The organism is Streptococcus sp. 27098_8_99, assembly GCF_041431935.1.
Classification (GTDB): Bacteria; Bacillota; Bacilli; order Lactobacillales; family Streptococcaceae; genus Streptococcus; species Streptococcus parasanguinis_D.
The window spans coordinates 230686-283600 of the sequence record NZ_JAPVYQ010000001.1; the positions used below are offsets into that span (position 1 = coordinate 230686).

Annotated in this window: 58 protein-coding genes, 3 pseudogenes and 1 riboswitch (1 of these 62 cut by a window edge); of the genes and pseudogenes, 10 read left to right on the plus strand and 51 right to left on the minus strand. The window is 40.5% G+C overall.

Features of this window, described 5'->3' with window-relative positions; genetic code table 11:
- The 3 genes from O3605_RS01075 to O3605_RS01085 all read left to right on the plus strand — a co-directional run.
- Positions 1-623 carry the 3' portion of a DHH family phosphoesterase gene (locus tag O3605_RS01075; RefSeq protein ID WP_049485846.1) on the plus strand. The gene continues 322 nt to the left of window position 1, outside the view, so the window shows 623 of its 945 coding nt (coding positions 323-945); the start codon falls outside the window, past its left edge; its stop codon occupies positions 621-623.
- A gap of 96 nt (positions 624-719) precedes the next feature.
- Complete coding sequence (locus O3605_RS01080) at positions 720-1292, plus strand: lantibiotic ABC transporter permease (RefSeq protein WP_350007565.1); 573 nt, start codon at positions 720-722, stop codon at positions 1290-1292.
- 161 nt (positions 1293-1453) lie between these two features.
- Positions 1454-1696, plus strand: a complete 243-nt coding sequence (locus tag O3605_RS01085; protein ID WP_003016441.1) for a type B 50S ribosomal protein L31 — start codon at positions 1454-1456, stop codon at positions 1694-1696.
- Positions 1697-1810: 114 nt separating this feature from the next.
- On the opposite strand, the gene O3605_RS01090 is transcribed toward O3605_RS01085, so the two are convergent.
- The 16 genes from O3605_RS01090 to O3605_RS01165 all read right to left on the minus strand — a co-directional run bounded on the left by O3605_RS01090 (position 1811) and on the right by O3605_RS01165 (position 15836).
- Complete coding sequence (locus tag O3605_RS01090) at positions 1811-2575, minus strand: (S)-acetoin forming diacetyl reductase (protein WP_070594517.1); 765 nt, start codon at positions 2573-2575, stop codon at positions 1811-1813.
- 326 nt (positions 2576-2901) lie between these two features.
- A complete protein-coding gene (glpK, locus tag O3605_RS01095; RefSeq protein WP_371585080.1) occupies positions 2902-4410 on the minus strand; it encodes a glycerol kinase GlpK in 1509 nt (502 codons plus the stop codon).
- Positions 4411-4597: 187 nt separating this feature from the next.
- Entirely contained in the window at positions 4598-5269 is a 672-nt protein-coding gene (locus O3605_RS01100) for an ankyrin repeat domain-containing protein (protein WP_371585081.1), read from the minus strand.
- 158 nt (positions 5270-5427) lie between these two features.
- Positions 5428-6183 carry a CPBP family intramembrane glutamic endopeptidase gene (locus tag O3605_RS01105; protein ID WP_371585082.1) on the minus strand — a complete coding sequence of 252 codons (756 nt, stop codon included), beginning with the start codon at positions 6181-6183 and terminating at the stop codon, positions 5428-5430.
- Positions 6180-6935, minus strand: coding sequence for a CPBP family intramembrane glutamic endopeptidase (locus O3605_RS01110; RefSeq protein WP_371585083.1), 756 nt, complete (start codon positions 6933-6935; stop codon positions 6180-6182). The genes O3605_RS01105 and O3605_RS01110 overlap by 4 nt, the downstream gene beginning before the upstream one ends.
- A gap of 22 nt (positions 6936-6957) precedes the next feature.
- Positions 6958-7374 carry a hypothetical protein gene (locus O3605_RS01115; protein ID WP_371585084.1) on the minus strand — a complete coding sequence of 139 codons (417 nt, stop codon included), beginning with the start codon at positions 7372-7374 and terminating at the stop codon, positions 6958-6960.
- 3 nt (positions 7375-7377) lie between these two features.
- Positions 7378-8265, minus strand: a complete 888-nt coding sequence (locus O3605_RS01120; RefSeq protein WP_003003357.1) for a DUF4300 family protein — start codon at positions 8263-8265, stop codon at positions 7378-7380.
- Between the two features lie 201 nt (positions 8266-8466).
- Positions 8467-9054: an Ltp family lipoprotein gene (locus O3605_RS01125; protein ID WP_118094927.1), complete on the minus strand. Its 588-nt coding sequence runs from the start codon at positions 9052-9054 to the stop codon at positions 8467-8469.
- A gap of 194 nt (positions 9055-9248) precedes the next feature.
- The gene (locus O3605_RS01130; protein ID WP_371585085.1) at positions 9249-9560 is read right to left on the minus strand and encodes a hypothetical protein; all 312 of its coding nucleotides are present in this window, start codon (positions 9558-9560) and stop codon (positions 9249-9251) included.
- A gap of 150 nt (positions 9561-9710) precedes the next feature.
- A complete protein-coding gene (locus tag O3605_RS01135) occupies positions 9711-10571 on the minus strand; it encodes a MerR family transcriptional regulator (RefSeq protein WP_371585086.1) in 861 nt (286 codons plus the stop codon).
- A 220-nt stretch (positions 10572-10791) separates the two neighbouring features.
- Positions 10792-11235, minus strand: coding sequence for an 8-oxo-dGTP diphosphatase (locus O3605_RS01140; protein ID WP_371585087.1), 444 nt, complete (start codon positions 11233-11235; stop codon positions 10792-10794).
- A 48-nt stretch (positions 11236-11283) separates the two neighbouring features.
- A complete protein-coding gene (locus O3605_RS01145; RefSeq protein WP_371585088.1) occupies positions 11284-11823 on the minus strand; it encodes an RDD family protein in 540 nt (179 codons plus the stop codon).
- A gap of 84 nt (positions 11824-11907) precedes the next feature.
- Positions 11908-13656, minus strand: a complete 1749-nt coding sequence (locus tag O3605_RS01150; RefSeq protein ID WP_371585089.1) for a glycoside hydrolase family 13 protein — start codon at positions 13654-13656, stop codon at positions 11908-11910.
- 253 nt (positions 13657-13909) lie between these two features.
- Positions 13910-14521 (minus strand): Fic/DOC family protein, encoded by a 612-nt coding sequence (locus O3605_RS01155; RefSeq protein ID WP_023023568.1) that lies wholly within the window; start codon positions 14519-14521, stop codon positions 13910-13912.
- On the minus strand, positions 14521-14697 hold the full coding sequence (locus O3605_RS01160; RefSeq protein ID WP_003017298.1) for a hypothetical protein: 177 nt from the start codon (positions 14695-14697) through the stop codon (positions 14521-14523). The genes O3605_RS01155 and O3605_RS01160 overlap by 1 nt, the downstream gene beginning before the upstream one ends.
- 119 nt (positions 14698-14816) lie before the next feature.
- On the minus strand, positions 14817-15836 hold the full coding sequence (locus O3605_RS01165; protein WP_155125324.1) for a DNA/RNA non-specific endonuclease: 1020 nt from the start codon (positions 15834-15836) through the stop codon (positions 14817-14819).
- A 129-nt stretch (positions 15837-15965) separates the two neighbouring features.
- Here O3605_RS01165 and O3605_RS01170 point away from each other — a divergent pair, with 129 nt between their 5' ends.
- From O3605_RS01170 to O3605_RS01180, 5 genes and pseudogenes are all read left to right on the plus strand, one after another.
- On the plus strand, positions 15966-16769 hold the full coding sequence (locus O3605_RS01170) for a MerR family transcriptional regulator (protein ID WP_155125325.1): 804 nt from the start codon (positions 15966-15968) through the stop codon (positions 16767-16769).
- Entirely contained in the window at positions 16766-17107 is a 342-nt protein-coding gene (locus O3605_RS09965; protein WP_524539364.1) for an ATP-binding cassette domain-containing protein, read from the plus strand. Before O3605_RS01170 ends, O3605_RS09965 begins: the two co-directional genes overlap by 4 nt.
- A 3-nt stretch (positions 17108-17110) precedes the next feature.
- Positions 17111-17245, plus strand: a pseudogene (locus O3605_RS09970) (ATP-binding cassette domain-containing protein); the annotation flags it as partial.
- 48 nt (positions 17246-17293) lie between these two features.
- Entirely contained in the window at positions 17294-17581 is a 288-nt protein-coding gene (locus O3605_RS09975) for a hypothetical protein (RefSeq protein WP_524539365.1), read from the plus strand.
- Positions 17578-18294, plus strand: a complete 717-nt coding sequence (locus O3605_RS01180) for an ABC transporter permease (protein WP_371468041.1) — start codon at positions 17578-17580, stop codon at positions 18292-18294. Before O3605_RS09975 ends, O3605_RS01180 begins: the two co-directional genes overlap by 4 nt.
- A 103-nt stretch (positions 18295-18397) precedes the next feature.
- Here the strand turns inward: O3605_RS01180 and O3605_RS01185 are convergent, their stop codons facing one another.
- From O3605_RS01185 to O3605_RS01325, 29 genes and pseudogenes are all read right to left on the minus strand, one after another.
- Positions 18398-19252, minus strand: coding sequence for an ADP-ribosylglycohydrolase family protein (locus O3605_RS01185; protein ID WP_371585090.1), 855 nt, complete (start codon positions 19250-19252; stop codon positions 18398-18400).
- A gap of 21 nt (positions 19253-19273) precedes the next feature.
- Positions 19274-20059, minus strand: a complete 786-nt coding sequence (locus O3605_RS01190; RefSeq protein WP_371585091.1) for an alpha/beta fold hydrolase — start codon at positions 20057-20059, stop codon at positions 19274-19276.
- A 131-nt stretch (positions 20060-20190) separates the two neighbouring features.
- A complete protein-coding gene (locus tag O3605_RS01195) occupies positions 20191-21069 on the minus strand; it encodes an aminoglycoside phosphotransferase family protein (RefSeq protein ID WP_371585092.1) in 879 nt (292 codons plus the stop codon).
- A 120-nt stretch (positions 21070-21189) separates the two neighbouring features.
- The gene (aac(6'), locus tag O3605_RS01200; protein WP_002912789.1) at positions 21190-21618 is read right to left on the minus strand and encodes an aminoglycoside 6'-N-acetyltransferase; all 429 of its coding nucleotides are present in this window, start codon (positions 21616-21618) and stop codon (positions 21190-21192) included.
- A 444-nt stretch (positions 21619-22062) separates the two neighbouring features.
- Complete coding sequence (locus tag O3605_RS01205; RefSeq protein ID WP_371585093.1) at positions 22063-22905, minus strand: AraC family transcriptional regulator; 843 nt, start codon at positions 22903-22905, stop codon at positions 22063-22065.
- Positions 22906-23047: 142 nt separating this feature from the next.
- Positions 23048-23362 (minus strand): TfoX/Sxy family protein, encoded by a 315-nt coding sequence (locus O3605_RS01210; RefSeq protein ID WP_371585094.1) that lies wholly within the window; start codon positions 23360-23362, stop codon positions 23048-23050.
- A gap of 64 nt (positions 23363-23426) precedes the next feature.
- Positions 23427-23855 carry a VOC family protein gene (locus O3605_RS01215; RefSeq protein ID WP_371585095.1) on the minus strand — a complete coding sequence of 143 codons (429 nt, stop codon included), beginning with the start codon at positions 23853-23855 and terminating at the stop codon, positions 23427-23429.
- Positions 23856-23881: 26 nt separating this feature from the next.
- On the minus strand, positions 23882-24499 hold the full coding sequence (locus O3605_RS01220; RefSeq protein ID WP_371585096.1) for a DNA alkylation repair protein: 618 nt from the start codon (positions 24497-24499) through the stop codon (positions 23882-23884).
- Between the two features lie 323 nt (positions 24500-24822).
- The gene (locus tag O3605_RS01225) at positions 24823-25044 is read right to left on the minus strand and encodes a hypothetical protein (protein WP_347101895.1); all 222 of its coding nucleotides are present in this window, start codon (positions 25042-25044) and stop codon (positions 24823-24825) included.
- A 591-nt stretch (positions 25045-25635) separates the two neighbouring features.
- Complete coding sequence (locus O3605_RS01230; protein ID WP_371585097.1) at positions 25636-26106, minus strand: hypothetical protein; 471 nt, start codon at positions 26104-26106, stop codon at positions 25636-25638.
- Positions 26107-26181: 75 nt separating this feature from the next.
- Positions 26182-26526, minus strand: a complete 345-nt coding sequence (locus tag O3605_RS01235) for a hypothetical protein (protein WP_371585098.1) — start codon at positions 26524-26526, stop codon at positions 26182-26184.
- Between the two features lie 327 nt (positions 26527-26853).
- Positions 26854-27099, minus strand: a complete 246-nt coding sequence (locus O3605_RS01240; protein ID WP_347089334.1) for a hypothetical protein — start codon at positions 27097-27099, stop codon at positions 26854-26856.
- 30 nt (positions 27100-27129) lie between these two features.
- Entirely contained in the window at positions 27130-27390 is a 261-nt protein-coding gene (locus O3605_RS01245; protein WP_347089370.1) for a hypothetical protein, read from the minus strand.
- A 30-nt stretch (positions 27391-27420) separates the two neighbouring features.
- Positions 27421-27885 (minus strand): annotated as a pseudogene (locus tag O3605_RS01250) (hypothetical protein); the annotation flags it as partial.
- A complete protein-coding gene (locus O3605_RS01255) occupies positions 27875-28873 on the minus strand; it encodes a hypothetical protein (protein WP_371585099.1) in 999 nt (332 codons plus the stop codon). The pseudogene O3605_RS01250 and the gene O3605_RS01255, both read right to left, overlap by 11 nt.
- A gap of 117 nt (positions 28874-28990) precedes the next feature.
- Positions 28991-29621, minus strand: a pseudogene (locus O3605_RS01260) (CHAP domain-containing protein); the annotation flags it as partial.
- A 156-nt stretch (positions 29622-29777) separates the two neighbouring features.
- Entirely contained in the window at positions 29778-29939 is a 162-nt protein-coding gene (locus O3605_RS01265; RefSeq protein ID WP_371585100.1) for a hypothetical protein, read from the minus strand.
- Between the two features lie 556 nt (positions 29940-30495).
- Entirely contained in the window at positions 30496-31854 is a 1359-nt protein-coding gene (gene rlmD / locus O3605_RS01270) for a 23S rRNA (uracil(1939)-C(5))-methyltransferase RlmD (protein ID WP_371585101.1), read from the minus strand.
- A gap of 64 nt (positions 31855-31918) precedes the next feature.
- Positions 31919-33232, minus strand: a complete 1314-nt coding sequence (locus tag O3605_RS01275) for an LCP family protein (protein ID WP_371585102.1) — start codon at positions 33230-33232, stop codon at positions 31919-31921.
- Positions 33229-34083, minus strand: coding sequence for a prephenate dehydratase (gene pheA, locus O3605_RS01280; RefSeq protein WP_371585103.1), 855 nt, complete (start codon positions 34081-34083; stop codon positions 33229-33231). Before pheA ends, O3605_RS01275 begins: the two co-directional genes overlap by 4 nt.
- Positions 34074-34559 (minus strand): shikimate kinase, encoded by a 486-nt coding sequence (locus O3605_RS01285; RefSeq protein ID WP_013903419.1) that lies wholly within the window; start codon positions 34557-34559, stop codon positions 34074-34076. Before O3605_RS01285 ends, pheA begins: the two co-directional genes overlap by 10 nt.
- A complete protein-coding gene (gene aroA, locus O3605_RS01290) occupies positions 34552-35835 on the minus strand; it encodes a 3-phosphoshikimate 1-carboxyvinyltransferase (protein WP_049498927.1) in 1284 nt (427 codons plus the stop codon). The genes O3605_RS01285 and aroA overlap by 8 nt, the downstream gene beginning before the upstream one ends.
- Positions 35836-36007: 172 nt before the next feature.
- Positions 36008-36346 (minus strand): YlbF/YmcA family competence regulator, encoded by a 339-nt coding sequence (locus O3605_RS01295; protein WP_371585104.1) that lies wholly within the window; start codon positions 36344-36346, stop codon positions 36008-36010.
- A 100-nt stretch (positions 36347-36446) separates the two neighbouring features.
- The gene (locus tag O3605_RS01300) at positions 36447-37553 is read right to left on the minus strand and encodes a prephenate dehydrogenase (protein WP_371585105.1); all 1107 of its coding nucleotides are present in this window, start codon (positions 37551-37553) and stop codon (positions 36447-36449) included.
- A 16-nt stretch (positions 37554-37569) separates the two neighbouring features.
- A complete protein-coding gene (aroC, locus tag O3605_RS01305) occupies positions 37570-38736 on the minus strand; it encodes a chorismate synthase (RefSeq protein WP_347101885.1) in 1167 nt (388 codons plus the stop codon).
- 6 nt (positions 38737-38742) lie between these two features.
- Positions 38743-39816, minus strand: coding sequence for a 3-dehydroquinate synthase (gene aroB / locus O3605_RS01310; protein ID WP_227197526.1), 1074 nt, complete (start codon positions 39814-39816; stop codon positions 38743-38745).
- A 162-nt stretch (positions 39817-39978) separates the two neighbouring features.
- Positions 39979-40851, minus strand: a complete 873-nt coding sequence (aroE, locus tag O3605_RS01315; RefSeq protein ID WP_371585106.1) for a shikimate dehydrogenase — start codon at positions 40849-40851, stop codon at positions 39979-39981.
- Positions 40841-41518, minus strand: coding sequence for a type I 3-dehydroquinate dehydratase (gene aroD / locus O3605_RS01320; protein WP_347101883.1), 678 nt, complete (start codon positions 41516-41518; stop codon positions 40841-40843). Before aroD ends, aroE begins: the two co-directional genes overlap by 11 nt.
- Positions 41515-42678: a class I SAM-dependent rRNA methyltransferase gene (locus O3605_RS01325; protein ID WP_371585107.1), complete on the minus strand. Its 1164-nt coding sequence runs from the start codon at positions 42676-42678 to the stop codon at positions 41515-41517. Before O3605_RS01325 ends, aroD begins: the two co-directional genes overlap by 4 nt.
- A gap of 230 nt (positions 42679-42908) precedes the next feature.
- Between O3605_RS01325 and O3605_RS01330 the strand changes: the two genes are divergently transcribed.
- Positions 42909-45068 carry an LTA synthase family protein gene (locus O3605_RS01330; RefSeq protein ID WP_371585108.1) on the plus strand — a complete coding sequence of 720 codons (2160 nt, stop codon included), beginning with the start codon at positions 42909-42911 and terminating at the stop codon, positions 45066-45068.
- Positions 45069-45120: 52 nt separating this feature from the next.
- Here the strand turns inward: O3605_RS01330 and pulA are convergent, their stop codons facing one another.
- The 4 genes from pulA to O3605_RS01350 form a co-directional block, all read right to left on the minus strand.
- The gene (gene pulA, locus O3605_RS01335) at positions 45121-47430 is read right to left on the minus strand and encodes a type I pullulanase (RefSeq protein WP_049497313.1); all 2310 of its coding nucleotides are present in this window, start codon (positions 47428-47430) and stop codon (positions 45121-45123) included.
- A gap of 78 nt (positions 47431-47508) precedes the next feature.
- The gene (locus tag O3605_RS01340; protein WP_003006748.1) at positions 47509-48471 is read right to left on the minus strand and encodes a diacylglycerol kinase family lipid kinase; all 963 of its coding nucleotides are present in this window, start codon (positions 48469-48471) and stop codon (positions 47509-47511) included.
- 9 nt (positions 48472-48480) lie between these two features.
- Positions 48481-50439, minus strand: coding sequence for an NAD-dependent DNA ligase LigA (gene ligA / locus O3605_RS01345; protein WP_371585109.1), 1959 nt, complete (start codon positions 50437-50439; stop codon positions 48481-48483).
- 85 nt (positions 50440-50524) lie between these two features.
- A complete protein-coding gene (locus O3605_RS01350; protein WP_023917840.1) occupies positions 50525-51034 on the minus strand; it encodes a QueT transporter family protein in 510 nt (169 codons plus the stop codon).
- Positions 51032-51138: riboswitch (PreQ1 riboswitch) on the minus strand. Its footprint overlaps the gene before it by 3 nt.
- A gap of 28 nt (positions 51139-51166) precedes the next feature.
- Between O3605_RS01350 and O3605_RS01355 the strand changes: the two genes are divergently transcribed.
- Positions 51167-51610, plus strand: a complete 444-nt coding sequence (locus tag O3605_RS01355) for a GtrA family protein (RefSeq protein ID WP_021153029.1) — start codon at positions 51167-51169, stop codon at positions 51608-51610.
- Positions 51611-51635: 25 nt separating this feature from the next.
- On the opposite strand, the gene O3605_RS01360 is transcribed toward O3605_RS01355, so the two are convergent.
- Both O3605_RS01360 and O3605_RS01365 read right to left on the minus strand, forming a co-directional pair.
- On the minus strand, positions 51636-52343 hold the full coding sequence (locus O3605_RS01360; RefSeq protein ID WP_371585110.1) for a B3/B4 domain-containing protein: 708 nt from the start codon (positions 52341-52343) through the stop codon (positions 51636-51638).
- The gene (locus O3605_RS01365; protein ID WP_350007542.1) at positions 52340-52804 is read right to left on the minus strand and encodes a MarR family winged helix-turn-helix transcriptional regulator; all 465 of its coding nucleotides are present in this window, start codon (positions 52802-52804) and stop codon (positions 52340-52342) included. The genes O3605_RS01360 and O3605_RS01365 overlap by 4 nt, the downstream gene beginning before the upstream one ends.
- Between the last annotated feature and the right edge of the window lie 111 nt (positions 52805-52915).

Genomic DNA, 52915 nt, shown 5'->3' on the forward strand with positions numbered 1-52915 from the left:
ATGACGATGCTTATGGAGATCTGCTCTGGGTCGATACTGAGTCTAGCTCTACCAGTGAGTTGATTGCACTTTTTGCTAAGGAATTGGATCTTGAACTTCCTGTAAGTTCTGCGCGTCTTCTCTATGCTGGGATTGTCGGCGATACAGGTCGCTTCCTTTATCCTGCTACTTCGACTCGAACTTTCGAGCTGGCTGCCTATCTTCGTAGCATTCCTTTTGATTTTACAGCCCTTGCTCGTCAGATGGATACGATCAATCTCAAAACAGCTAAGCTTCAAGGCTATGTCTATGACCATCTTGAGATCGATGAACATGGTGCTGCGCGTGTGACCTTGACACAAGAGCTCTTAAAGAAATTCGATCTACGTGATTCCGAGACTGCTGCGATTGTTGGGGCTCCTGGACGCATCGATACCGTGTCTGTTTGGGCTATCTTTGTCGAGCAGGCCGACGGTCACTTCCGTGTCCGGATGCGTAGCAAACGAAAGGTGATCAACGAAATTGCCAAACGTCATAATGGTGGTGGCCATCCACTAGCTAGCGGAGCTAACTCCTACTCTCTCGAAGAAAACGACCAAATCTACAAAGAGCTACAAGAAGTGGCTCGCACGAACGAAGGCTGAGAACGGTTTCTCAGCCTTTTTATCTTAGTCACGGGGTTTTCATTTGATCTTTCTTATGGTAAAATAAAGCTAATACAATTTTTAAGGAGACCTATTATGGAAAAAAATAGATTGTTTATCATTATCTCTGCTGCGGTAGCAATTCTTGGTACTTTCTTGCCATGGTATACCACTGTCTTTGGAGTTATTAGCATTTCTGGAATCCAAAATAGCGGATGGATTGTAATCGTCCTTTCTATTGCCTCTATCGTTCTTGCCTGCTTGAATAACATCAATACCCCTTTAAATAAAACTTTTTCAACTATCATCATTGTTGCAGGTTTTATTTCTACAATGGTTTCATTGCTTGCAACCTTCAATGGAAGTGAGTTTACCTCTGAGTTAGGTGGATTGGTTTCAATCGGCTTTGGGTTAATCCTTACTTTGATTGCAAGCATCGCTATTGTTGTGACTGGTCTCTTGGCGATGTCAGGTGGTAAAATCACTAAAGGAACCTTCGAAGAACTTGCTGAATCTGGTAAAGGATTTGCCCAATCAGTTGGACGCGTGACAACTTCTACAGTTAAAACTGCTGTAGATGAAATCAAAAAAGAATCACACGAACACACTGAGGGACAAGCTGATCAACCAGTTGAAGCACCAAAAGATCCAAATCAATCTGAACAATAATAAGATCATCATCGCCTTGGCTTAGCCAGGGTGATTTTTTTGATCATTAATTTAAATAAAATTAGTGAAAATACTTGTCAAGATCCTAGAAATTTGGTAAACTAGCTTAGTAACAATCTATGGCTCGGAAAGAGACCATGGCAGAAAGGAAATATTGCAAAATGAAAAAAGATATCCATCCAGAATATCGCCCTGTTGTCTTCATGGACACTACTACTGGTTACAAGTTCCTCAGCGGTTCAACTAAGTACTCTAGCGAAACAGTTGAATTCGAAGGTGAAACTTACCCATTGATCCGTGTTGAAATTTCATCAGACTCACACCCATTCTACACTGGACGTCAAAAGTTCACTCAAGCAGATGGACGTGTGGATCGTTTCAACAAAAAATACGGTCTCAAATAAGAACCAACACAAAACCACTTCCCTTTCGGGAGTGGTTTTTTTGATCTCTATTTCCTTTATTGTGAACGCACAAAATTAGAGGTTAGGATATTGATCCCAACCTCTGTTTTTATCTTAATGGAACTGCATTCCACCATCCACGATAATGGTTTGTCCTGTGATGTAGTTTGAATCAGGTCCAGCAAGGAAGCTAACCGCTGCTGCTACATCTTCTGGTTCTGAAAGACGCTTCAAAGTGATATCTTTAGCGAATGTTTGCATACCCCATTCGTCGTCTTTACCTGCATTCTTCCCAACTTCATGAGCAATGTCAAACATCATTGGAGTCTTCACGATACCTGGTGCATAAGCATTGACAGTGATTCCTGAATCTGCCAAGTCACGCGCCAAGGTTTGCGTAATCCCACGAACAGCAAACTTGGTCCCACCATAAATGGTCAAGTTTGGATTTCCGACAACCCCTGCTTGTGAAGTCGCATTGATGATCTTCCCACCATGACCTAGTGCTTTGAACTGTGCTTGAGCTGCTTGTGCACCCCAAATCACACCACCAACGTTAATAGCAAATGTACGTGTGAATTGTTCTTCTGTAATCGTATCAAGTGGTGTAGTTGGTGCAACACCTGCATTGTTCACGACAACATTCAAATCTCCAAAATGGTCAACAACCTTTTGGAAAGCTGCAGCCACTTCTTCTTTTTTAGACACATCAGCTACGACTGCAAAAGCATTATCTGCGGACAACTCAGCAACTGCTTTTTCAGCTGTTTCAGCGTTGTAGTCCAATACTCCAACCTTAAAGCCATCTTGCACCAAACGTTTTGCGATTGCAAAACCGATTCCTTGACCAGCACCTGTGACAATAGCTACTTTAGACATATGATTCCTCCTTGGTATCAACGATACCAGCAAACGTTCCTATCAGAACAGCAAGGGTTGACAACTAGTTTTGATGGGGTCTATTATAAATTTCCGACAAAACTATGCTAATAGTATACTCTTTTGTGAAAAACATTTCAATCTCTAGCCTATTTTTTCAAAAAAATAGTTTATTTATATGATATTTTTATTTAGTGATAAATGAACGAAAGCGTGAAATAGAGTATGTCTTTTACTCACAATGGATCACTATTCTATTCTGTAACCCCTACATAAAAAGCCTTCTTTCGAAGGCTTCTCTTAAACTATTCGTTTGATGGGTCCCTTTAGTCATCAGACTCTGCAAATACTTGAGTGGCTTTGACTGCTTTCTTCCACCCCTTGTATAGCTCTTCCTTTCGGGATTCATTCATCTTGGGTTCAAAGATTTGGGCTGCTCCATGAAGAGATTTTAATTCTTCCAAATCCTTCCAATAGCCTACGGTCAGACCTGCTAGGAAGGCCGCTCCTAAAGCCGTTGTTTCCAAGTTTTTCGCGCGGGCAATCGCAATTCCAAGAATATCTGCCTGAAACTGCATTAAATAATCATTTTTCGCTGCTCCTCCATCTACTTTTAGGACAGGGATAGGAGTTTTAGCGTCTACCTGCATGGTGTCGATGATATCGCGTACTTGATAGGCAATCGATTGAAGGGTTGCTTTGATAAAGTCCTCCTTGGTCGTTCCTCTGGTAAGCCCAAAGACAGAACCACGCGCCTCTTGATTCCAGTATGGTGCTCCAAGACCAGTAAAAGCAGGGACCACATAGATTTCATCCTGGTTCTGGGACTTCAAAGCATAGACCTCAGATTCAGGTGAATTATCGATCATACGCAGGCCATCACGGAGCCACTGAATGGCACTTCCAGCGATAAAGATAGATCCTTCTAATGCATAGTAGACCTTGCCATTGATTCCATAACCAATCGTCGTCAGCAGGTTATTCTCTGATAACTGCATCTCCTCACCCGTATTCATGATGATGAAAGATCCAGTTCCATAAGTGTTTTTGACCATACCAGGTTCAAAGGCCAATTGGCCAAAGAGAGCAGCCTGCTGGTCTCCTGCCATCCCTGCAATCGGCACTTGTCCACCGTAGAAATGGAAAGGCGCTGTCTTGCCATAGATTTCAGAGTTTGAACGGACTTCAGGAAGCATGGCTTTAGGAATGTTGAGAATGTCTAAGATTTCATCGTCCCATTTCAGTTCCTTGATATTGTAAAGCATGGTACGGGCTGCATTGGAATAGTCTGTCACGTGGGCAGCTCCATCCGTCAGCTTCCAGACCAACCAAGTATCAATGGTTCCAAAAAGTAATTCGCCCTTCTCCGCACGCTCTTGCGCCCCTTCAACATGGTCCAAGATCCAACGGACTTTAGTCGCTGAGAAGTAGGCATCAATGACTAGACCTGTCTTTTGGTGGAAGGTTTCTACATAGCCTTGGTTTTTAAGTTCTTCAGCCAGTGGAGCAGTTTGCCGTGATTGCCAGACAATGGCATTGTAAATAGGAAGCCCCGTGTTCTTATCCCAAACAACTGTCGTTTCTCGCTGATTGGTAATGCCGATTGCCTCTATTTGATTGGGCTTGATGCCACTTTCGATAAAGACCTCAGCAATCACCGACTGCACCGAATTCCAAATTTCATTAGCATTGTGCTCCACCCAACCAGCCTGCGGAAAAATCTGAGTGAATTCCTTTTGACTAGAGCTGACTTGCTCGCCTTTTTTGTTAAAAATGATAGCCCGCGAACTAGTAGTTCCCTGATCAATCGCCATGATGTAAGTTTCTTGAGACATAAACTGCCCTCCTGAATTAGGTACTTAAAAATCTTGTTCTTTCATAAACTAGTATACTCTATTTCATCTAGGATTTGTATCCATTTTTTTAAGAAAATCCGGTCTAACATTTTCCTACTACTTCTAACTCTATCAGAACAAATTAAAAGAGCCCTGAGGCTCTTTTAACTAGTAGTTCAAATGCTTATCAAGCTCTGCTCTGATCTAACCGATTTAAGAACTCCATGGTCGGACTGTCTTGGTAAAGTTCTTTGAGAGGAATCTTCTGATAGACCGCTATTTCATCCGCAGTCACACCATAACGAATCAGGAGATCATAAATACGATTTAAATCATGCCGTAATTCATCCGTTATGAGGACATTATCGCTTGTTTCTTTTGTTTTCCAATAATAAGATGGCAACACTTCCTTGGTTTCAATTAAAATAGTTTGCAACAAAGTCCCACCATGACTGTCTTTCTGAGAAATATCGGCCCCAAGTTCCAACATTTTCTCAAAAACTTTGAAAGACCGGTCAGCCTTTTCCTTAGACGAATACATCTCATATTGGCCATTCCAACGTTTGATCATGCGCCTGCAGTCAAATACAGCTCTACCACCCGCTGTTTGGAGGACTGGTTGACAAAACGGATTCAGCTCTGTCGGCTCTTCGATAAAGTTAAGATCTGCCCCTCTATCAATGAGTAAGTCTGCAATATCTAAATGTCCCGATTTGATAGCGACTTGAAGGAGCGACTGTCCCTGATCTCTTTTAGGTTTGTCACCCGAAACAGCATTGACTTCTTCAGGCTTTTTATCCAATATCTGACGAACTCCCTCTAGATCTCCTCTTCGCAACAACTGAAAGGTTTTTTGCATGGTTTTCCCCCCCTCTCATTATAGATAAGAATAACACTGTGTTGATACTTTGATCCTATCGCTAGGTTCTTCGTTAAACTGATTATAGCATTTTATGGACTCTACATTGAAGTCCTAAAGGGTAAAGATGACAGACTCCCACCGAAAGAGGTACAATTCTATTTCTCTGATTTTCGTATAGCCACTAGCCAAGAGGCTACTAGGATTTCGAAACTAACCAGAAGGATAATCTGAGGAAGAGAACTCTGAACCAACATAAGGACAGCCAGACTATCGATCAGCATATGAGCGAGGATACAAGGGACAGCTCCTTTCGAGTACTCCTTGAGCGCTCCAAAAAGGAAGGTATTCCCTAAAATCATCAGGTAAAAGATGAGATAGTTGGATGAACCTGCGGTAATCCAAGGGAGTTGATAGATAGGAATATGCCAGAGGAACCAGACAATGGAAAGAACCATCATTTTAGGTATAAAGTGCTTACTAAAGGAAAGATGATCTTGTAAAAACCAACGCCAGCCTACTTCTTCCAAACCTCCATATAATAAGGTCCAGGGGAAATAAATGAAGAAGGCCAAGAGGGAGTTCCCAGTAAAGCGAACGTTCATAAGCAGGATGGAAATCCCATAATAGATGACGGGGATGAAGAAAGCTAGGATCCAAGATAGGGAACTTTCTTTTTGAAGAAAGACCTTTTTGAAAAATTCACCCAAGGAGTTGACTTCACTCAACACCAGAGAAAAGACAGCCGCCACAATCAGGGGAATCAAGTTCATTAGGATAAACAGTAGTGAGGTCCCCATACTACTTCCATCTGGGAAAAACCAAAGGATCACTTGCCCTACTAGAAAGGTAGCTAAGAGGGCAGTCATTGCATACCAACTAGCGACTGATTGTTTTGAAATAAATTTGCTCATTTTTCTTCCTTTACAGTTACATACTTCTTTCTTGCAATCATGATTGCTAAACTAATAATAAGAAATTTACTAACTATAGATAGCCATACATCTTCATTCACTATCATCTGAGACAAGGAATTGATACAGGCATGAGTCATGACACAGAGCCATAAATTTTGCGTTTTATGATACAAGGCCGATAAGATAAAGCAGTTAGTTAGCAGACCTACTAGAAACGGAAACAATTGAATGACAGCTAAAGAACCGTCGATATAAAAATATAGTAGATGCCAACTAGACCAAGCTAAAAAGGTGATCAAAGTAGCTGAAAAATAAGGTATTTTTTCCTGCAAAGTTGGTTGAAAGAAATAACGCCAGCCAATTTCTTCAACTCCACCAAAAAGAAGAGCCTTGAAAAAGAGCACTACTGGCAAGACCAACGATTGAGTGGTGATCTTACCACCTAAGATAAATGGGAAAAAGTCAAGCAACAAGAAAACGAGCACCAAGCAATAATTTGCCAAACTGTCTTTGACTTGAAAAAAATCTTTTAAAACTTGTTTGAAACTAGATTGATAGTAACTAATGCTTGCAAGACTCCCCCAAAAAGCAGATGATAAGCCACCTAAAACAACAGCAATCATCCCCATTGGTGATGTAAAATCAACCTTCACTCCTCCTACTCTTAAAAACCACACCAGAAGGCTAACTCCTAATACTTGACCAAAGGTCCCTAACAAATACATAGATAGGGCTTGCTTTCTACTCATTCGCGATTCCTTTTTCTTTCAATTAATTTCCAGTGCTATCTACCTTAAACCCATACCTGCCAGCATTTCGTTTTAGCTTCTCCACTAGCTCTTCATTCCGCTTACTTTTTCCAAAAAAGAAGGGAACGGTCTTTCCATTTCTGAGTTCAATATAGAAAGCATAGCGAGCCCCGCCACCAGATCGTCCACGAAAAATTACATACGTGATTTGCTTGATCTCTTTCAGTGGGATCATTCGCCGACTGAAACATAGTGCGGCATGGATATAGAAGATTCCATAGCTAATATGGAAAGGGGCAAAGAAGGGACCTCCACTACGTTTCACGATTGCCCTTCTTCTCAGGAAAAGGAGAAGACTGAAAAAGAACAAGAAAATGAGCACATATAGAATCGGAGCATACTCCATTATCTTTCTAAATTCTAACACGCTGTCTTTCATCCTCTACTTCATCTCAACCCATTTTTCATTATCCATGATAAAGGGCTTAGCCAGACCTTCGCCTGTGTAGTCTTGGTATTTGGTCTCCAAGTATTTGTAGACATCTTCCTTAGTCGCAAACTTAATGGCTTGATAGGGCTCTTCAAAGGTCAGCTTTTCGACAAAGAGATAGCCGTCCTTAGCAGGAACCAAGACACCGACGTGACCGACAAAAAGGGTATTGCCATCTAGGTTATCATGAACAATAACAGAAAGCATGCGCGCATTTTCATTGAACTTGAAGTGAGAAAAATACTCTTCCATCTTCTTAGCATGGACCTTGACATCCGTTGTAGCTTCTGTCGGAACCCGTGAATACAGAATGTTAAAGGCTTCCTTGTCTGCCTCATCGAAGACCTTGCCTTTGTCAATGGCATCATTGTCCACGAACAAGAGTTCACTATCCGCTTTCATCTTAGGGATCTCGATGCGGTTCTTCAGAAGAGTATAGCTATTGATCCGGCAGTTGGTCCCGACGAAATCGCCCTTTTTCTTGGTCCACAAGTCACTGATCTTCTCAACATTGTAGTCTGTTTTCTTGAAGGTGCTGAAGTCACCCGTTAAGCCGACCGAGCCGACAATGCTATCGTAATCTGTTACCAGACCCAAAAATTTATCTACACTGTCCTGATCCAAATAAGCAGACAAGAGAGTCCGCACTTCTTCGACACTCGCCTTGCTGTTGAGGTTGCTGTAGCTTCCCTTGTAGCGCTCCTTATCTGAACTAGATTTCTGTACAGTGGAACTTGCCTGCTTTTCCTTGTATTGCTTTTGGTTGCTACTACAAGCCACTAAAGCAAAGATCGCCAAGGCACAGCTAGTAAGGAGCATGAATTTTTTAGATGGTTTCATAAACTGGTTCCTTCTCTATTGATTAAAATGTTTGTTCTATAAATTTTTCATATCGATAATCCTTTTCCTCTATTATAGTTTAAAACTAGCTTTGCTCCAACTATTTTTTACGAAATAAGAAAAGTTTATAAGTAACAAAAAAGAGCTGGCAGACTGTCCAGCTCTTTAATATGTTACAAAAATCAAAATTAAAATTATCGTTTAATCAGACCAATCTATTTTGGCATGTTCTATTGCGTACTCCGCTTCCTCTTGAGTAAATTTTCTATTTTCAACAAGTATTTCTAATAACCGTTCTTTCGAAATCTTGCCACCGTTTGCAGAAGATTCCGCTTCTTTCACAGCTTCCTCTTTCCAATCGAAATGAACTTTTTCTATAGCATAATCAGCCTCTTCTGGAGTAAATAGATCAACATTTACAAGTTGCCCAACTAACTTTTCTTTTGAATAATGAAACTTTTGATATGATTTTGCTCTTAAAACAGCCTGCTCTTTCCAGTCTATATTAAGCTTATTGACAGCGGACTGGGAAATATACTCTGAATACATGCCATACTTAGTAAGATAAATTTTAATTTGTTGCTTCGATAAAGGAGATTTCTCTGACCAAGATTTAGCTTTTGCATATGCCCTTGTACTTACTGGTACTAGTAAATTTTCTTTCGGTTCTGGAAAGCTTGATCTATGATGAGCCGCTTCATAAGCTCGAATATATTCATTATACATCATAGCTAACATTCCTAACATCAATCCAAACATTGTAAAAATAAATATCAAAAATTTTTTCATAATGAATACCTTTACTTATTTTTCTCCAAAGGAATCCTTCATTCCTCTTGAACTACATTCATTAGTATTATACCATGAAATATTGTTCATTTTTATTTACTAGTGTAAAAGTCTTCATACTAGTAAACAAAAAAGCGACCGCAATATTTCAACTGCAATCACTCGTTCAATGTGAGATAAAAAATAATAAAGGATTATTTAATCTTGTGTTTGTTCATCTTTTCTTTAAAGATGACTGTCATAATCCTGCGGAGCTCCTCTCCTTCTTTTTCAGGAAGTTCTCCTTGACGTTTTGCCACGGCATAGAGTTCAGGGTATTGCTTGGCTACACGCTCAACCGTCTTGGTCGTCGCATGCCCTCTGACAAAGAAAGGAATTCGTTTGATCCATTCCTGCGGGACAAGAGCGAGCAACTTCTTCGCTGCTTCTTTATCAGAAAGCTCAGCCGTGCTCAATCCTTGCTTGATTTGTTCTTGTTCTTTTTCTGTAAAATCTTTTAATTCCATAGTAAACTCCTCATTTGTTTATCTAAGGACACATTATACACCTATGGAGGGGAATGTACAACTAAAGAAACTAAAAAACAGAGCAAGGGCATGTCTTCCCTCACTCTATCTCTTAATCGTTAAATCTTATGAAGTATATTGATTTCCGATTTACTGTGGAGCATCTCCCTTTTGCTTTAAATAATAGTCACTTGCCTCAGTTAGTTTTCTATAATAATGATCGTAACTCTTACTAAATTGTCTAATCAGAGGAATAGCTACTTCATAGTAGTGATGGTCAATCAAAAATGTTTTCAGTTGATCTTGAATAATTTTCATTGGACTTGTTTTGTAATCATCACTGTTCAAATAGCGATCATAAATAGAAATTGTGTCCTTATTTTCATTATGCCACTTTTCATAACTTTCTACCGCAGCTATCTTAGCTTCATTAACCTCTTTTAAGGTCTTCATATTAAAACTAGAACTCAGTTCATCAACATAATCCTGTTCTTCTTTGCTTAACTCAAAGGTTGGAAGGCTATCTAAATATTGAATATATTTCTTAAATGCCTCTTCTCCATCTTTTGACAAGGGCTCTTGTAAAAAAGGTTGATAGGCAGCAAATAAGCATTGACCTAAGTATCCTGGAAATGCTCTTTCTAGTCTCTTATAAATGGAGTCCTCAGCTTCTATGACCGCAAGTTTTTCATTGATTAGATCCGTGTCTGCACCTTTGATATAGAGATCGAACACTACTTTCCGTTTCTCATCACTTTCTAGTTCTTGCTCTTTTCTTCTGAGAATACTAGATGCAGTAGCCCCATCTGTCTTCAGACAGTCCTTTATTTCTGTTATGGTTAGCCCTAATTTTTTAAACAAGGCAATCTTATTCAGAGTCTCTACATCCTTTTCTGAATATTCCCTATACCCATTTTCTAGTCTCCGAGGATGAATAAAACCTTTTTCTTCATAGTATTCTAGTGCTTTTCGAGTTAAACCTGTTATTCTTTGAATATCATCTCTTAACATGATCTTGCACCCCCTTTACTATATGATACTCCTGTCCCCAAGGGGCATGTCAACCTTTACCTTATAAACAGAAGACGATCATTATTCAAATCACTTTCATCTCCTATTATAACAAGGTTCCACGAATAAATCAGTCATTAAAAAAGAAAAACAGCCAACCAATGGGTTAGCTGCTTAAAAAAGTTATCAAGTTAATTATTAGAAGAATCAATATTCGAATTTACTTTAAATCGTATTTCCAGCCTTCTCCATCTTGGTAGTAGAAAAATTCAGACAGGCCTTCTTCAAGAAAGATACGAAGCATATCCTCCATATCTAAGGAGAGGTCTAGATTTGGCAATTCTTTCAGGTCCTCCCACCAGACTTCCCCCTCTTCAGAGGATATTAAGTCTCCTTCAAACTTTTCTGTCTTATAAAAGAGAACTACATAACGAATCCCTTCTTCCACCCAATCTTTCATTCCACAAATCTGAGGAGAAGCGATCCTTAAGCCAGTTTCTTCCTTCACTTCACGGATTACTGCTTCCGTAAATGATTCTCCCACTTCGACATGACCACCAGGAAAGGTAATGCCTGGCCAGTCCTCTTTTTTACGATCAATAACAAGTACTCTATCGCCATCCCTTACCATACAAAGATTTGTAAACTCAACGGTCTCATTCATACAGATACTTCCTAACTATGTTTGTCTTTTTCTTTAAGGATAGGATCCCTATTCTTCTTTTAGTTGAACTTGTGTATAGGCTAGCAAGTCTCCTAGATGCCTCTTATCTTTCCTAAATATCGTCATTGCTAGTAGCAAAACTGCGAGTAAAGTCGCTGAAATAGAAAGGATAATGGATAACACATCAAAATCACTATAAAAGCCATGAATCGTGCCCATATGACCGAGTTGCCAAGGTAAAAATTTGATGACATTTCTAATCAAGCTAGCCTGCACTGTTTTTTTCTGGTAGACAAGTTCAAGTCCCGCTTTTACCTTCCCAAAACTGCCATCATTTTTATAATCCAAGAATGTGAAAAGAAGCGTGATTGGCAAAACAGAGGTGAAGAATACAAGCCACTGCGACTGAATTTCTGTAAACTCTGGGACGCCATTAAAAAAGATGATGTAAATAAGCATCGAACCTAAAAACAGAAGAACTAGGTAAGCTAAAATGAAAAGATAATCAAACAGAAATTCTGTCATTCTTTTTTTTAACGAAATAGGATTGATTGCTAACATCTTCATCACCGTCTCCCCCCTTCTCATCTCCTATTATAATATAAGGGTGCGAATAAAGATACTATTTATAAAAAGAAGCCCGCAATCTCTCGATTCCAGGCTTCTTTCTTACTAATCTTCCCTATAAATAACAAATCCATTTGGTTGGATGATCAATCGATCATCGGAAATGGTCCCATGGCTGATCAGATCTGCTTGTCTTCTTTCTAATACAAATTCTTTCTTAGAGTGGTTAAAGTAGGCTTTGAGAATGTGACCTTCATGCTGCCATTCTACTGCCACTACATCTGGCTCTACTTCTTTCAGACTCACTTTACCATGCTGGATAACGCCCGCTACTTCTTTTCTGAGCTGGATCAAGTCCTTCATAAAGGTCAGCATGTCATTGTCCGCTGACACGCGCTCCCAAGGCATGACACGGCGGCAATCTGGGTCCGGGCCACCGATGAGAGCTAGCTCCGTTCCATAATAAATACATGGCGTTCCCCGTTGCAGATAGAGGAAGGCGAGGGCAGACTTGACAGACTGAAGATCGCCTTTAGCCGTCGTCAAGATACGCTCTGTATCATGGGAGTCTAAGAGGTTGAACATCACCTCAGAGATCTGCTGCCTGTAGTACATAGACTGGCTATTGATCTCCCAAATAAAGCGTTGCGTCTCCTTATGTCCCCGCAGGAAATAATCCTTGATACTCTCAGAGAGAGGATAGTTCATCACCGCATGGAACTCATCGCCATTGAGCCAGGGTTGGGACGAATGCCAGATTTCCCCGAGGATATAGAGGTCTGGCTTCTTGGCCAAGACCGCCTTGCGGAAATCGCGCCAGAATTGATGGTCGATTTCATTAGCCACATCCAGTCGCCAAGCATCAATATCAAACTCTTCAATCCAGTATGTCGCAACCTTCAAAAGATAGGCCTTCACCTCTGGATTAGCCGTATTGAGCTTGGGCATATAGCCTGCAAAGGCAAAAGCATGGTAAGACAAGTCGCGACTATTCCACAGATTTTCTGAGGAGACAGGGAACTCTTTGATATGGAACCAGTCCTTGTAAATCGAATCCTCCCCGTGTTTGACCACATCCTGCCATTGGGGTGAATCATAGCCAATATGGTTGAAGACGGCATCCAGCATGATCTTCATCCCACGCGCGTGAGCCTCTTTCACCAACTGGCGGAAGGTTTCCTTATCACCAAAATGTTGATCGATTTTAAAGTAATCTATGGTGTCGTATTTGTGGTTGCTCTGTGATTCAAAAATCGGGCAAAGGTAGAGACCTGTAATTCCTAACTCCTGCAAGTAGTCCAAGTGATCAATGATCCCCTGCAAATCTCCACCAAAGAAATCCAAGATTTGAGGAGCAATAGAGGCATCCCAAGGACGGACGCCTTCTGGCGAGATGGCTGGATTCCCATTGGCAAAGCGCTCAGGAAAAATCTGATACCAAACCGTCTGAGCCACCCAATCCGGAACAGCACAACCATCAATCTCATGGATAAAAGGAAGCTTAAAACCGTTCATGACGAAGTCCAGGTTCTCCTTGGTGTAGGCTGCTACACCTCGGTCCCCGTACAAGATCTTCTCTCCCGCTCTATCCTCTAATTCAAAGAGGTACTGGATCCGGGCATGGCCAACAGATACCGACACTTGCCAATAATCAAAGAGGTCATCGGTCGTCACCTTGTCCATTTCCTTGGTCGCCTCATATAGATCCTCTATAAAAATAAAAGGATCCCCATAGTGCAAGACAATCCGTTTGATATCCTCTTTCTTGGTCCGGATGCGAATATGGAGCTGGCCATCCTTATAAAGATAGGCGTACTCTGATTCAGGCCTGTGATAAATCGCTGTTAATTCCATCTGTCTCGTCTCCTACTATACTCTCTTTTCATCATTTACCGTTTTATGCAAACGATTCCATAAACTATTTCTAGTATACTACTTTATAAAAACGTTTGCAAGATTCTGAGAGATAATTTTAGATTACAAGCTTTTTAAGATTGTAATGCAACACAAAAAGCCCAGCAATTGGGCTTAAAGATTTTTGTTGAAGTAATGACTTTACCTTATAAGCATCACTTTATACTGTTTCCTACTAAAATATACTACAGATCTATATTTCTGTTAATAGTTTATTGAACAGTTGTTCGAGCTTACTAGTATCTCCATAAACTGTTCCATCCATATATAAGTGATAGATATCATCATCTAAACCAATTGAAATTTCACATTCATAGCCTTTCATCAAAGCTAAAGAACGGATAACTTCTCGTTGAGTACGACCATTTCCTTCTCGAAATGGGTGAAAATAATTTAGATTATCTAATATCTCAGCTAAACTTTTACAAATCTCAATTTTATTATTTGCGTTAAGTAAATAGTTTGAAAGCAAAGTATTTAAAAATTTTTCTGCCATATCAAAAGACTGAACTGGCATAAAAGCATTTCCACTTTTAGAGATATTTACTTGACGGTATTGACCTGCCCAAGTATACATTCCTTCAAAAAGAAACTTATGAATCTTTAAAATATCTGAAACAGTATTTACTTCAATTGGATTAATAAACAGTTTTAAACTTTGGCTTGCTACTAAACGATATTCTAATTCTCGTGCTTTATTATCATTTTTCTCATTAAATTTATTTATGAGAACAGATGAATGGGGATAAGTGTATAAATTATCAGGGTCTATATAATCATACCCATCATATATTTTTCTGACCATTATCCAACTCCTAATGCAACTGCCTCTTCTCTCAGTCGCTCCACGTCTTCTACCGTGGGATGCCATCCTTCAATCATATTGGTGCTCAGAGCAAACCAGACACTCTTAAATACCTTTTTGTTGTCAAAAATCACACCCATAATCATCATTTTTTCTTTATCTACATCTAAGGTCATATTCTACCTCCGTCCTATTATTATAGCATATTTTCAATCATTTTAGTTCTCCTATTTAGTACTTACCCTACACAAAAAGCCCAACAATTGGGCTTCTTCATTAGCAGAATAACTGATCCTCATTCCTTACTTGTATGCCGCTTTCCAAGACTTAGCGCTTGCTCTTCTGACATTTGAACAACCTTAGAAAAATTAGTATTGCGAGGCATACTGTCCAAAGAATACCAATAAACTTCCGCACTCCCATTTCTGGCTACATAAACTACTGGAGCCAGTTGAGGAGTTGGCTCTGCAGGCTCGACAGATTGAACTGGCTGAGCTGGCTCTACTGCTTGACTCGGTTGAGGGGCTTGACTTGGTTGCGTCTCTACAGAAGGACTAGCAGGTTGAGGTTGACTACTTGGTTCTGTCGGCACTAAAGATGGCTTGGCAGTCCCCTTCAGATAGTCAATGGTCGCATTCTTGGAATAATTATCCAAGGTAACGGTGGTGATCCCATAAGCATCTACCGACTCTTTGGGACTACTTAAATTGATTGGTAGAAGGTTGCCATCTCGATCAATTCCTACATATTGCAAGGTCACCTGCCGAGGAATCAATTCATCCCCCGTATATACCGGAGTCACCTTGTAGTCTAACCAGTAATTTTGGTGGGTGGCCAGCCAGCTATCGAGTCGTTTCTCGTAGTAGAGCATGCCCTCCACATTGCTATCCGCTGTCCCTTTATAATTCCCCGTATTGGTCCAGGCAGTTAGAGAAACCAGATTTTTTCCTTCATTGGTCAGACCACTAAACTGATACCCGATCAAATGCCCTCTATGGAACAACCAGGCCTTCTTTCCTTTATTTCCATAAGCAATCTTATAATTGTGCCAACCAACCGGATTATAGCTGAGACGCGGTTCTCTTTTTTTCTTTGGCTCATCCTTGTCCTGCAGCTGAATATGAGCGGAGGTCGCACGACCTAAATGATCAAAATCCCCCAGTACTAGCTGCTTATTGCCATTAAAAGGCAGTAGATGAAGACTCTGGTAATCGAATCCAGTTTGCTGAGCTTGAGCCCCTTGAACAACAACCAAGGACATAAAAACCGAGACTATCGCAACAATAACATTTTTCAAAAACCGTTTTGTAACCATGATTGAAACTCCCACATTTCTATCTAGTGATATTATAGCAGAAAAAACGGTTACAAAAAATTTATTTTTTCAAAAACTCTTGTTCATGACCTTACGTAACGATGTATAATAAGTATGAGGAGGTGGGTAATGATGACTAAATACAGAGCAATTCCGGAAGGATTTATGACGGTTGGGGAACTTGCTAAGAAAATGAACGTTACTGTCCGTACTCTACAATATTATGATAAAGAAGGGGTGCTTTCCCCATCGGCAGAAAGTGAGGGTGGTCGCAGGCTCTATACCGATAAAGACTTAGTGTTACTCCATCAGATATTGTCTTTAAAATCATTAGGTTTTTCTCTCAAGGATATAAAGGGGCGTTTGATCTCTTTGAAAACACCTGATGATGTTGCCAATGCTCTTACAGAGCAAGCAGATACTATTCGTAAAAATATTGAACAACTTAAGGATTCTTTAGTCGCAATAGAGCAGTTAAAGGCAGAAGTTTTACAAATACAGACGGTCAATTTTAAGAAGTATGCAGACATCATCGTCAATCTACAGATGAAGAATGACTCCTACTCTCTCATTAAGCGCTTTGATGATAATACACTCGACCAGATACGCAGTCGATTTGACAAGAAAAGCGGACTTGACTTTATGGACAGATTGAACCGCCTAAGTGATCAAATCGTAGAGCTTCAAAAAGAAAACGTACCAGCTGAAAGCGAACAAAGCCAACAGGTTGTGAAAGAATACTGGGGCTTGATTATGGAGTTTACAAATGGTGATATGAGCATGCTTCCTAAGTTGATGGAAGTTGGTACTATTGATACCGCCTCAAACGCTTGGGAAGAAAAGCAAAAAATCGTCAATGATTATATAGGACCCGCCCTACAAGTCTATTTTTCAAGGCTTGGAACAAATCCTTTTGAGGAGGTAGAACCATGAAAAACGCAATAGAGGTTTCTGGATTAAAGAAAAGTTATGGTAGCAATATGGTTCTTAGTGGTCTCGATTTTCAAATCAAACAAGGAGAAATCTTTGCTCTGCTCGGAGTGAACGGAGCTGGTAAAACAACAACGCTTGAATGTATCGAAGGTCTGAGAAAATATGACGAAGGCACTATAGTTGTAAATGGGAAAACCGGAATTCAACTACAGTTCTCCTCTCTACCCGTCCACATCAAACCAATGGAAGCCATAAAGCTCTTTGCAAAATGGAATCATACATACATTGATGATGCTATGCTAAAGGCCCTTGGCATAAAAGAAATGAAGGAGTCGTAATACATAGAATTATCCACCGGTCAAAAAAGAAGATTACATCTTGCTCTTGCACTTATCAGTAATCCAGATATTATTTTTCTCGATGAACCGACAGCGGGACTTGATGTTGAAGGAAGACTGTCCCTCCATGAACAAATCCGAAAGCTCAAATCACAGGGCAAGACAATTGTTTTGGCAAGCCACGATATGGCCGAAGTTGAAACCTTATGTGACCGCATTGCTATTTTGAATAATGGAAAGATTGTCTTTTGTGGTACTCCTTCAGAACTGACAGACAGGTTGGGAAGAAAATATTTCATCCATTTAAAGACCCGGGACGGAGAGGAATCTTTTGAAACAGATACGATCGAGGACACTTTGATTTCATTATTGGAAGAATGCAAACAGAAACATATCCAGGTATTGGATATTAAGGTGGATCGTGGCACACTGGAGCAGCATTTCATCGAAATGGCAAGGAGGAGATCGGAATGAAAGGATTCTTATATAGCCTAGCATTACAGTGGAAATTGGACATACGAAGTAAGTCTCTCTTGGTTACTTACTATATTGTACCGCTTATTTTCTTTCTTCTCATGGGTGGTATTTTTACTTCCGTTATGCCTGAAATGGGTAGTACACTCATACAGTCAATGATTGTTATGAGTGTTTCCATGGGGGCCCTTCTCGGCTTACCGCCTTCCTTGATTGAAACATACGGAAGCGACATAAAAAAGATTTATAAAGCAAATGGTGTGCCTATTCACTTAGGATTGGTGACCATGGTTCTCTCTGCCTTTGTTCATTTGATAATGACCTGCATAGTGATCCTACTACTTGCTCCAATTTTATTTAAAGCAAGTCTACCGAGTCAACTTCCCCTATTCTTTCTCGCACTGGCCATCTACATTTTCGTATCGTTGAGTATCGGAAGTATACTGGGCCTTACTGTAAAAAATCAAGCAAAGCTGACCATGATAGCGCAACTTGTCTTTTTACCCTCAATTATGCTCTCAGGAATCATGTTTCCTAGCAACTTACTACCTGATTTTCTTCAAGCAATCGGGCGTCTTTTCCCAGCCTTTTGGGGATTCCGATTGATGGTCAATCATGGTTTTGGTCTTGAAAATCTTTGGTATCTGATTCTTGTATCCTGTATCTCAGTAATGACTTGTATCCTCCTCTTGAATCAGCAAAAATCTAACTAGGTGCCTGAATAAATCCATGGCAACATTAACTTTTAAACAAAAGCGACGAGATTGTTACTTATCTCGTCACTTTAGTGTTTTTGTTGTCTTTATCTAATCTCTGTTATGTTATTGAAACTTCTTGGTCCCATCGTCTGAGAACATCCTTTAAAGGCTCATCTAGATAGGTATAGGCCTTGTCCTTAATCCAATCAGGTATGCCATAAGCAGCTTCTGCTATACTCCCGGTGATGGCAGCAAGAGTATCACTGTCCCCACCAAGAGAGATGGCATTTCTAATCGCATCTTCAAAATCTGTACTTTCAAGAAAAGCAATGATGGCTTGAGGTACCGTATCCTGACAGGTTGCGTTGAAATGATAATTAGGACGAATGTCATCGAGTGATTGAGAAAGGTTATATCCGTACTCTTTCTCTATGTATTCCCTGATGCGTCTCTTACATTCTGCCGGATCATCATTGATTGGTTGCTCGTAGTCGCCACAGTAGCCTCCAAAGTAATAACGACACAGAAAGATAGCATCAGAAGTCGCCATAGCTCCTTTGACACCCTCTGGATGGTTATGAGTCACCTCTGCAGAAATTCTCGCAAGATTTCTACGAGATGGCCAAGTACCTGTTCTTGCACAGAAACCACAATCCATCACCCAAGCACAAGGAGAAACACGCATGGCAGAGCCATTGCCAAAGCTATTATAAGGGGAACAATCATTGCTTTGAATCCATGTATTAAACCTAGGCCCGTACCCAGCATCGGGATACATTCTGCCATATTTCTTCATGGCATCAATAAAGTCATCCTTCCGACCACCGTTCATGATGGCTTCAGCAACAGCACAGGTCATAACAGTGTCATCTGTGAAAAAACAATCCTCACGAAATAATGGAAAGTCTTTCGTTTTAATATTGCCCCATTCGTAAACAGAGCCTACAATGTCTCCTACTATTGCTCCTAGCATAAGATTCCTCCTTACAGCATATCAGATTTCCAATGGATCACTCTTTAAAAATGGTACCACCAAATCAATCCACTCTTGAGGCAGATAAGCTGATAAAAAACCGTGATTATAGCCCTTTGCTTCATAAAGGATCGTATTTGGATGTAGCTGCTGAAATAATTTCGCCGATGCTTTCACACAGTTTAATTCTTTTTCACCATAGATATACAGAACCTGGGCCTTGCTAGCAGAAATCGTGTCCTTCAGCTTGTAACGTCCCATATAAGTTTTGTAAATGGTCACCAATGTTTTGATAGGCGTCCTTGGCAGATCCTCTAAATAATAAGCTTTTATTTCCTCTGGATAAGCCAGTTTAGGATAAAATTTGTTCATCATGCTTAATTGAAGTTTACAAGAGAATTTACTGAACATCAGTTTACCAAATAGAGCTACTAGAAAGATGCTGATTTTAGCTAACCTTGGTTGAGGAATACAGAGGCTTCCATCTATGATGGCCTTCTCAGCTATCTCGCTGTCTAATGACAAAAGCTCCATGGCAATTTGACCTCCGAGCGAAACGCCACCGATCGCAAACACCTTTCCACCACAGTTTGCTTTGACATAGTCTAGGATCTCCAAAGCAGAATCTTCAGTAGAAACATAATCGAGTTGATATTCTTCACCGTGGCCATTCAAAGTGGGTAGAATAACACGGTAGTCTTCTGACAAAATCCGTGCTTGACGAAGATAATTCCACCAAGAACTGCCACCGCCATGTATCAGTAAGATAGGAGACAAATTCTTATCACCAAATTCATGGAATTTCATATTTAAACTCCTTACTATACCAGTTTAACTTGTATTGATTAAAATCACCCATATTAAAGATAGTCAGATGTGTTTAAATTTGGGCAAATAATCGTGTCATATTTTCCAAAAATGATATTCCAACGTTTACATTATTCAGTCTTCTTCTTGTTCAAGTACCAACTAGGAATGATTTGATTCATATCATCATACCATTCTAAAATTTCCTTAGCTTGTTGTTGCATTACTGATATTTCTTCAGCTCCGTAAGGTACAGCCCATGACAGAGCACCAACTATGTTATTTAGAATATAGATAGCGAGAAGCTTCCAAAATAAATCCGGAACCTTATGATCAAAATATCCATCTATCATACCAGACGCAAAAGAGGAAGAGACTTGAGCAGACCATACAATACGATTGAATTCCTCCCAAGGATCACCAATATCAAATCGATCAAAGTCAATGATATAAATTTTACAATCTTCACCAATCATGAAATTCCCGATATGATAATCTCCATGTTGGAAAACCTGAGGTCTATCTTTTAACAATTCTCGATTTGCATTTAAATAATCAATAAAAATCTGACCATTTTCGTATTGAACGGGACATTCTTTGTATTTTTTGATTTTGTCATCAATTTTTCGATTATAAAAGACCTCCCACTCTTCACGAACTTCTGTTATAGGGAGTGAATGAATTTTTTGAAGGATTCTTCCTGCTTCTAGTCCATAAGTGTATTGTTGTTCTTTCGAATAAGTTAAAATGGTTTCTCTTGCATCTTTCCCATCTATCCATTCGTGTAAAGAATGTACTTCATCATCGCGGAGTTCAATGCTAATTGGTTTACACATTGGAACTCCAAGAGAAGCTACTTTCTCCATCATATCAAATTCAAATTTTTTTGAATCTAACTTCTCCTTATCAGAAACACGCAAGAAATATTTTTGCTGATATTGATCTGTCACACAATATTTTTTATCATCTGACCAGCCTTTATTTATAGCTATCTTACTACTAAAATCCATCAATAACTCCTCGATTAACTTTACAACATTACTATATTCTTAACTAATGAAAAGTAATTCGTAGTCCGTCCATTCTTTCACACTTCCTAAAGATACATAAATTTTGACCACGTTCTGAAATTATAATTTCTTCTTAAAATGAATAATTCTATTTGCCTCCTGAAATCCAATATTGAGATGAAATCTTATAGAATCCGTATTCGTTAAAGTACAGTCACTTGCAAATTCCTTACATCCTTTATTTTTCGCCCATTCCTCACATTTTGTACAGAGATTTTTAGCAATATCCTTTAAACGATATTCCTCGTCGACAATAATTCCTTCTAAGAATCCAACAGGACTATATTTACAACCTTCAACATAATCGAATCTGAGTGAACATAGTGCTAGACCTACAATTGTGTCACCTTCAACTTCAGTAAAGATTGCAGTATTTTTGCCATTCGTATATCTTTTTACTTCATCAATAGCTTCTTTATCGGTCAATTGGGGCCATAATTGTTTCATTAGTTTAGCCGTTTTTATAGAATCTTTTGTTATTCCATCCATATTGATGTTCCTCCGCAAATTACAAGCAAATGTTTCGAATCATGCTGTTACTTTGTTACTCATTGATTGATACCAATACCATCCCCTTCTACTTTTCGACTGTCTCAGATCGGAAGAGCAGATCCACGCACTCAGCGGTTCGGACTTACCGTATCATTTCGTCGGTTTCCTTCCTCATTCTGCGAGTCATATACCCGAGGGCACCTTCTCGACCTTCGGTTTCACCTTGTCGCATGGGCAGATCATCTACTTCTACTTCGCTGATGCCTCGGCTCGTACAAGCAGTGATACCGCCTCAACATGGAACGAGTGAACACCAAGTATGTCAAGTAGTTGAGTTGTATGCGGAAACATATCCACTAAACTATTTAACGATAGCTTGAGGTTATCGTTAAAAGGTATTACTTCGGCAAACTGGAATTTTCCAGCTCGACAAGCTGGTTTTTAAGCTTTAGTTATCGGAATCCAAAGTTCCATTTTGTAGTCTTTGCTGTGCATATCACCTTCATAGTAATATTCAAAGTCAGGTTTTTCTGAATGAATATAGCCATGCTCAGGGAAGAATACTTCCATTGCATATTTCCACCCGTTATGAATGCACTCCGGAACACTTCCTACTAATTCTACAACTGCATACTCTGCTTCTTCCACTTCCAAAACATCTAAGCCCATACTTGTGGCTTTATCTACATCATTAACGATATAACCAGCCATATAATTTATTGTGCTTGAATTTTCCACATCATGACAAACGCCCATACTTTGATCGCTTCCCAAACTTGCAAGTTCATCGTGGCAATATTTTTTATATAGCTTATTCCATACACTCGGACATAATGATGAATTGATGCTTTGTTCATTTACCCCTGCAACTGTAAATGCTTGTTTCTTTTGAATTGTAATGTTCATGCTTCTTCCTCCTCTTACACTTAGTGCTAACTGCACTCGTGATACTAATTTGAATGGTTTTCCATTTCTTACCTCAGAAGGAGTAAATCCATGAAAATTTTTAAAAGCTGTTCCAAACGAATCTGATGACTCGTATCCAAATTTGAAGGCAACATCAATAATCTTTTCGTCCGTATCTCTTAATATAATGGCTGCTTCCGTCAATCTTCTGCTTCTTAGATATTCTGAAAGCGTTGTTTCGGTCAGAATAGAAAACAAGCGGCTGAACATTGAATAAGAGTATCCTGATAACTGAGTTACTTTCTTTTCGTCAATTTCATCATCAAGAACTGTTTCAAGATAATCAATCGTATTGTTAAATGACTTGATAATATTCATTTCAATCCCTCCTTTCTTTCGGTTTATTTTAGTACAGAGGAAGACTTCTTTTCCTACCCTACAATATCTGTACAAGTTTTATAGGTTTCATCTCATAAAAACTTGTACCTTGCTAAATTCAACAAATTGAAGCTTGTTTGTCTCATTTAGCTTTCTTGGGTTTCTTTTCTGGCAGTTCCGCATACATACCTTTCAGTAGTTCAGTAATCAAATCCATATCCTCAAATCTGTCGAATGCATACATCAATGTCTTTGAACCCTCATACGGATAACGCAATTCTGAGTCTGCAAGAAGTTTGTCCGATGTCTGCGTTCTCTTTAAAAATAGTTCATTATCGCAAATGTCACCTATCAGCTTACCGTTAAAATATATAAGGTATCCGCCCATCATGGATCTTATGACAATATCACCTGCTGCGGAAAAAATCTCACGAACAAATTCATTAAATTCATTCACTATGATTACCTCCTTCAAAATCAAATATTCCTTACTTTATGGCATACTCTTTCCCTATTTATCCTCAAAATTTCAGCAATCCATTTTCATCAAATTGAAAATTCGGTCCCCATGAAACTTCCCAATAGTATCCATCTAAATCCGAAAAATATGCGTGATATCCACCCCAAAAAACTTCCTGTGGCTCTTTTACAATTTTTCCACCTGCTTTTCTTACTAATGCAATTACAGTCTCTACATCTTCTTTATGTTCAACATTGTATGCTAATGTAATTCCTGAAAATCCATTCCCTTTTGGTGGATTATTTTCATCAATATCTTTTGCTAATTGTTCCAAAGGAAATAGTTCAAACTTTGTTCCCGGAGTATCAAAAAAGCATACTGACGGATTATTTTCTCTGCAATCAGTCTTATATCCTAAACCATCTCTATAAAACTTTATTAACCTTTCCATATCTTTCACACCTAAACAAATACAAGTAATCTTGTTCATCGTTACCTCCTATGAATTCTTATTTGTCATACAATCAATTTACTTGCCAACTTGTAAACTTGTTTTATCTCTTTACTTTCTAATTTCCAGCTATCAAGCTCAATTTTAATCAACTCCGGGAATTTCTTACTAATATCCCTTAAAGCATTACCAACTGATTTTCTAACATATTCACTAGAATCTTCTTTTAATGCTGCAATTCGTCTGATAGCTTCGTTTGGATTTTCTTTAAAATATGGTCTGCTTGTCCATATTCTTAATCCTTCTGTTACTGCTCTCCTTGTATTAGGATTATTGTTTTTTAACCATTCATCAATTATTGGAAGTGCTTTTTCATATCCTTTTTTCTTGCAGAATTCATCAAATGCCTTTGCCAACACTTCCTGAACTCTCCAATTATCATCTTTGGAAACTTCATCTCTCATAAATGCTAAAATATCATCTTGTTCTGATAAATATCCAAAAAGAAATACACTGTACATTCTAACTTGATATACATTGGATTTAAAGCCTAGAAATGCTAATTCTTTGGTATACGCATTATCGTTTGATTGATAGTCAGCAAGAGCTCTTTTTTCTTCTTCTTTAAATCCATTTTCTATTAAAGAAAGTTCTTTTTCCAAACTTAAAATATATTCTTTCAAGCAATTTCACCCCACACTGAATTTTAATTAGTTTTCGATTTTTGGTTCAAGTTTATTTAAATAATCTTGGATCTCATGAACTAATCTTAATATTGTTTACTTCCTTTTCATTTCCTGCAGGATTTAGACCAATAACCAAAACACAATCTTTTCAGATGTTGAGTTATCAAATTCAAAACCTCTAACTCCAAGTTTTGGATCTTTCTTTTTTACATCTAAAGCACCTTTTGTTTTTTTATAAACTCATTAATTGTTGAACTATTTGTCATAATTATAACTCCATTATTTACAGCTTTTTATAACTAAAAATATGAAAAATAAAGTTACCAGTAGTACCTTTTCTCACTTAGATATTGTTCTTTTTGTTCTCTAGAATTTTCATGATTTCTAATTCCTAGTAATTCGTCTGTTGAAGAAACTATTGGGTCGATCCAGTCAGCTTTGGATCTAATCCAATCAATTTCCTCTTTACTAAGTTTCCCTGCTATCTCCAATTTATCAGCCATCAATCTTAAATCATTTGCTGTTTGAAAATCTTCTAGCATATTAAGAAGAGACGTTGTCCGCTTCTTCTCTTCTTCGATTCTATTTTGTAATTTTCTTTTTCGCTCCTGCTCCTCTTCATATAGTCTTGCTCTCTCTTCACGTTCAAGTCGTAAGTTCTTAACTTTATAATACTCTTGGTAAATTAAAATAATTAATTCTGGGATTGATTGTTCAAGTGTGAATTCTTTAGTATCTTTAATGTATTTACCATCTATTATCTTAAATCGAAATTTTCCATTTGGAATATAGTCATACTTCTTTATTCTTGGTTTAAAAGCATATCTATTAAACTTAACGCTATCATTGTACTCTGCTAGTTCTTTAGCTTCTTCTTTTGTTAATTCATGAGTTACTTTGTCTGTTGATTCTATAACTTCAAAACAAACAATATCCTTTTCAATTTGAATATCCCAATTTGAAGTTACATTATCGCCGATTTTTTCAATTACAGTAACTAGTGTATCTAAAAAGCGATATAAACGCGGAAGAGAATTTAGTGAAATACTATTTACAAATTTAGGTTCTTTTAAATCATTATATCTGTGCCTAGAATCAAAGTAAGGATTAGAAGCAGCTTTTTCCCTCTTATTTCACTCTGCAATTTTATCCCTTAGATTAGCTACAGATTTATGTAATCTCTTATTTGGAGACTGATTTAGATTTGAAACTGCTTCAATAATACGCTCTATTTTATCGTCCTCTATAAATGATAATGAACTTCTTATACTAGTTGTATCAAGTTTAACAGTATCTTCTTTTTTATCTTCCGTACTATCTTCTTTATGTTTAGCAGCTTTAATTCTACTGTTCTTTAAACTTTTTCTATCAATATGAACCTCATTTACGTCATTTTGTGGTAATGGAACAATAAGTTCACTTAAGTCTTGTCCAGCATTCTTACGATACCAATAACTACCCTTTGGAATTGGGATTTCAAATTCTTTACATTTCTTGAGTAAGTCAGAATAACTTAAATCATATTTCAATGAAACTTGTTTCGCACTTATCTCCCAGATTTCTTCATAGAGTTCTTCTCTAGAAAAGGTCTTTATCATCTTCATTTGAAACACCTTTACCCTTATATTTTACATCACCATTTTTATATTTACCAAGCGAAAACGCAAATTCAAAAACTTCTAATTCTTCACTTCTGCATTTTCGCTTAATATAAAAAGTAAATCTTGTTTTAAACCGTTAAATTCCTCTATAATTTTATCTAAACTAGTTTCAATATTCTCAACACAGATCTCTGATAGTTTTCCGTGGTTGTATGAAATCATTCTTTCAGCGATAATATGATATGACCAACTCTCAGTGAAACGTCTGTCTCTTTCTTCGTTATGAATAGCAAAACCAATTGGAAGAAGATTATTTCTAAGACCTATCGCAACTGCTTGTGAACTTATGCCTAAATAATCACCAGCAATTTTTAATGTGATTTTATTTAATTTTCTAATATCTTCGTCGGTATATTTCGGCATGTTAGTACTCCTTTGTTATAATTCAAAATGCAATATCATCTATGTAAAAATATCTTAATACGATGCTATCTAGTCGCTTTCCCTAATAATAAAATTAATATGTAGCATACCATACTCTAAAAGCTAATTATCTAAAAGCTATTCAATGAAAATTGATTCTCAATCAAAAACAATCTCTTCAAATTCATAGTTACGATGTTTTCTATGAAATCCCAAAAATATTTTTCGGTAAATTACCTTTTACTATAGTTCTTTTCTTTTTCTGTAAGGTGAAAAACACCATTTAAAAGTAAATCCATTAGTTGGCTCCAGACTAGACGTAAATAGTTATTTATTATCTAAATCAAAACCAATCTGCCAAAATCCCATATCAAGAATTTTCATTTGAGGATATAGCATGTCAGCAACAATAAATTTTTGGGGGACTGAATCTAATTGTTCTATGTTGTTCTCATAAAAAATTACTAGTTGTAAAATAGATTTAATTTTATAGGTTCCAATGACAACCTTTTGTGATTTTAATCCAAAAACAAAATATCTATCATATGCTGGAACACAACCAAGTGTGGCCATTTCGATATATCTATGTGATTACAATTAATTTTAACTATCTAAAAAATCTTTCAAAATTTCAAAAACTTCATTTTGATTCAACAAAATATCATCATTTTGAGGAATAGTTAATATCACAGACTCAAGTTCTATCACAAAACGGTGCATATCTGCTTTCACCGTGTCACTAGAGGTTATATTTGATAGCTTTTCACTCCCTACTAATAGAGCTGTTAATCGAGTAATATCGTTCAAATGTTTTTTTATGGCTTTACTTAAACCTTGAATACCTGTGGCAGAGCGTTCTCTCATATCCAACCAAGCTTTAGCCTTGAAAATAATTAAACCACGATTACTCAACACCGAGTATCCCTGAATGGATTCTTTTTCATGCACCAATATATTATAATAATCCTTATCCAATAATAAGGCCGACAAACTAGCATCTTCATCAAAATGTAAGGGTGTTTCTCTCCCCTCCTTCTTTAATGGGTATTCTGGTAAAATACTAAATAGTTCAATCATAGAAGGAAACTCAGGTTTATTTGTTGTAAATCGAAATAATTGCGCTTTTTCATCCTTCTGACTTCCTTGATATTCTCCCAATTCTAAAAAGTGATTCAAGGTATCATAAAATTCCTTATTTTTTAATTCATCTATGATGACCATATCATAATCTTTTGTTGTCCGACTTTTAAACCCTTGCGAGTCCAATACAATAGAGGTTGCAGTCCCTCCAATCAAAACATAATAGTCTTGAAAATTCGCAAACATTTCTTGAAAAATAGCTTTCGTATTAGCTGGCATCATCTTCTCCTAGATACTGTAATATATTATTTTTTAGTACTTCAATCTCTTCCTCCACACGTGGATCATCATCATCTTTTAAGGTCAAATAAAGAGAAATAGGATCTACAAACTGTCTATCTTGATTTTCTTTAAAATCGTTCCAAAATTCAGATACAAAAGGACTATATCGCCATATCTCTAATACCTTGCCTTCTAAAACATGCTGAGACAATGGCAAGGATAATTTATTGAATTGTCTATGTGATATGACATAGCTACTATTTTCATCCGATTCAGCTAAAAAGGTCAAATAGGATAAAGCATACGTACCACCGTATAGAATCCTAGAAGCAGATTTTATATTCTTCAGATCTACATCTGGCAATAAGAGCCGTTTTTTGATGGGATTAAATAAATAGGGCTCTGATTTTAAGAATAATTCTTTCTTTGATGCAGTATAGGTGTAAAGTTTATTTGGCTTATTTAACCAATCTAAAGTTTTAAAAGTCCTCAAGCACCTATAAATCGTTGAGTTTGGAAGTCCAGTTACCTGTGAAAGCATATCAACATCTACTACTTTTTGACCTTTTGTCAATAAAAAGGCAATCCAAGTTAATTGTTCGCTAGGTGTTAATTCTTTAGATGTTGCAACATCATCATTAGCATTCAATACTAATCCCATTGGAGGAAAAAAGAGATTTCCCTTGAAATCTACAAAAGGAACTCTAGCTTGAAGGAGTTGTTTTTTTTCAATGTCAGATAGCTTTGAAAATACCAAAATAACGTCCATGCTAGCTTTTTCACCCATAATACGAGCTTGAGTGACAAATGAGTCTAAACTTCCTCTTCTCTTTTCTTTAATCAATAAAAATGACTCCTTATGAAACTTCATTTGGACATATTGAAATCTTTTTTCAAAACTAATTGGTAAAGTTAAAGCTATTTTTTCAACACTTACATTAATATAAAACGATTGAAAAATAGAAATTATCTTTTGAACATTCATTGTTTTTCCTTTTTATCATTTTTTACGTATTTTATCAATTTAAATGATAAAATGCAAGTTTTTTGATAATAAAAAGTGACTTACAAAAACTATAAGTCACCAAAATATTAGAAAATTTCAAGTAAAGACTCTCTGTTTCGTCGTATAAGCAAAACTCATGGCACTATCTGCCTGAGAAAACCGTCTTCCATCAACATTAGTTTCCGATACCAGAAATCAATCATCTGGATAGACCTCCTTAACAAAAAACACATGACCATAAGTAACAAAGGTCCTATGATTGTCACCGACAAATGAGATAATAACTTCAGCTCTTGGAATAGAGCCTGTTTCACCACCCAGAATTGCTGTGATTGCCACCATGTCTTGAGCATTTCCCATGGTGTTGATATTAGGAATCTTTTCCCCATTTCTGCCCTTGAATTTTATTCCTAACTGCTTGATCCGAGCTGCTACTTCCCAAGTACACTAGCCATAGCATAACAATACCATCGCTACCTCCTGAAATCGAGTTACCATCCCTTCGAACACTTTCAAAAGCCTTAGAATCACTTTGAGCCGTACCTCTGTTTGGCTGACAAAAAACCTTTTCAATCTGGTAATACTACTCTGTCTCTCTGGTCTTGCATTCTAGTAACTTGTCTCCTGAATTACCCTACCAGAAGGTTAGAAAGAACTGGGCGAGACTAACTGAACTACCCGTATTTCCAAAGAAATCATAAAGCCAATTGGTATAATGGGGATTGTCCTCCCAACTAAGACTAAGAGACAGCTCTTGGCGGTCTTTAAGAACCGCATAAATCACCTTGACTTTCAGTTTCATGTCCCTCGTTCATCCTCAAAGAGAATCTTTGGGATCTTGTAATAGCGCCAGACGTTTGATATTGATTTGCTGTAATCTTTTTCATGAGATACCTCCCCACTCTTTTATCTCCAGTTCATCACCTGGTTGGATTTGAACCAAACCACCCTTTTCCAAATCAGCCATCACAGTTGTTGCTTCAACAATATCCAGGTCCATTTGTCGGACTAGATAAGAAATCACGATATGATGTGATGACTGCATTTCTTTCTACAAAATTTCTCCTTAAACGCAAAAAAAATCGAGAACCATATAGAATAGTTCTCGGTTGAGATATAAATATTTATTGTTGTATTCATTTATCCGATATGTGAACGATATCCACATATACATTTACTTCTATGTACCATTTTAGGACTTTTTTGATGTCAAAATTGCCTTTATCTACAAAGACAAAATACTTGTAAAATAGCTTGAAATCAAGAATTTTCACCCATTTAGTCGTTATAGCAACACTACGCACTCAGCGGTTCGCTGTTACCGTATCATTTCGTCGGTTTCCCTCCTCATTCTACGAGTCCTATACCCCAGGGCACCTTCTCGACCTTCGGTCTCACCTTGTCGCATGGACAGATCATCTAATTCTACTTCGCTGAAGTCTCAACCGTACAAGTAGTGATACTGCCTCAACATGATGCGTTTGTGGGACTCAAAAGGTTTGGGTGAACCTTTTGAGGATTAACTGCGTTTCACTAACAAGCTAACACACTCGACATGGTGCGTCTGTGGGACTCAAAAGGTTCAGTGAACCTTTTGAGGATTAACTGCGTTTTACCAACAAGCTTACACATTCAACATGGTGCGTTTGAGGAAACAGATCCACCGGTTGGACTTTTTTCAATTCATAGCCTAACTCTTGGTAGAGTTTGATATCACGCGCCATGGTGGCGACGTTACAGGAGATATAGGCGATGCGGTCAGCGCCTGTTTGGACACTTGCTTTGATGAAGCTTTCGGTTAAGCCCTTGCGTGGTGGGTCGACCAGGATAGCAGTTGGTTGGATGCCTTCCTTGAGCCAATTCTTCATGGCATTTTCAGCTGTGTCACAGACATAGTGAGCATTGGTAATGCCGTTTAAGCTAGCATTCTTCTGGCTATTCTCCACTGCTTCAGGGATAACCTCTACTCCATAGACTTCTTTGACATGCTTGGCAACTGACAAGCCAATGGTCCCAATTCCTGAGTAGGCATCAATCACGATATCCTCTGCTCTCAAGTCCGCAAAGTCAATTGCTGTCTGATAGAGCTTTTCTGCCATTTCGGTATTGACCTGGTAAAAGGCTGGTCCTGAGATTTGGAAGCTATTGCCCAACATTTGGTCCGTAATGTAATCCTGACCATAAAGAGTGCGCCATTCTTTTCCAAAAATCGCATTGGTATTCTGGTCATTGATATTTTGCATAACGGATTTGATGGCTGGGAATTGCTTGATCAACTGCTCGATCAACTGGTCCACACGGAACACCTTGGGACGAGTGGTCACCAAAATGACCATAATTTCTCCAGAATGGTGGCCACGACGAACGACGAGATTGCGAATCAAGCCAGATTGTTCCTTTTCATCATAAGGCTTGAGGTCAAACCGACGAATCAAATCCCGAAGTGCCAAGACCACTTGGTCAATGACTGGATCTTGGATATAGAAATCTTCAATCGGCATCAAATCATGAGAGTTCTTGCGAAAGAAGCCTGTCTCCACCTGACCATTGACACGACGAACAGGGACCTGAGCCTTGTTACGATACTGGACAGGGTGGTCCATCCCCAAGGTCAGGGGTACTTCGATATCAGAGATTCCTGCCATCTTGTAGAGGCTATCCTTGACCTGCTTGGCCTTGAATTTCAGCTGCTCCGGATAAGCTAGGTGACCCAAGTCAGCAATGCCGCTTCGCAAGTAAGCCAGGTCTAGTTCTTCATTGCGGTGAGGGGATTTTTCCAAGTACTCCTCTACTTTTCCGTAACCGATTTTCTTATTGACCTTGAGCACGCGCATGCGGATCACTTCTCCTGGCAGGGCATTCTCCACAAAAAAGACCAAGCCATCGACCTTAGCCACTCCTGCTCCTTCGTGAGTCAAATCGACAATCTCAACGGTTACAATTTCATTTTTCTTTAACATGGTGTTCAATCTTTCTACAAATTAAAAGGGATGGAGTTTTCAAAACTCCTATCCCCTTATTATATCATCTCAGTCCCATTTGGTACAATTTCTTTTTATAAGCATCGAAATCAACGAGCAATCCTTGGCCACCGTACATATCGTAGGCATCGACCCAATCCCCATTTTCTGGGATGGTCACTCGTTCAATTCCTTTTCCAGCACTTCCGACTAGTCCAAGTCCATTGGTCAATAGGAAAGAGAAAGGAACATTGGTAGACGTCATGGCAAAGACTTTCCCAAGGGCTTCAGATCCCGTAAAGAGTTTGGTTGGATCCTTGATCTGATGCATGATAGCGGACATGACCTCTTGTTGACGACGGGTCCGACCAAAGTCTCCTTCATCGTCCTTACGGAAACGCGAGTAATTGAGAAGGGTCCGGCCATCCATCCGTTGTTTTCCAACCTTGATGGTTTGCTGCGGAACGACACCGTCTTTCATGTTCAAATCATCTGGCACTTCTACTTCACTGACTTTTTCGCCATCAACCGTTGAAAACTGCGCATTCATCTCGACCCCATTTGGGAAGAGGGTATCGATCGCTGTCGCAAAGGTCTTGAAATCGACCATGGCGTAATATTGGATGTCAATGTCAAAGTTGTCTTTGAGCATCTGACGCACCAATTCAGCCCCTTGGTTGTTATTTTGCTCCCCGATGGTGAAGGCAGTATTGAGCTTCTGGTCATAGTAGCCATCATATTCAGGAATATTTTGCTGGCTGACTCCATCGATATGGACCAGTGTATCCCGCATGAAGCTGACCATCTTGATCTTGCCTTCTTTGTTATTGACATTGACCACCATGATGGAGTCTGTCCGGGTTTCATCTGACTTCTCACCGATCCGACCATCTGTCCCCAAGATCAGGATATTGACCCCATCTCTTGACTTCTTGCCGTTAAATTTCTCAACGACAGCAGGCTTGGCATCTTTCCCAGCTGGCTTACTGTTGAGGCCTTTCACAAACATAAAGACCATGCCACCGATAATGAGCAAGAAAAAGAGAGCAAGCCATTTGAGAATCCGCTTAACGCGGATCTTTTTCCGTGGTTTCTTAGGTATATCGCTCGTCGCAGCAACCGCTTTTTTCTTAGACTTTTTGCTACGTGATTGGTAAACAGGGAGATCCCCAATTGGTTCAGCAATCTCACCTTGCACTTCTTCTGTAGCGTCTACCTCAGGTTGAAGGGCTTCTGCTTCCTCATAAGCTCCTTGGCTCTTCTTGAGCAGGTAATTGTATTCTAGTTGTTCTCGTTCATTCAAATAATGAAAATTTGAGTATAAGTACTCTAATCGCTTTCGCTCATGGTGAGATAGAAAGTTGGATTCGTTACTCATCTTTTCTCCATTCCGTTATCTTTTAAGGTATAGACCTGATACTGACCCAGGACTTTTGTCTGAATGCCCAAACTGTCTAATTCTTGATAGGCAAATTGCAAAAGGTCAGGCGCTTCGTTTAGGAGGTCAATAATGAAAAAGTATTCTCCTAAAGCTGTTTTTAGGGGGCGACTTTCAATTTTGGTTAAATTGATCCCCCGCCACGCAAAAGTAGACAAACCTTTATAGAGGGCTCCTGCCAGGTTACTTGGCAAGGTCAAGGCCAAGCTAACTTTTTGAAGGGCCGGACTTAAAGTTTCTGAGATCGCTGGCTCTTTGGCCCCTAAAATCCAAAAACGTGTATAATTGTCCTCGATTTCTTGGATGTCTTTGGCCTGGACTTCCAATCCGTACTCACTGGCTGCTGCCAGAGGGGCAATCGCTACAATTTCCAAGTCTGGATGCTCTGCTACATAGCGGGCTGCATAGGCTGTTGAAGCCGTCATTTCCATAGCCACATCCGGATAATGGGCCCTTAGAAAAGCCTTCCCTTGGGCCAAGGCCTGTGGATGCGAATAGACCGTTCGAATGGGGCGGTCTTTTTTAGCCACCAAGAGCTGTTGCTTGATGGGATAGACCACTTCTGCAACGGCCTGGATGGTCCCTTGATGAAAGAGGTAATCAAAGGTCTCATGGACACTGCCTTCGATAGAGTTTTCAACGGGGACGACTGCAAAATCGATCTCTTGATTCTCATAAGCCTTGATGACATCTGTGATCGTTCGATAGGCGATACGTTCAGAAGTTGGAAAGCTATGAGTGGCCACATCATGGGTAAAAGATCCCTTGGGACCAAGATAGCCTACAAGCATCGAATAATCTCCGCAATTTCTTCAGGTGTTTTGTCCTCGACATCCACAATATGGGTAGCAATCGCTTCATACAAAGGCAAACGTCCATCAAAAATCTTCTTGAATTCTTCTTTTGTGTTGTTTAAAAAGAGGGGGCGTTGCATGGCTTTGTCATTCTGAATCCGGCTGTACAAGGTCTCAAAATTCACTCGCAAGTAAATATTATGCGGATTTTTTTCCAGAAGCGCACGGTTATGAGGATTGACGACAATCCCGCCTCCAGGGGAAATAATGGCTGCCTCGTTTTCCAACAAACGCTCCAGCATTTCAGCTTCGCGACGACGAAAGGCTGCTTCTCCTTCCACTGCGAAATAGTCATTGATCGACATACCGATCTCTTCAACAATTAATTCATCCATATCATGGAACTTTGGATCAAGAATCCGACCAACGGTCGTTTTCCCAGCTCCCATAAAACCAAGTAAAATTTTAGCCATGCAGTAATGTCTCCAAATCTTCAAAAAAACTAGGGTAACTGGTGTTGATGGCCTCTGCCCGATCCAACACCACATTTCCATCTCTCACCAATAAGGCAGCAATGGCAGCCATCATCCCAATCCGGTGATCACCAAAGGTCTCTAAGTCTGCTCCATGTAGGGGTGTCGGTCCAGTGATGATCATGCCGTCTTCCGTTGGCACGACATTAGCTCCCATGGCATTGAGGCTATCTGCTACGACCTGGATACGGTCCGTTTCTTTCACACGAAGCTCTTCAGCATCCGCAATCACAGTCTGACCATTTGCTTGTGTCGCTAGTAAAGCAATAATCGGCAATTCATCAATCAAGCGTGGAATCAACTCCCCATCAATTCGAATCCCTTTTAAGGACGAAGTCTTGACAGTGAGACTCGCAGAGACCGCTTTTTCATCGCGATCCTCCATGGTAAGATCTCCCTCCATTTCTTGAATCACATCGAGAATCCCTGTCCGCGTTTGGTTGATGCCAACATTTTCAATCTTGATCACACTATCTGGAAGAATGAGGCCTGCCACTAACCAAAAGGCTGCACTGGAAATATCTCCAGGAACGATGACTTCTTGACCTTGGAACTCTTGTCCACCCTTGATTCGGATGGTTTTTCCATCCACCTGGATCTCTCCACCAAATTGGCGAATCATATCTTCCGTATGGTCACGCGTCTTTTCCTTCTCGATAATCGTTGATTCACCCTCAGCCTGTAAAGCCGCAAAAATAAGAGCAGACTTAACTTGGGCCGATGCGACTGGCAAACGGTAATGAATGGGTTGAAGCTTATGTGTCCCTTTTTCATGTAAAGGCGGGCAATCGCGCTCTCCCTGACCAGCAATCTCTACCCCCATCTGACGCAGTGGGATCGCGACACGATCCATGGGCCGTTTGGAAAGGCTGTCGTCTCCAACCATGGTCACAACAAAATCCTGACCTGCTAGGACACCTGAAATCAAACGTATAGACGTTCCTGAATTGCCCATATCAAGGGGAGCGGTCGGAGCTTGAAGACCCTGAAAGCCTACCCCTTGAATCCGAATCACATCCCCATCATCCTGGATGGAGACTCCTAAATCACGAAACACCTGGATGGTAGAAAGCACATCTTCGCCTCGCAAGATATCATAGACCTTAGTTTCGCCCTTTGCAAGACTTCCAAAAATAATGGATCGGTGACTGATGGATTTGTCACCAGGGACTCGAATGGTTCCCTTTAGACCCTTGCTATTGGTTCTTAATTTCATTGCCATCTCCAGAGTGCTTTTCCACATATTCTATCATAAATAGGACATGAATTCAATTTTTGATCAAAAATTTGGAACAAAAAACGAATGTTTCCTAGTTTTTTTTGAGCCTCTTTTCTTCTACTGGCGAACGAAAATACCAGAGTCGAAATGACAACTCTGGTAGAAATTTCTACTTGTATAAATCTTGAATCGGCTCAAAGATGATCTTTTCAAGATCTGCAAGATAAATAGACAATTGTTGTTGTTTGGTGAAAAATTCATTCACAATCGGACTTGCTTGGATTTTTTCCATATAGTCCTTCATTTCTTGTTGCACAGCTTCTGTTGGAAGTTGACCGGATTGCATCAAGCCTTGTAGTTGATTTTGGAAAGCGACGTATTCGTCAAACAGCTTTTTCGCTTCTGGATTTGCTTCGATCGCTTGTTTGCTTTCTACGACAGCCTTGTATTCAGGAAGATCTCGAAGGGTCCGAGAGAGTTCATTTGCTACATCATAAATATTTGCCATTTTCTAGGCTCCTTTACTGATAAGATACCTCTATTATACTTCTTTTCCCTCAATATTCCTAAAATGAAGCAGGCATTTTGACGCAAATCCTTCTGTAGACCTAGCGAGCAAGGACGGTATAAGATGTCGCTTGGCTGATCAATGTTTGAGCCCGCTCTTGATCCTCTGCATTTTTGAAGGTCAGCTGCAAAATCCCGTGGATATCTTCACGATTCTCTTCATTGATGTGAATATTAACCAAGGAAATCCCTTGTAGGAGTTGTAAGATTTCGAGGATCACACCTTCCTGATCGGGGACATCGATAAAGAGATCATAGGCACTATCGCGTCCAGCACGCTGATGGATCTGCATTTCTTTTCGGTGCTTCCGCCCTTCATGGAAAAAAGACCAAATAGCCTCTTCGTTATCGGCTTGAATGGTCTCAGCCACCTGATCCAAACGGTCTTTGAAATCTTCAATCCGCTCTAATATCGCTTGAGGGTTGGACAAGAGAATAGAGGTCCACATGCCTGGCTCACTTTCCGCAATCCGTGTCATATCCCGAAAGCCACCAGCTGCAAAACGGCGGGTCATTTCATGCTCTTCCCCATAAGCTACGGCCTGCTCGACCAGAGTCGAGGCTAAAATATGAGGAAAATGGCTGATCTGGGAAGTCACCCGATCGTGTTCCTCGGCATCGATTTCAATAAAGCGGGATCCCAATCCACTCAGAAGCTCTTTCAACTCTTCCATGGCACCTCCTGTCGTCAAGCTGGAAGGGGTAAAAATATAATAGGCATTTTCAAATAAGGTTGCATCTGCCGCTGCTGCACCTGTCTTATGACTACCAGCCATGGGGTGTCCTCCCACAAAGCGTACGGCCTTATCTGTAAATACCTTTTCAGCTTGTGCAACAATTTCTGCCTTGGTAGAGCCTGCATCAGTCACCAGTACCTGGTCTTTCAAATTCAGGCCAGCTAAGGTTCCTAAGTAAGACTTGGTTTGCTTAATCGGAAGCGCCAAAATAATAATATCCGCTAAAGGGGCAAAGGCTGCGAAATCATCCGTCACTTGATCAACCATTCCTCTTTCAAGGGCGATGGTTCGAGACGCTTCACTACGATTGTAACCAAGAACGGTCACATTTGGGTGGGCCCTCTTAATGCCTAGCGCAAGTGAAGCACCAATCAAGCCCAACCCTGCAATATAAACAACTTTCTTCTCCAAAGGAAAACTCTTTCTCTTAAAAATTCTTAGTAAATTCTCGGTGATTAGCAACAGCTTCTTTCAATTCTTCCAAGTTATCGGATGAGAATTTTTCAAGCACTTCTGTAGCAAGGACCGTTGCGACCACTGCTTCCATCACCACTCCTGCAGCTGGTAGAGCCGTTGGGTCGCTGCGCTCAACCGTCGCCTTATAAGGCTCATGAGTTTCAATATCCACACTCATCAAAGGTTTGTAGAGGGTCGGAATAGGCTTCATGACGCCACGAACTAGAATGGGCTCACCGTTGGTCATCCCCCCCTCAAAACCACCAAGGTTATTGGTGCGACGGGTATAGCCACCTTCTTCAGACCAGATGATTTCATCCATGACTTGACTACCTTTTAGGCGACCTGCATCAAAACCAAGACCAAACTCAACTCCCTTAAAGGCATTGATAGAGACCACTCCCTGAGCGATTTTGGCATCCAATTTCTTGTCCCATTGAACGTAGGATCCTAGTCCAACAGGCACACCACCAACCAAGGTTTCCACAATTCCCCCGATGGTATCACCATCTTTTTTAACTTGGTCAATGTAGGCCTTAACGGCTTCTTCTTGTTCTGGCACAACGATCGAAACTTCCGACTTCGCTGCCTTTTCCTTGATTTCTGAAACGGTTAGATTCTCGGGAATTGCAATCTCAATTCCCCCAAAATTAACAATGTGGCTGGCCACTTCAACGCCGATTTCTTCTAAAATCCGTTTAGCAACTGCACCAACGGCTACACGCATGGTCGTCTCACGGGCAGAAGAACGCTCTAAGGAATTACGAAGATCGTCAAAACGGTATTTCATCCCTCCGACTAGATCGGCATGACCAGGACGTGGCTTGGTGATCTTACGCAGATTTTTCTTTTTCTCTTCGACCGGTGCTACATTCATGATCTCCAGCCATTTTTGGTGATCCAAATTGGTCACATTCAGAGTAATCGGGCCTCCCATGGTCAAACCATGACGGACCCCTGATGTGATCTCGACACGGTCACTCTCGATTTTCATCCGAGCACCACGACCATAGCCACCTTGTCGACGTTTGAGCTCTTTATTAATATCCTCTTCAGATAAAGGAAGGCCTGCCGGAACCCCCTCGATGATGGCTGTTAGTCGAGGCCCATGGGACTCTCCTGCTGTTAAATATCTCATACGACCTTATTCCTTTCTTTCTAAAAAGTCCTTCATTTCTTGAAGAGGGATTTGATGAATCGCTGCTTGCCCTAACTCTGGAACAATTACTAATTTCAAGTTCGTCCCACGCGCTTTTTTGTCATGGGTCAAGGCTAGATAAAGGGCTTCTTTATCCCAGTTCTCGTAGGTCACCGGAAGGCCAAATTTCAGGCACATTTCTTCGATTTTTTGAGTGATTCCCTTTGGCATCAAGCCCTTTTCTTCTGCAACTCGGGAGAGCTGCACCATGCCCATACTGACGGCTTCTCCATGCATAACTTGCCCATAACCAGCTGTCGCTTCAATAGCATGTCCAATAGTATGACCAAAATTGAGATACAGTCGAATACCATTGTCCAGCTCATCTGCCACAACATGGTCTCGCTTCACCAGGCAAGAATGGGAAATGATGCTCTCTGCATGCTCTAAAATACTCTGGACAGAACCATCCATGGCTTCCAATTCTTCCCAAAGTTCCGTATCTTGGATGAGACCGTACTTGATGACTTCGCCCATCCCCTCGATCAATTCACGTTGCCCCAACGTGCTCAACACTTCAGGATCAATAAACACACCATCTGGTTGAGCAAAGGTCCCCACCATGTTTTTGGCAAGTGCTGTGTTGACTCCCGTCTTTCCCCCGATAGAAGAATCCACCTGTGCGGTCAAGCTAGTCGGGATCTGAACAAAGGAAATTCCCCGCATATAGGTAGAGGCAGCAAAACCAGCCAAATCACCAACTACGCCACCCCCAAGAGCAACGATTCCATCACTGCGCGTCATGCCTTGGGTAGCTAGAAAGTCATAAACTTTTGAAACAGTGGTTAGATTCTTACTGGCTTCCCCTTGAAGAAACTCAAAGCGCACCACTTGAAAACCAGCTTTCTCAAGGCTCTTCTCTACGATAGACGCATATAACTTAGCTACACGGTTATCGGAAATAATAGCGACTTTTTTATCGCCCCAAAGAGTGCGCAACCAATCTCCAACCTGGTTGAGACCACCTCTTTCAATCACAATATCATAGGAATGTCCTGGAATAGGTACCGATACGTTCATAGGAATCTCCTTCACGTTTTTCTTTGATTCTATCTTATCATGAAATAGGGCACATGTCTCAATCAAAATGAAAAAGAGACTAGAGCAAGACTGTTTTTTAAAAAATCAGTTCCTGTTCTAATCTCATAAAGCTTTTTCAATAGGAAAAGGTAAAACCCTCTCTTAGTCACATACAAATTGGCGATATTCTGTTGTCAATGCTTCCCATACAGACTCTGTAGGAAATACTTTCCCAGTCATTAATTCAAAGGCAGCTTCAGCTTGATAAAAGAGCATTCCCAGCCCATTTACCCTCTGGTTTCCTTGATTCACTGCTAATTGCAGAAAGGGGGTCACTGCTGGATAGTAAGCCATCTCTACGATTAAGGCCTGTGGGGGAAAGGTCAAGTGACTCGCTATCGGAAGAGATTGACCATCCATCCCAACACCAGTGGCATTTAAGATAAGATCAGCTTGATTAAAAGAGTTTTGAACTTCTTCATCTTTCTCAATCGCATACAATTCTATCGAGAAATCAAAGCCATCTTCAATTAACTGAACTATTGAACGATAATGAACCAATCTCTCCTCTCTCACAAAGACAAGGATACGTTTTACACCTAGATGAATCGCCTGTGCAATAATCGCTAAAGCTGCACCACCTGCACCTAAGAGAACCATTGTTTTTCCCTTAATAGAGAAAGCAGGAGGTAAACTGCGAAAGAAACCAATCCCATCTGTATTATAGCCTTTAAGCTTGCCAGCACGGTGAACAATGGTATTGACAGAACCGATCTTTAGGGCCATCTCATCCACTTCATCTAGATAAGGAAAGACCTTCTGCTTATAGGGCATGGAGATATTGGCTCCAATCATATCCAACTTACGAATTTGGCTGATGGTGCTTTCTAAGTCTTCTTCAGCAATATCCCAAGCTAGATAAGCAGCATTGGTCGCTGTTAATTCATAGGCTAGATTATGGATAAAAGGAGAGATACTATGACGAATGGGATGGGCAATGACTGCAGCCATCCGAGTATAGCCATCAATCTTCATTCAATAACTCCCGAATTCTTCTCATATTTTCAAGAGGGATTTGACCAGGAGCACTTCCCTCTCCAACTCTAGCATAAGACCAAGAAGATCCTGTCAAATCAGCTGTCAAACGTGAAATTTTCCCGACCTTGCCCATGGAAATGGTGACATACTCTTGCTCAGGATTCAGCGTCTTGAAACCACGCGTAAAATTCATCAAATCAAGGACATCTTGTTCATTGTGGGCCATAACGGATACCTTGACTAATTTTGGAGAAAAACTGGTCAATTCCGATAAGATCTCCATCATATTTTCCGGTGTCTCTTGGAAATTGTGGTAGCTGAGAACAAGATTTGAAAATTCCAACATCTCTTCAAAGACTTCACGGTGACTATAATACTCGAAATCGATATAATCCGGATGATAGATGGATTGAATATCTTTCAGAATCCCAACATATTCCTCGTTGGTCAGCTCCATCTCTCCACCTTCAGCTCGAGTCCGCAAGGTGAATAAAATCTCGCGTCCAGCAAATTTCTCAAAAACTGCAGGAGCAACGGTTAAGATCTCGTTTTTTTCTAAAAAGTCCGCACGCCACTCAATGACATCTGCATCCTCGTAACGCGAACTATCTAGTTGTTGCGCCTCTTCTAAGGAGCGAGGCATAATCGAAACAACTAACTTCATACATCCACCCTAATCGTAAATACTTTTAAGTAATTACTACTTTCTTCTTTCTTGTTCCATCGAAAATCACCCGGAAGTCCGTATTCCGCTACATAGCGATGCTTACGTCCTTGAAATCCCTTTTCGATTTGTTTTTTAAATTTATCTTTGTTGACATTTGCCGCATTGGTACTGAGAATCAAGGTCCCACCTGGATTTAAAATCTCAAGAGCCTCGCTGACCAATCGATGATAATCTTTAGCGACTGAAAATGTCCGTTTTTTATTCCGCGCAAAACTAGGCGGATCGAGCACGATCACATCATAGCTTAGGTCATGGCGTTTGGCATATTTGTAATAGTCAAAGACATCCATCACGACAAAACGATGAGCATCCAGCGCCAAACCATTTGCCACAAAATGCGCTTCTGATAATTCTCTACTTCTCTTAGCCAGATCGACCGATGTTGTCTCAACTGCTCCACCCATTGCCGCAGCCACAGAGAAGGCCGCCGTATAGGAGAACATATTGAGCAAGGACTTGCCAGCTGCTAAGCCCTCTACCAAGCTACCTCGAACTTCATGCTGATCCAAAAAGATTCCCGTCATCAAACCATCATTGAGAAAGACTTGGTAAGAGACCCCATTTTCAAGAACCAAAAATTCTTGCGGAGCTTCTTCTCCATAGACATGAGCCGATTCATAGTCCAAGCCTTTAAAGCGAATCTTTTCATAACCGCCTCGAACTTCTGGGAAAGCCTCTTGAAAGGCCACTAGAATGGTTTCCTTGATCTGAAATACAAAGGGATTGTACCAAGAAAAGACAACAAACTCACCATACAAGTCAACCGTGAAGCCACCAAAACCATCTCCCTCTTGGTTAAAAAGACGAAAGGCTGTCGTCGTTTCATCCGCATAATAAGAACGACGGTATTGCTTGGCCTTGATGAAAAGCTTTTTAAAAAAGTCTTGATCAAAAGTGACCAACTCTTGTGAAACAAACCATCCAATCCCTTTATTTTGTTCAGATAAGTATCCGACCCCGAGGGATTGTCCATCTCCTGAAAGCAATTGAACCGCTTGATCCAAAGCAGGAAGTGAGTCAAAATCTTGCTTTTCAAGAAGAGATTGTCCTTGTTTGATTTTTGTTGCGACTTGGCGACTGACTGTGAGTTTTTTCATACCCTCTATTATAGCAAAAGTCTGAGGTTTTCACAAAGGGAGGCTTTATTTACTAGAACTTTTTTTGTTATTTTATTTCAGCTCTTATCCTTTAGCTTTTTACGATTTCATATACCTGATCTTTCCTATTTCTTTCCTCTGCTTTACAGTCATTTTTTTCTTTCTCCATAAAATTGTGGTATACTTGTATATGAAAATTTTTAGGAAATAAGACAAGGAAGTAACATTTTGTGAAAAAAATTACGAATTCGATACTCAATTTCATGAGTACCAGACTAGGATTTGTCTTGACCCTTCTGTTGCTCTACTGGTTCAAAACCATGTGGGCCTATTCAGTTGATTTTAATTTAGACATTCAGGGACCGTATCAGATTTTTCTAGCAGTGATCAACCCATTGCCGATCAGTTTGCTCTTCATCGGTCTAGCACTCTATATCAAACGAACCAAGCTCTTTTATAGTTTGGCCTTTGGGATCTACCTTCTCTTATTTATTTGGTTGATTTCCAACTCCATCTATTATCGAGAGTTTACAGACTTCGTAACGGTCAATACCATGTTGGCTTCCAGCAAGGTTTCTGCTGGTCTCGGAGCTGCTGCTTTAGAATTGTTCCGCCCTTGGGATGTGATCTACATTCTAGATTTCCCTATTCTAGCTTTCTTCTTCTTTAAGAAATGGATTCGAATGGACAATCGTCCCTTCAATAAACGAGCTAGTTTTGCGGTTACCTCTTTATCAGCCATGCTCTTTTCGGCCAACCTTTTCCTTGCAGAAATTGACCGACCTGAGCTCTTGACTCGTGGGTTCTCAAACTACTATGTCGTTCGTGCCCTAGGCTTACCAGCCTTTCTAGGTTACAGTGCTAATCAGACCTATGCTGCTAACAAAGAACGTTCCAAGGCTTCCGAAGCAGATCTAAAACCGGTGGAAGAATATATCCAACAGCATTATGCCAAGCCTAATCCTGAGTACTTTGGAATGGCCAAAGGCCGTAACGTCATCTACATTCACTTGGAAAGTTTCCAACAATTCTTGATCGATTACAAGTTGAAAGTAGATGATAAAGAATATGAAGTAACGCCTTTCTTAAATTCACTTTACCACTCGAAAGAAACCTTTGCCTTTTCAAACGTCTTTAACCAAGTCAAGGCAGGAAAAACGTCCGATGCTGAGACCATGATTGAAACTGGGCTCTTTGGACTCAACCAAGGTTCCTTTATGGTGAACTATGGTGGAACCAATACCCAACAGGCTGCACCATTTATTCTTTCAAAAGATGGTTACAACTCGAGCGCTGTTTTCCACGGGAATGCTGGAAGTTTCTGGAACCGAAATACCGCCTATAAACAATGGGGCTACAATTACTTCTTTGATGCCAGCTACTTCACCAAACAAAACAGCAGCAATTCCTTCCAGTATGGTCTTAATGACAAATACATGCTCAAGGATTCCATCAAATACCTAGAAAGATTGCAACAACCTTTCTATACTAAGTTCATTACGGTTTCCAACCACTATCCTTATACGACCAGCTTGTCAGGAGATGATCTTGGCTTCCCTCTAGCTAAGACACAGGACGAAACCATCAATGGCTACTTTGCGACCGCTAACTACCTAGATTCTTCGATCAAGGCCTTCTTTGATTACCTGAAAGAATCTGGTCTTTACAAAAATTCCATCATCGTTCTCTATGGGGACCACTACGGAATTTCAAACTCCCGCAACCCAGCTCTTGCTCCTCTACTTGGTAAGAACTCTGAAACGTGGTCAAGTTATGACAATGCCATGTTGCAACGCGTACCTTATATGGTAGTTATTCCAGGTATGGATAAGGGTGGCATCATTGATACCTATGGTGGCGAAATTGATATGCTCCCAACCTTGGAACATTTGCTAGGCATTGAATCCAATAAATTCCTCCAAGTTGGTCAAGATATGCTCTCTCCAGAACATGATCAAATCGTCGCCTTCCGCTCCGCTAACTACTTTGTAACTCCAGAGTATACGAGCTATAGTGGCCGGACCTATTACACCAAAACAGGTGAGGAAATCACCAACCCAGACGAAAAAACCAAGGAAGAACTGGATAAGATTAGGGAAGCTGCTAACCTGCAATTGAAGATTAGCGATAGCATCCAGACCGGTGATCTCCTTCGCTTCTTCAAAGGCAATGATCTTGGAAAAGTCAATCCAGAAGATTATTCCTACACCAATTCCTTCAAGGCATTGAAGAAGATTGAAAAGGAAAAAGGTGACAAATCAACCAGCCTTTATAACCAACGTGGCAACCAGTCTACCGTTGATCTCTTCAAGGCACCAACTTATAAAGAATTGCACCCAGAAGATGATAGTTCTTCCTCAACAGAGACCAGTAGCAGTTCTTCTAAATAAAAAGAATCCCTGAGTTTAAAAACTCAGGGATTTTGTGATTTCTTTAAAAAGATTACGCTTTACCTTCATCTAGGACTTCAAAAACAGAAGCTGTTAAATTCTCCACATAGAATGGTCGTTTATGACGACTATTCCCAACCATCAATTTCAATTTATTTGAATTTTGGAGGTAATAAGGAAGTCCGCTGGCGTTGAAGATGACCAAGTACTTCTTGTCTCCTGTAAGTTCAAATATCAGAAGTCCACTACAATCAGTTGCAGATTGGATAAAGACTTGTTGGTAGATTTTATCGTAGCTTTCAAGCCCTAAGACAGGAAGACTTGTCTTCAAGGCGATCAAGCTTCGGATATAGGCAATTGATTCCTTGTTTTGACTGACCAGATCCCAGTTGACCTGATTCACAAAATCTGGAGCATTGTAGGAATTCATGGCCCGTTCACGATCCAAAGGAGTGATTTCTCCATCAGGACCTGTCGCTACCAATTTGGTCCTCATGAACTCTTGACCCAATTGCATAAAGGTCATGCCCTGAAAGAGCAGATTCATAGCCGTAGCCAACTCTGAGCGCTTGACCAATCCTGCTACTTTTTCATTCGGATGAAGGGTCTGAAGCAAGTCATAGAGATTATAATTGTCATGAGCCTCCACATAATTCAAGACCTGATTGGGACTTAAATAATTGCCAAGCTCTGCACTACCTAAAACAGCACGCGCAACGATATACTCTGTTGATTTTCTGCTGACAAAGCCACGTTTGATGGAACCATAAACCTCAGCCCCTTTAATGGCATCGCGCTCCGTATCATTGAAGAATCCAATTCGAGGCAATTGCGCTGCATTGTCCTTCTTAGCCTTGTCTTCTGGTGCGAGACCTGTCCCCATGTCCCAACCTTCTCCGTAAAGGAGAATACGAGGATCCAGAGCATCCATAGCCTCCCGAATAGCATTCATCGTCCTTACATCGTGAATGCCCATCAAATCAAAGCGGAAGCCATCGATCTGGTACTCCTTGACCCAGTGCGTGAGGGAATCAATCATGTACTTGCGGTACATTTCATGCTCACTAGCCGTTTCATTCCCAACACCTGTCCCATTTTGGAAGCGACCATCTGGCTCCATCCGGTAATAATAATCGGGTACTGTATTTTGGAAAGGACCATGCTCGGTCGAGTAGATATGATTGTAGACCACATCCATGACCACAGAAATTCCTGCCTCATGATAAGCCCGGATCATGGTTTTGAGCTCTTTCATGGTTTGTTTCGGATTGGATGGATCCGTCGAAAAGCTAGTTTCTGGTGCAGAATAATTCTGAACGTCATAGCCCCAATTGTAGGTCACACGGCCTTCTTCGTCGTACTGTTTAAAGCGGTCAGAGATCGGCTGCAGTTGCACGACATTGACCCCTAACTGACGGATATAATCAAAGGCAGTTGCATCACCATGGCTATTGACTGTTCCTTCTTGGCAAGCCCCCAGATAGGTCCCACGCAAAGACTCGTCCACACCTGATGTCGGTGACTTGGTCAAATCCCGAAGATGCATCTCATAAATCACTGCTTGACAAGGATTGTCCAAGCGCCAAGGAGTTGCATCGGCGCCTTTTTTAGGACCCCAATCAAACTGACGATCTGCTCTTGAAAGAATGGCAGAGCGCATCCCATCCGCTGTCGTTGCAATGCTATAAGGATCGCGCGTCACTTGAGTATGGTGTTCAAAATGCACACGATATTGATAAGCCATGCCACTTAAATTTCCTAAAAAATCTAAAATCCAAACACCGTGGGTATTTTCTGGGTGGTAGCTAGACTCTTGTTTGCCTCGTGTCATTGGCATGCTCTTCCAAATAGGCGCATCCAAGTCTGTAGATTGATAGAGCAACAATTCAACTTTCTTGGCAGTAGGTGCCCATAGTTTAAAGCAATGCTCCCCTTCTTCCTCACGATGACCAAGCCAGCCTTGATACGCCCATTTAGCATCAAACTCTCTAGGACGCATCGCCATATCGTAGGCATGAGGCTGACGATGGCTGTAGGCATGACTCGTCAAAGCAGCTTGCAAAGAATAATAAACTGTATCGTCTCCATCGAGAATCCACACTTCTCGAACATGCCCTTCTGGTAAGAGTTCGATTTCAAAATCACGGGTCTTGGTGAGCCAATCCCCTTCTTTAACCAGGACATGGCCCCGGTTCAAGGCATCCTCACTCTCGTATACCAGATTTCCCTCTACTCCAAAATAATCCAACTTGGAGAAAGAGACTGATTTTCCTTCTACTTGATCCTGCCACTGCCACATATCATAGGCAAAATAATTTCCTTTTTGCTTATGAAAATGAAGCTTTACATGGTATTGTCGCATAACATTTTCCTATTTCCAATTTAATACCGAAGGAACCATCCGCTTGTAAAACACGTAACGGACTCCAACTATTTGTTTTTATTCTTCAGATGGGTGAACCAAAGCATCGTTGTTGATTTCATCAATATTTGCAAAGAATTCCAAGTGATTATGGAAGACTTCCAATTCAACTGGAGTATCTCCTCCGTATTCCCCATCTAGATTGATGCGGAATGGTTGAGCATTTTTCCCTAACATTTCGATCGTCAACTTCTTGGTCTTGAGATATTCTACATTTTCATCGTGCACATGCTTGCCTCCATTAATGGCCTGAATCATCAAGGACAACATGTTAAAGAGCTTAGCAGTTTTTACGATAATCAAGGTAAAGTTCCCATCATCAAGCTTAGCATCTGGCGCAACACTTTCAAAACCAGCAATCGAGTTGGTAAGAGCCACAAAAATCATAGACGCTGGCCCTTCAAAGACACCATTGTCGTGCTCAATCCGCACCTTACGAGCCTTGTTTCGTGGCAACATTTTAGCAGCTTCTGCCACATAGGCAAAGTAACCCAAGCGAGATTTAACACTACTTGGAACACTGAAGGTCAATTCTGTCATGGTTCCTGCTGCAGCAATGTTGATGAAATACTTACTGCCATAGGCACGACCAATATCCATCTGAATGGTTTGATTCTTTTCGATAATGCGAGCAGCCGCCACAGGATCACCCATCGGGATCTTCAAGGCACGCGCATAGTCATTGGTGGTACCAGTCGGGATAAAGGCCATCTGCGGACGATTTTCCAGACCTGCAACCCCATTGACCACTTCGTTAATCGTACCATCTCCACCAGCGGCAATGATTAAATCAAAGCCTGCCTTAGCGGCTCTTTCTGCTTCATTTTGGGCAGAAAATGGTTCTGGAGTCGTTTGATAAGCGCTAGTTTCATAGCCCACATCTTCGAGTACGTCCAAGACTTCCGCAATATTTTTCTTGATAATTTCTTGCCCAGAGGTCGGATTATAAATTAAACGGGCTTTTTTGATTCGTTCTACCATAAAGATCCTCTATAAACTTTCAAGCCAGGCCTCATCTTCTACCTGGATTCCTAATTCTTGTGCTTTGGTTAACTTGCTACCAGCGTCACTACCTGCAACGACCAAATCTGTTTTTTTGGAAACCGATCCAGTTACCTTAGCGCCCAGACTTTCTAATTTTGCCTTGGCTTCTGAACGCGTGAGTCGCTCTAGCTTCCCAGTCAAAACGACTGTCATTCCTGATAGGGCCGCATCAGCAGCGACTTTTTCACCAAGATAAGCCATATTGACACCAGCTTCTTTGAGCTCTTGCAAGAGACGCTTGGATCCTTCTTGCGCGAAATAACTCTTAAGGCTTTCAGCCACGACCATACCGAGACTATCAATGCTGGCAATCCGTTCTGGATCAGCTGTAGCCAGTTGATCGAGGTCATGGAATTCTTGGAGTAAGATTTGACTGACCTTGCTTCCGACATGGCGGATTCCCAAACCAAAGAGCAACTTTTCAGCTGAATTCTCTTTTGAAGCTTGAATGGCTTCATAGAGTTTTTCAGCCGATTTTTCTTTGAAGCCTTCTAAGGTCAATAGATCCTCTACAGTGAGCCGGTAGATCCCAGCTACATCCTCTACCAACTGAGCCGCGAAGAGTTTCTCTACAACAGCTGGACCCAAGCCTGTAATATTCATAGCATCCCGACTTGCAAAGTGGTTCAATCCCTCCTTAATCTGAGCTGGACAGAGCGGATTGATACAGCGAAGGGCCACCTCATCCTCGAAATGAAGCAACTCACTCTGGCAGCTCGGACAATGAGTTGGAATGGCTAATGCTTGATCAGAGACTCGCTTATCTTTAACAACACGCAAGACCGCAGGAATGATATCACCCGCCTTGTAGACAATGACGGTATCATCCTGATGAATGTCTTTTTCAGCAATATAGTCCACATTGTGCAAGGTTGCCCGACTAACAGTGGTTCCGGCTAGCTGGACTGGAGTTAGATTGGCAGTTGGGGTCACAACTCCGGTCCGTCCAACCGTCCAATCCACCGATAAGATTTTCGCTTCTTTTTCTTCAGCTGGAAACTTATAGGCGACAGCCCATTTAGGAGCTTTTACGGTAAAGCCTAGTTCTTCTTGAACAGCTAGGTCATTGACCTTGATGACGATCCCATCGATATCGTAGGGAAGATCCTCTCGAAGCTGAGCTACTTTTTGGATGAAGTCCCAAATTTGCTCCATATCCTCAGCCAGCACTCGCTCTTGGTTCACGACAAAGCCTAAGCGGGCTAATTTCTCAAGCACGCCTTCCTGACTGCTTTGATCAGTTGGACTCACTTCTTGATACAAGAAGGTTGCGAGATTTCTCTTGGCCACGATTGTCGTATCCAATTGGCGAAGCGTTCCTGCAGCAGCATTTCGTGGATTTGCAAACTCCGGCTCGCCGTTTTCTTGACGGATCTGATTGACCCGATCAAAGGAAGCCCGTGGCATATAGCACTCGCCTCGAACTGTAATGTTCACTGGCTCTGGTAACACTAAAGGAATGTCCTTGACCCGCTTGAGGTTCTCTGTAATATCCTCACCGACAGAACCATCCCCACGTGTCGCTCCTGTTACAAGGACACCCTTTTCATAGGTGAGGGAAATGGACAAACCATCGATCTTCAACTCGCATACATAGCTGATGGAAGGAAATTCCTTCCGGACACGCTGATCAAAAGCTTCTAATTCTTCACGTGAAAAAGCATCCTGCAAACTATAAAGGGGATACTGGTGCTGGTATTTAGTAAAGCCTTTTAAAACCACACCACCTACACGGTGAGTTGGACTCTCTGGTAAGATCTCATCTGGATGAGCGATTTCTAGTTCCACCAACTCCCGATATAATTGATCATATTCACTATCTGAAACAGATGGAGCGTCTTTTGTGTAATACTCATAAGCATAGCGATTGAGTAATTCCACTAATTCTTTCATTCTGGTTTTCATGTTCTTATTTTATCATAAAATCTTAATTTAGCCTTGAATTTACTGCATTCTTAGCATGAAAAAAAGGAGCCAAAGCTCCTTTTTCTTATTTTGTAAAATCAATCCGTTTAGAAAGTTGATTGATCACAATCGCTCCAAAAATCAAGGATGCAAATTCACCCACTCCCATGGTCAACCAGTTATAGAAGAATGGTTGGCCTTGAAGGTAATAAAGTTCCAAGGCAATCGTAAACATGGAAATAGAAAAGAAAATCGCAAACAAGAAATGGTCCAATCGAATAAGACCGTCAAACAAGAACTTGTTTTTAAAACGACCAAATAGAATGAGTCCAAGTCCTAAGAAGACAAAGGTTGAACCTCCACCAACAAAGACATCGATCCACCCAAAACTAAATAAGTTAGCAATCATACAACCAAGAGTCACTCCAATCAAGTACTTCTTATTGTAAAAAGCTAAGAAATTCATCATCTCCGAAACACGGAATTGATAGCCATAGTAGGCCATAGCATTGAGAGGTGGGGTAATGGTCAATACGATATAAATCGCAGCAACAATGGCAATTTGTGCCATATCACGAGCAGTTAACTGTTTCATCTATTCTCCTTTAGCGGTTTTCCCGCGTGTAATATGCTTGGCGAAAGGATCTTAAGCACCAAGGGTTGAAGGTTTGATTTCTTCAACCTTTCAAGTATAGCATATTTTGAGGTTTTATGGTAGACTGAATTTATGAAAACACTAATTAAAAAATTTTTTGATAATGAGATTTTATCCTATCTCTTTTTTGGAGTTGCCACAACCATTGTTTCCGTAGGAACCCGCCTCTTCATCTATCATGTGTCTCGTGATGAACGATTAGCGACCGCAATTGGAAACATTGCCGGGATCCTCTTTGCCTTTGCGACCAACGATACCATCGTCTTTAAGCAAGAAAGAAAGGGCTGGTTTCAGCGCTTGATCCGATTTGCGATTGCGCGCTCTGGGACCTTTATACTAGACATGGCCTTGACCGAGATTTTTGTCAAGCAATTCCCAGGAATTATCGGGCAATTTGTCCACAACAACAAGAGTCAAATCAATCTAATTGAAACTCTCTTTGCGCAAGTTGCTATAGTGGTCCTCAATTACGTCTTTAGTAAACTCTTTGTCTTTAAAAATAAAAACAAGGCTTGAAACGATTGTTTCAAGCCTTATTCTTTTAAACTTCTATACTTGCATGCTCTGCACTTAATTGATAGATGGTGCCTTCAACCCCAAAATAATCCTTGGCTAGCTCTTTCAATTCCTGCATATCTGTTTGTGCACGTTTGGCCTGCTCCTCATCAATGGCTTCAATAACCAAAATAGCATCCTTGGTATCTTCCGTTAGCATGGTTCTTTGAGCCTCACGCCAATTCAAACAACGGCAAACGGCGCCTTCTTGGTCGTAGTAGATGATCTCCCCTTCCAAAGCTGGCGCATCTTCGTCAGCTCCTAATGGAAAGAAAGGTTCGCCTCCTTTCGCTTGACCTAGAGAGAGGCCACCCACCAATTTATCCATATCTTCTCCCCCACAAGGAAGGGCATAAGCCATAGACACACTATTGTAAAGATCCACCAACGGATTAATCGGATAGAATTCACGCCCCTGGTGAACCCGTTTTAAGAGTGCCTCGATGGAAGATCGGGCTCCTTTTTTTGTTTTAAACTTGCTAAAAGCTTGGCGCCACTCTTGGACAAATTCACTCTGGGTATAGTTTTCTTCATCGATAAATTCCCATGCTCGCTTGGTACCCTTGTCCAACAATTCTTTGAAATAAGGATCCTTGGCTTCATCTACTGTATTATCAATACCATACAAGGACATCACTGTAATGCTAGCTGTTGGAAATAAATCCCAAAATGCTTGATCGACTGTTACTTTCATTGCTTTACCTCACTATAATTTCTTTTTTGACCTTTTTTAACTAGTTCCCAATCTAGGGTAATATTCTCACGAACTCGGATCAGATACTCCTCTAACTGTGCGACTTCTTCTTTGGAAAATCCTTTTAAGGCAGTTGCCTCAGAATAAAGATGCTCCCCTAAAATGAAGGGGTAAATCTTCTTGCCTTTTTCAGTTAATTCCCATTCCTTTGTTTTAAGGTTTTCACCCTTTGGGCGCTGTTGAATCATTCCTCGTTCTTCTAGTCTTTTTACGGATCGGGCAACAGTTGAGCGATCTACTTTTAAGAGCTCAGAGAGTTCTTCCTGAATCATTCCAGGTTGCTCCGCAATTCGCACCAGGTAAAGGTATTGACCACGCGCCAAATCCAAATCTCGAAATTCAATATTTGCTATAGAATCCAGAGCTCGCGCAATGATGCCTATCTCACGCAAAATACTCATCTCACTCCTCCTTTCCTATTGACATTAGCATAACACATTTTTGTTGCAAATGCAACAAAATAGATAAGAAAAAAAGAGGCTGGGACAAAAGTCCTAGCCTCTCATTTGTTT

Excerpts from the sequence above, each read along its gene's own strand:
- rlmD (WP_371585101.1), bottom strand. The coding sequence starts at position 31,854 with ATGTTAAAGAAAAATGAAATTGTAACCGTTGAGATTGTCGATTTGACT.
- O3605_RS01180 (WP_371468041.1), top strand. The coding sequence starts at position 17,578 with ATGAAAGGATTCTTATATAGCCTAGCATTACAGTGGAAATTGGACATA.
- O3605_RS01120 (WP_003003357.1), bottom strand. The coding sequence starts at position 8,265 with ATGAAACCATCTAAAAAATTCATGCTCCTTACTAGCTGTGCCTTGGCG.
- aroD (WP_347101883.1), bottom strand. The coding sequence starts at position 41,518 with ATGAAGTTAGTTGTTTCGATTATGCCTCGCTCCTTAGAAGAGGCGCAA.
- O3605_RS01235 (WP_371585098.1), bottom strand. The coding sequence starts at position 26,526 with ATGCCGAAATATACCGACGAAGATATTAGAAAATTAAATAAAATCACA.
- O3605_RS09965 (WP_524539364.1), top strand. The coding sequence starts at position 16,766 with ATGAAAAACGCAATAGAGGTTTCTGGATTAAAGAAAAGTTATGGTAGC.
- O3605_RS01255 (WP_371585099.1), bottom strand. The coding sequence starts at position 28,873 with ATGAATGTTCAAAAGATAATTTCTATTTTTCAATCGTTTTATATTAAT.
- O3605_RS09975 (WP_524539365.1), top strand. The coding sequence starts at position 17,294 with ATGGCCGAAGTTGAAACCTTATGTGACCGCATTGCTATTTTGAATAAT.
- O3605_RS01145 (WP_371585088.1), bottom strand. The coding sequence starts at position 11,823 with ATGAGAAGGGGGGAGACGGTGATGAAGATGTTAGCAATCAATCCTATT.
- O3605_RS01135 (WP_371585086.1), bottom strand. The coding sequence starts at position 10,571 with ATGTTAAGAGATGATATTCAAAGAATAACAGGTTTAACTCGAAAAGCA.
- O3605_RS01170 (WP_155125325.1), top strand. The coding sequence starts at position 15,966 with ATGATGACTAAATACAGAGCAATTCCGGAAGGATTTATGACGGTTGGG.
- pheA (WP_371585103.1), bottom strand. The coding sequence starts at position 34,083 with ATGCTTGTAGGCTATCTTGGTCCCAAGGGATCTTTTACCCATGATGTG.
- O3605_RS01110 (WP_371585083.1), bottom strand. The coding sequence starts at position 6,935 with ATGAGTAGAAAGCAAGCCCTATCTATGTATTTGTTAGGGACCTTTGGT.
- O3605_RS01275 (WP_371585102.1), bottom strand. The coding sequence starts at position 33,232 with ATGAGTAACGAATCCAACTTTCTATCTCACCATGAGCGAAAGCGATTA.
- O3605_RS01125 (WP_118094927.1), bottom strand. The coding sequence starts at position 9,054 with ATGAAAAAATTTTTGATATTTATTTTTACAATGTTTGGATTGATGTTA.
- O3605_RS01195 (WP_371585092.1), bottom strand. The coding sequence starts at position 21,069 with ATGGATTTTAGTAGTAAGATAGCTATAAATAAAGGCTGGTCAGATGAT.
- O3605_RS01340 (WP_003006748.1), bottom strand. The coding sequence starts at position 48,471 with ATGGTAGAACGAATCAAAAAAGCCCGTTTAATTTATAATCCGACCTCT.
- O3605_RS01285 (WP_013903419.1), bottom strand. The coding sequence starts at position 34,559 with ATGGCTAAAATTTTACTTGGTTTTATGGGAGCTGGGAAAACGACCGTT.
- glpK (WP_371585080.1), bottom strand. The coding sequence starts at position 4,410 with ATGTCTCAAGAAACTTACATCATGGCGATTGATCAGGGAACTACTAGT.
- ligA (WP_371585109.1), bottom strand. The coding sequence starts at position 50,439 with ATGAAAACCAGAATGAAAGAATTAGTGGAATTACTCAATCGCTATGCT.
- pulA (WP_049497313.1), bottom strand. The coding sequence starts at position 47,430 with ATGCGACAATACCATGTAAAGCTTCATTTTCATAAGCAAAAAGGAAAT.
- O3605_RS01165 (WP_155125324.1), bottom strand. The coding sequence starts at position 15,836 with ATGGTTACAAAACGGTTTTTGAAAAATGTTATTGTTGCGATAGTCTCG.
- O3605_RS01355 (WP_021153029.1), top strand. The coding sequence starts at position 51,167 with ATGAAAACACTAATTAAAAAATTTTTTGATAATGAGATTTTATCCTAT.
- O3605_RS01100 (WP_371585081.1), bottom strand. The coding sequence starts at position 5,269 with ATGCAAAAAACCTTTCAGTTGTTGCGAAGAGGAGATCTAGAGGGAGTT.
- O3605_RS01150 (WP_371585089.1), bottom strand. The coding sequence starts at position 13,656 with ATGGAATTAACAGCGATTTATCACAGGCCTGAATCAGAGTACGCCTAT.
- O3605_RS01365 (WP_350007542.1), bottom strand. The coding sequence starts at position 52,804 with ATGAGTATTTTGCGTGAGATAGGCATCATTGCGCGAGCTCTGGATTCT.
- O3605_RS01090 (WP_070594517.1), bottom strand. The coding sequence starts at position 2,575 with ATGTCTAAAGTAGCTATTGTCACAGGTGCTGGTCAAGGAATCGGTTTT.
- aroA (WP_049498927.1), bottom strand. The coding sequence starts at position 35,835 with ATGAAATTAAGAACCAATAGCAAGGGTCTAAAGGGAACCATTCGAGTC.
- O3605_RS01140 (WP_371585087.1), bottom strand. The coding sequence starts at position 11,235 with ATGAATGAGACCGTTGAGTTTACAAATCTTTGTATGGTAAGGGATGGC.
- O3605_RS01205 (WP_371585093.1), bottom strand. The coding sequence starts at position 22,905 with ATGAATATTATCAAGTCATTTAACAATACGATTGATTATCTTGAAACA.
- O3605_RS01295 (WP_371585104.1), bottom strand. The coding sequence starts at position 36,346 with ATGGCAAATATTTATGATGTAGCAAATGAACTCTCTCGGACCCTTCGA.
- O3605_RS01265 (WP_371585100.1), bottom strand. The coding sequence starts at position 29,939 with ATGCAGTCATCACATCATATCGTGATTTCTTATCTAGTCCGACAAATG.
- O3605_RS01225 (WP_347101895.1), bottom strand. The coding sequence starts at position 25,044 with ATGCTAGAAGATTTTCAAACAGCAAATGATTTAAGATTGATGGCTGAT.
- O3605_RS01190 (WP_371585091.1), bottom strand. The coding sequence starts at position 20,059 with ATGAAATTCCATGAATTTGGTGATAAGAATTTGTCTCCTATCTTACTG.
- O3605_RS01215 (WP_371585095.1), bottom strand. The coding sequence starts at position 23,855 with ATGAACAAGATTACTTGTATTTGTTTAGGTGTGAAAGATATGGAAAGG.
- O3605_RS01360 (WP_371585110.1), bottom strand. The coding sequence starts at position 52,343 with ATGAAAGTAACAGTCGATCAAGCATTTTGGGATTTATTTCCAACAGCT.
- O3605_RS01245 (WP_347089370.1), bottom strand. The coding sequence starts at position 27,390 with ATGAGAGAACGCTCTGCCACAGGTATTCAAGGTTTAAGTAAAGCCATA.
- O3605_RS01185 (WP_371585090.1), bottom strand. The coding sequence starts at position 19,252 with ATGCTAGGAGCAATAGTAGGAGACATTGTAGGCTCTGTTTACGAATGG.
- O3605_RS01085 (WP_003016441.1), top strand. The coding sequence starts at position 1,454 with ATGAAAAAAGATATCCATCCAGAATATCGCCCTGTTGTCTTCATGGAC.
- O3605_RS01155 (WP_023023568.1), bottom strand. The coding sequence starts at position 14,521 with ATGGTCAGAAAAATATATGATGGGTATGATTATATAGACCCTGATAAT.
- aroB (WP_227197526.1), bottom strand. The coding sequence starts at position 39,816 with ATGAACGTATCGGTACCTATTCCAGGACATTCCTATGATATTGTGATT.
- O3605_RS01240 (WP_347089334.1), bottom strand. The coding sequence starts at position 27,099 with ATGGCCACACTTGGTTGTGTTCCAGCATATGATAGATATTTTGTTTTT.
- aroC (WP_347101885.1), bottom strand. The coding sequence starts at position 38,736 with ATGAGATATTTAACAGCAGGAGAGTCCCATGGGCCTCGACTAACAGCC.
- O3605_RS01130 (WP_371585085.1), bottom strand. The coding sequence starts at position 9,560 with ATGGAATTAAAAGATTTTACAGAAAAAGAACAAGAACAAATCAAGCAA.
- O3605_RS01230 (WP_371585097.1), bottom strand. The coding sequence starts at position 26,106 with ATGAAGATGATAAAGACCTTTTCTAGAGAAGAACTCTATGAAGAAATC.
- aroE (WP_371585106.1), bottom strand. The coding sequence starts at position 40,851 with ATGAAGATTGATGGCTATACTCGGATGGCTGCAGTCATTGCCCATCCC.
- O3605_RS01350 (WP_023917840.1), bottom strand. The coding sequence starts at position 51,034 with ATGAAACAGTTAACTGCTCGTGATATGGCACAAATTGCCATTGTTGCT.
- O3605_RS01160 (WP_003017298.1), bottom strand. The coding sequence starts at position 14,697 with ATGACCTTAGATGTAGATAAAGAAAAAATGATGATTATGGGTGTGATT.
- O3605_RS01325 (WP_371585107.1), bottom strand. The coding sequence starts at position 42,678 with ATGAAAAAACTCACAGTCAGTCGCCAAGTCGCAACAAAAATCAAACAA.
- O3605_RS01105 (WP_371585082.1), bottom strand. The coding sequence starts at position 6,183 with ATGAGCAAATTTATTTCAAAACAATCAGTCGCTAGTTGGTATGCAATG.
- O3605_RS01115 (WP_371585084.1), bottom strand. The coding sequence starts at position 7,374 with ATGAAAGACAGCGTGTTAGAATTTAGAAAGATAATGGAGTATGCTCCG.
- O3605_RS01080 (WP_350007565.1), top strand. The coding sequence starts at position 720 with ATGGAAAAAAATAGATTGTTTATCATTATCTCTGCTGCGGTAGCAATT.